Origin of the sequence: Tropicimonas isoalkanivorans (assembly GCF_900112335.1) — a bacterium.
In the GTDB taxonomy this organism is placed as follows: Bacteria; Pseudomonadota; Alphaproteobacteria; order Rhodobacterales; family Rhodobacteraceae; genus Tropicimonas; species Tropicimonas isoalkanivorans.
Genome location: NZ_FOLG01000007.1, coordinates 170,397 through 211,544, shown reverse-complemented (window position 1 = coordinate 211,544; position 41,148 = coordinate 170,397). Strand labels below are relative to the sequence as shown.

The window sequence follows — 41,148 nt, the reverse complement described above, 5'->3', positions numbered from 1 at the left end:
CTAGAAAAAATCCAAAACTCTCTTACGATCAAAAATCAAAAAACATAACGCCCCGCTCGGTCAAACCAAGCGGGGCGTTATCGCGTCAGGGGGGGGGAGCTCTCAGGCGACCTGCGGAGCGAAGCAGGCTGGCGCCTGTACGCCTTCGGGCACGTCAGCCGTTCGTCTCGCATTGACGTCGATCCGTCTGCGTCTCTGCCGCAAAATCGCCTGCCTCGAAGATCTTCCTCCACCGATAGGAGAACCAGCCGTTGCGGACGATCAGCGCACGGCGGCCGGTGGCGAACTGCCGTGCGGCGGCCTCCATCGCGAACGTGCCGCCACCCCCCACCAGTGCCACGGCGTCGGCCCCGTAGACCTCGCGCAGCATCGCCCCCTGGGATTTCGCCGACATGTGGTTCAACGAGCGGTTCAGGCAACCATACCTGGCGCGGCTCGGTTGCTCACCGACACCATGTGAATCCCGGCTGGGGTGAAGACGGACAGCTCAGGACCAACCGACGGCCGGTGCGGTCGTGACTGTAGGACGTCATGGCGCCGGCGAGGCGGGCGCTGGAGCTCCAACGCCAAAGCATGTGCGTGCCGGTGCAATCGGTCGCCTCACATGGGATGTTAGCTTTTACGAAAGCCGGTGGTCGCTGGCGTCATTGCGCGGTCAGATCCACATTGGGGATGTCGTCGCGCAGTGGCCTCGGCGCGCTGCGGAAGGTGAACGAGGTCTGGTAGCCCGCGATCGCCACGAAGAGGCGGTTCTCGAGGTCGTAGAGGGTCTGATGGGCCGATCTCAGGCTGTCGCCCACCAGTGTGAGCGCGAGGCAGAAGTCGATCGCATTGCAGCAAAGCCCTTCAACCGACCGCCAACAGGCCAGCATCCATAACGTGGCCCGCTTGCTCACCAGAGACAGGGGAATCCCGGCCAGGACGATCACGGCACAACTCGCGATGAAGCGACGGTCTCCGAGGTCGTAACCATAGTACGACAGGGCCCCGCCGAGGAATACGATGGTGCTGACCGCGCCAAAGCACGCCAGCCGCAACCGAATGAGGGCGGCGCGCATTCCGGTGGGCGCCGGTTCATGCGGGCCTTGTTCGAGGCCGCGCAAGAGAACGGGTGCGAGTTCGTCGACCCATATCGAGAGCAGGACCCCGAGGATGCAGAAGATGTAGAATTCCCATAGCGGGGCTTCGAAGTGCCACAGCAGGCCGATCGCGAGGGTCAGCATCCCCGAGATCGCATAGAGGGTCGGGTAATAATACCGGCGATCCTCGAGCCGACTCCACATGTCTCTGGCCTCCCCGCTTGGCGCGCGCCCCGCATCGGCGGGTCTGCGCCAAGGTCAATGCCCAAAGAGATGGGCGAAAGTCGGGCCATGACAGCATCTTCTTGTGTCGATTGCCCGGAATCGAGTGCCGACAGCGCGGGCTCGACGGTCGCTGGTGCGGTGCGCGGGCGTCGTGGGAGGGGGCTGGCAGCGCGTTGTTCGAAAAAGAGAAAAGCCGGGCACGCGAGATGCCCGGCTTTCGATGCGTGTGCGGTCCGCTCGCGGTCAGGCGGCGCGCAGATCGTCGGGCGGCTCCATCGCGCCCGTCATCATCGCGACGGCGTCCGACATCGAATAGTCGTTCGGATTGATCGTGCACAGCCGGCGGCCGAGGCGGTGGATGTGGATACGGTCCGCCACCTCGAACACATGCGGCATGTTGTGAGAGATCAGGATGATAGGGATGCCGCGGGATTTGACGTCCAGGATCAGTTCCAGAACTCTGCGGCTCTCCTTCACGCCGAGCGCGGCGGTGGGCTCGTCCATGATGATGAACTTTGTCGCGAAGGCGGCGGCGCGCGCCACCGCGACGCCCTGGCGCTGGCCGCCCGAGAGGGTTTCCACCGGCTGGGTGATCGACTGGACGGTCATCAGCCCGAGTTCGGTGAGCTTCTCGCGGGCGAAGCGCTCCATCTCCTTCTTGTCCAGCATCTTGAGCCAGTCGCCCATCCAGCCCTTCTTGCGGATCTCGCGGCCCATGAACATGTTGTCCGCGATGGAGAGCGCCGGGGAGAGCGCGAGCGTCTGGTAGACGATCTCGATGCCCCGCTCCCGCGCTTCGATGGGGGAGGTGAAGTGCACCGGCTCGCCCTCGATGAGGATCTCGCCCGCGTCCGGCACCGTGGCCCCGCAGATCGCCTTCACGATGGAGCTCTTGCCGGCGCCGTTGTCCCCGATCACGGCCAGGATCTCGCCCGGCAGCAGCTCGAAGTCCGAGTTGTCGATCGCTGTCACGTGGCCATAGCGCTTCACGAGATTGCGACCTTGAACGACAGGAGTAACGTCAGACATCAGGCAGACACCCTTCTGATCCATTGGTCGATAGCGACCGCGATGATGATGAGCCAGCCGATGGCGAAGACCTGCCAGAGCACGTCGACGCCCGCCATGCGGAGGCCGGATTGGAACACGCCCACGATGAGCGCGCCGAAGAGGGCGCCCATGATCGAACCGCGTCCGCCGAAGAGCGAGATGCCCCCGATCACGACGGCGGTGATTGACTGCAGGTTGCCCTCGTAGAACGACTGCGGCGAGATCGAGCCCACGCGGCCGATGGAGGCCCAGGCCGCCACGGCGCAGACGAAGCCCGCCACCATGTAGACGGAGATCAGGATGCGGTCCGTTCGGATGCCCGAGAGGTCGGCGGCTTCCTTGTCGTCGCCGACGGCGTAGACGTGCCGGCCCCAGGCGGTCTTGTTGAGCATGTACCACAGCACGAGGAACACGACGATCATCAGGAGGGAGCCGTAGGTGACGTTCGCGCCGCCCATCTTGATGGTATTGCCGAAGAACTTGAGGAACGGCGCGTTGGTGTCGATGTCGGTGCCCCGGATCGATTGTGCGCCGGAGAGCCAGAGCAGCAGGGCGTAGTAGATCGACCAGGTGCCCAACGTCGTGATGAAGGGGGGCAGGCGGACCTTGGTGATGAGCAGGCCGTTAAAGAGGCCGGCCGCGGCGCCCCCGACGAAGCCGACGAGGATGGCGATGACGCTGGGTATGCCCATGAAGACCGCCAGGTTGCCCATGATGACCGACATCAGGACCATGATGGCGGCGACGCTGAGGTCGATGCCGGCAGTGATGATGATGAGCGACTGCGCGGCCGCCAGCATCCCGATGATCGACACCTGCTGCATGATCAGGCTGAGGTTGAAGGCGGAGAAGAAACGGCCCCCCGCGATCGCCCAGAAGATGAGAAGGCTGAGGATCAGCACGATAACCGGAACGAGCGTCGGGTTGTCATGCAGCACGTGTTGCGCTTTTTCGATCGGCGAGTGTTGCCTTTGAAAAGCAGCGACGTTCTTGTCGCTCCTGTCGAGCGTTTGCTCGTATTCCTGGCCCTTGCGAGCCGCTCCCGGTGTGTCGGACATTGCTTCTCCTCCCGTCCTGACGGTCGTCGAGACAGTTGTCGTGCCAAGTTTTTACAGACGGCCTGTTCGGGAGCGGCGGCGCAGATGCGCCGCCACCCGGAAACGCGGGACGTCAGCCCCAGCACATCTCCAGTGCCTCTTCGGAGGTCTTGGAGGGGATGCCCTCGACGGGATTGTCCGTGATCAGCTCGACTCCGGTGTTGAAGAAGTCGAGCCCTTCGGAGTTCGCCGGCTTCTCGCCGGTTTCGGCGAAGCTCTTGATCGCTTCGATCCCCTTGGAGGCCATGAGCAGCGGGAACTGCATCGAGGTCGCACCGATGACGCCGGCCTGCACATCCTTGACGCCCGGGCAGCCGCCGTCGACGGAGACGATGAGCACGCCTTCGGCCTTGCCGGCTGCTTTCAGCGCCTCGTAGGCGCCAGCGGCCGCGGGTTCGTTGATGGTGTAGACGACGTTGATCTCGGGATCGACCTGCAGGAGGTTCTCCATCGCGGTGCGACCGCCGTCCGGCGAGCCGTCGGTCACGTCGTTGCCGACGATGCGCGGATCGTCTTCGTCACCGATGTCCTTGGGGTCCTTCACGTCGACGCCGAAGCCGGTGAGGAAGCCCTGGTCGCGCTGGTAGTCGACGGAGACTTCGGAAGCGTTGAGATCCAGAAGCGCGATCTTGGCGTTCGCGGCCTCGTCGCCGAGGGTCGCTGCCGCCCATTCGCCAATCAGTTCGCCGGCTTTGAAATTATCGGTGGCGAAGGTGGCGTCCGCTGCGTCGGCGGGCTCGAACTGCGTGTCCAGGGCGATCACGAGCACGCCGTTGTCCCGCGCCTGGGTAATGACGGGCACCAGGGCCCGGCTGTCGGTGGGCGTGATGAGAATGCCCTTCGCGCCGGAGGCGATGCAGGATTCCACGGCGGCAATCTGGGTTTCGACGTCGCCGTCGTACTTGCCGGCGAAGGTCGACAGCTCGATCCCCGCTTCCTGGGCCGCGGCACTTGCGCCTTCCTTCATCTTCACGAAGAAGGGGTTGGTGTCGGTCTTCGTGATGAGGCAGGCACCCATGCTCTGGGCCTGCGCCGAGGCCGTAAGGGCGATAAGGCCGAGGGCCGTTGCACCGATAAGGGCCGTAGTGGATTTCATGGTCTTCATAAGTTCCTCCCAGTTTCGCAATGAACCTTTCGGGTCCGACTGCCCGGGTGCGGCTCTCACAGCCGCCTTCCCAACTCAGAAGGTAACAGGGAATCGGGCGAGTCTGTCAATAAATAAATCAACGTGATTTATTATTGACATGCGAAGGTGGGGTAAGGACAGTGGATAAGAAGGGAGGGCCTGACGTGCCGGCAGATGCTGAGGAGACGACGGCTTCGCGATCCTGGCATCGGGTGCGTGGCTCCAACCAGAGCGATATGCGGGCGCATAACGAGCGGCTTGTCCTGTCGTTGCTGCGCCGGAACGGGCAGCTCGCGAAGGCCGAGATCGCCCGGCTGACGGGGCTTTCCGCACAGACGATTTCGGTCATCATGCGGGCGCTGGAGGCGGACGGGCTGATCGCCCGGGGCGAGCCGCGCCGGGGGCGCGTGGGCCAGCCGTCGGTGCCCATGCACCTTGCGCCGGGTGGGGCGTATTTCCTCGGTTTGAAGGTGGGGCGGCGCAGCTTGCAACTCGTGCTGGTGGACTTTCTCGGCAAAGTTCTGGGGCAGGTGCATGAGACCCATCGGGTTCCGACCCCCAGCGGAACCCTCGATTTCGTGCGACAGGCTGTTCCAGACCTTTTGGCAAAACTCGGCGAGGCCGACCGCGAGCGTGTCGCCGGCCTCGGCATCGGCATGCCATTCTACCTGTGGGACTGGGCCGAACCCATCGGCGTGCCCGAAAGCGAGATGGCCGTGTGGCGCGACACGGACCTGCGCGCCGACATCGCAGCCGAGGTGCCGTTTCCGGTGTTCATGGAAAACGACGCCTCCGCCGCGTGCAGTGCGGAGATCGTCTTTGGCGCGCCGGCGCGGCCGGACGGGCTCAGGGACTTCGTCTATGCCTATATCGGCTACTTCGCCGGGGGCGGGCTGGTTCTGAATGGCCGGTTGATCACCGGGCGGAAGGGCAATGCGGGCGCACTCGGCTCGATGCCGGTCCCGGCGGAGGGGGGCGGCAGCGTGCAGTTGCTCGATGTGGCGTCCCTCTCGGCGCTGGAGGCGTTGCTCGTCGCGCGGGGGCTGGACGCCCGGGCCATGTGGGAGAGCCCGGTGGACTGGGCCATCGACCCCGGTGTGCTCGCGCTCTGGACGGCTCGGGCGGCGGCGGGCCTTGCGCACGTAGCCGCCTCGGGCGCGGCGCTGCTGGACCTGGAGGCGCTCGTCATCGACGGATGGATGCCGGATCGCCTGCGGGCCACCCTGATCGAGCAGACCCAAGCGGCGCTGTCCCGGATCGACCTGTCCGGCGCCACGCCGCCGGAGGTGGTGGAGGGCACGATCGGCCCCGGCGCGCGGGCGCTGGGCGCGGCGTCCCTGCCGCTCTCCATGCGGTATCTGGTGGAGCCGGGCACGCTCGGCACGCAGGGGTGAGCGGAAGGGCCGAACCGGCGCTGTCGCGAAATTGTGCGGGCGATAGCCACCTGACATTGACCTGTGTCGTTTTGCGCGGGCGGCAAAGGGGATAGCATCCGGCCTCGGGTCGTTCATGGAGTCTCTCCAATGACTTCCGGGCTGCCAGACGTCGGTTGTGTCACCGCGGTTCGCGGGGCGGTGGTGGATATCGCCCTGACGACGGGAGATCTGCCGCGCATCGACGACGTCCTCGAGATCGGGATGGGGGCCGGTTCGCCGGTTCTGGTGGAGGTGCAGGCGCATCTCGACGCGACCCGCGTGCGGGCCATTGCCTTGCAGGCCACCATCGGAATGCGGCGCGGCGCGCCCGTTCGCGCCGCGGGGGGGCCGCTGATGGTGCCGGTTGGCGACGCGGTTCTCGGCCGCTTGCTCGATGTGACGGGCGCGGTGGGCGATACGCGCGGCCCGCTGCCGGAGGGCACCCCGCGCCGCCCGATCCACAGCCCGCCCCCGCCGCTGCGCCCGCAGGAGGGGAGCGCGGAGCTGTTCCGGACGGGGATCAAGGTGATCGACCTGCTGGCGCCGCTGGCACAGGGCGGCAAGGCGGCGATGTTCGGCGGCGCCGGGGTGGGCAAGACGGTTCTGGTGATGGAACTGATCCACGCGATGGTGGCCGGTTACCAGGGGATCTCGGTCTTTTCCGGCGTGGGCGAACGTTCCCGCGAGGGGCACGAGATGCTGACGGACATGACCGAGGCCGGCGTGCTGGACCGGACGGTGCTCGTCTACGGCCAGATGAACGAGCCGCCGGGCGCGCGCTGGCGGGTGCCGATGACCGCGCTCGCCATCGCGGAGTACTTCCGCGACGCGCAGCACACGGACGTTCTGCTGCTGATGGACAACGTCTTTCGCTTCGTACAGGCGGGATCGGAAGTGTCCGGCCTTCTGGGGCGCTTGCCGAGCCGTGTGGGCTACCAGCCGACGCTTGCCAGCGAGGTGGCGGACCTGCAGGAGCGCATCGCCTCCACGGGTGCCGCCGCGATCACGGCCATCGAGGCGGTGTACGTCCCGGCGGACGATTTCACCGACCCGGCCGTGATGACGATCGCCTCCCACGTGGACAGCATGGTGGTGCTGAGCCGGGGGATGGCGGCGGACGGGATGTATCCGGCGATAGACCCGATCGCCTCCTCCTCGATCCTGCTGGACCCGCAGGTGGTGGGCGAGGCGCATGTGGCGGTGGCCGACGGCGTGCGGCGGGCCATCGAGCATTACCGGGAGTTGCAGGATGTCATCTCTCTGCTCGGCATGGAGGAACTCGGCCGCGACGACCGGCGCATCGTGGAGCGTGCTCGCCGGCTGCAACGATTCCTGACGCAACCCTTCGCGGTGACGGAGGCCTTCACTGGGATGCCGGGGCGGTCGATTTCGCTGGAAGACACTATCGCGGGCTGCCGGGCGATCCTGGACGGAGAGGCGGACGATTGGGACGAGGCTTCGCTCTACATGGTCGGCACATTCGAGGAGGCCCGCAAGAAAGAGGAGACGGCCAAGAAGACGGAGGCGGCGACATGAGCGGGCGGCTTCATCTGAACATCACCACGCCGATGGACATCCTCGTCGAGGAGGACGGCGTCCGCGCGCTGCGGGCCGAGGACGAGAGCGGCGGGTTCGGAATCCTCCCCGGGCACACGGATTTCCTGACCGTGCTGCCAGCGTCCGTCGTGCGCTGGACGGGTCGGGACGGGACCCGTCATTTCTGTGCACTCCGCGGGGGGTTGATGACCGTGACCGGGGGCGAGCGCGTGGCTATCGCCTGCCGGGAGGGCGTGCTCGGCGATGACCTCGCGGTGCTGAGCGCCGACGTGGCCAAGCTGCGCGCGGACGAGCGGGATGCCGACCGGCGGGCGCGGATCGAGCAGATGCGCCTGCATGCCAGCGCGGTCCGACAGCTCATGCGCTACCTGCGGCCGGGCAGCGACGGGGGGCTGGGGCATCCGCCGTCGATCTCCGGCCACGGCGAAGGACGCCGCCCATGACCGACGACCGGAACGATACCGACCACACTGCCGAGGCCGCCCGCCGTACGCGCGAGCGCGACCGGATGGGGCGGGAGACACCGGAGCCGCCGCTGGGGGCGCGGCTCGGGCAGATCGGCATTCTCGGTTGGGCCATCGTCACGCCGATGCTGCTCGGGGTGGTCCTCGGGCGGCTCGCGGATCGGCATTTTGAAACCGGAACGTTCTTTACCGCGCCGGCCATCATGATCGGCGCGGGCATCGGGTTTCACGCCGCCTGGAAGTGGATGCATAGGCCATGATCGCGGAATTGTCCCACCTGCCGCCCATCGCCGGGGCCGTGATCGGCTTCCTGGTGGGGGTGACTCTCGGCCTCGTCCACTTCTCCAGCCTCCGCCGGGTCACCGTGCTCTACCTGGCAGGGCGGGACATCGGGCGCGCCCTCGCCCTGCAGGCGGCACGGTTCGCCAATGTTCTCGCCGTCCTCGTCCTGCTGGCGCGCGTCGGGGTGCTGCCGCTTCTGGCCGGAACGCTCGGCCTGCTGGTCGGCCGCGCCCTTGTTCTGCGCCAAGCCCGAAAGGTGCCGTGATGGACAGCCCGCTGACCCTGGAGCCGCTTTTCCACATCGGCCCCGTGCCGATCACGGCGCCTGTGGTGGTGACCTGGGCGATCCTGGTCGGGCTGGCCGTTTTCGCCGCGGTCTCCACGCGGCATCTCAAGTTGACGCCGGGCAAGGTCCAGACCGTTCTGGAGCTTTTCGTGACCACCGTGGACGGGCAGATCCGGGACACGATGCAACGCGATCCGGCGCCGTTCCGAGCGCTCATCGGCACGATTTTCCTGTTCGTGCTGGTGGCGAACTGGAGCGCTTTGCTGCCGGGGATCGAGCCGCCCACGGCGCATCTCGAAACGGACGCGGCGCTGGCGCTCGTCGTCTTCATCGCAACCATCGTCTACGGCATCGCCGCGCGCGGCATGAAAGGCTACCTCGGCACCTTCGCGGAGCCGAGTTGGGTGATGATCCCGCTCAACCTCGTCGAACAGATCACCCGCACCTTCTCGCTGGTCGTGCGCCTCTTCGGCAATGTCATGAGCGGGGTCTTCGTGGTTGGGATCGTGCTGTCGCTCGCGGGGCTCTTCGTGCCGATTCCGCTCATGGCGCTCGACCTGCTCACGGGTGCCGTTCAAGCCTACATCTTCGCGGTTCTCGCGATTGTGTTCATCGGCGCCGCCGCCGGCGAAAGCCCCGGTAGGCCCACGTCTGAACAGGGGGAGACCTCATCATGACCGGAAACATCATCGAAATCGTGTCGATCCTGGCCGCCGCCATCGCGGTGAGCTTCGGGGCCATCGGCCCGGCCCTGGCGGAGGGGCGGGCGGTCGCGGCGGCAATGGATGCCATCGCGCGCCAGCCCGAAGCCGCCGGAACGCTCAGCCGGACGCTTTTCGTGGGGCTGGCGATGATCGAGACCATGGCGATCTACACGCTGGTGATTGCCTTGCTCGTCCTCTTCGCCAATCCGCTCGCGGGATAGGTCGTGTGCCATGACCATCGACTGGTGGACACTGGGTCTTCAGACGCTCAACTTTCTGGTCCTGCTCTGGATTCTCAAGCGTTTCCTGTTTCGGCCGGTCAGCCGGATCATCGAAGAGCGGCAGGCCGCGGCCCATGCGGCGCTGGATGAGGCGGAAGCGGCACGGCGCGAGGCACGGGAGGTCCGCGATGCCGCGCAGGTCGAAGCGGAGCGCGTGGCCGCCGCGCGGTCCGATGTTCTGGCCGCTGCGCAGCAGGAGGCGGAGCGGGAGAAGTCGCGCTTGCTGAAGGAAGCGCGGGCCGCTGCGGACACTGCGTTGGCAGAGGGCGCGGCGGAATTGGAGCGGGTGCGGGAGGCTCAGGCGCGCGCGCTGGCGGAGGACGCCGCGCAGCTGGCCACCGACATCGCCGGCCGCCTTCTTGCCCGCCTGCCAGAGGTGGCGCGACCGACGGCGTTCATCGATGGGTTGGCCGAGGCGGTCGCGGACCTGCCCGACGCGACACGCGCAGGGATGGGCGCCGATACGCCGCTGCGGGTGCGGGCCGCTCAAGACATGGCGGAGGAGGAACGCAACATGCTGCGGCGGCGTCTCGGGGAGGTGCTTGGGCATTCGCCGAAGCTGACGTTCGAGGTCGATCCGGGGCTTGTGGCCGGACTGGAACTGGTGGGGCCGCATGCGGTCGTCCGCGACCACTTCCGCGCCGATCTGGAACGGATACGGGAGGAGTTGAGCCGCCATGACTGAGCGCGCATCCCCCTCCGGCTGGCTGGAGCAGAGCCGCCGCAAGCTGGACGGGACGGCGCTTGCCCCGCAGGCGGAGGCGGTCGGGCGGGTGGCCCATGTGGCGGACGGCATCGCCCGGATCACCGGCCTGCCGGACACTGTGCTCGGGGCGCTGCTGCGGTTCGAGGGCGGGCAGCTCGGGTTCGCCCACGGCCTTGGCGCGGAGCAAATCGACGCCGTGATCCTGGACGAGACCAGCGCGGTCGAAGCGGGGCAGGCCGTGACCGATACCGGCGAGGTCCTGCGCGTTCCTGGGGGCGAGGCGCTGCTCGGCCGGATCGTCGACCCTCTCGGCCGCCCGCTGGACGGTGGCCCGCCCCTTGAGACGGAGCAGACGTTGCCGGTGGAGCGCCCGGCACCCGCGATCATCGACCGCGCCCATGTGTCGGAGCCCGTGCAGACCGGGTTGCTGGTGGTGGACGGTCTGTTTGCGCTGGGGCGGGGGCAGCGAGAGTTGATCGTGGGCGACCGGGCGACGGGCAAGACGTCCCTCGCGGTAGATGCCATCGTCAACCAGACGGACACCGACGTGGTCTGCGTCTACGTGGCGGTCGGCCAGCCCGCGTCGGCAGTGGAGCGGGTGATCGCCGCGGTGCACGCCCACGGCCGGGCGGAGCGGTGCATCTTCGTCGTCGGAGCGGCAGCCTCGGCACCGGGGCTGCAATGGATCGCCCCCTTCGCCGGCATGACCATGGCAGAGCACTTCCGCGACCGGGGTGGCCACGCGATGATCGTGATCGACGATCTCACGCGCCATGCGGCGACCCACCGGGAACTGGCGCTGCTGACGCGGGAGCCGCCGGGGCGGGAGGCCTATCCCGGGGACATCTTCTACCTCCACGCGCGGTTGCTGGAGCGCGCGGCCAAGCTTGCGCCGGAGAAGGGGGGCGGGTCCCTCACCGCGCTGCCGATTGCGGAGACCGACGCGGGCAACCTGTCGGCCTATATTCCCACCAACCTGATCTCGATCACCGACGGGCAGATCGTGCTGAGCGCGCATCTCTTCGCGGCCAACCAGCGCCCGGCGGTGGATGTGGGCCTCTCGGTCAGCCGGGTGGGGGGCAAGGCGCAGTCGCCCGCGCTCCGGGAGGTGTCGGGCCGGGTGCGCCTGCAGTACGCGCAGTTTCAGGAACTGGAGATGTTCACTCGGTTCGGCGGCATAACCAATGACCGGGTGCGCAACCAGATAGAACGCGGCCGCCGCATTCGCGCGCTGCTCACGCAGCCGCGCTACACCGGGTTGCGCGTCGCCGATCAGGTGGCGCTGCTCGCCGGGTTGACGGACGGGGCCCTGGACGCGCTGGCTCCGGAAAAGATCCCGCGCCTGCGGGAACGGCTGCCGGGGTGGCTTGACGCCCGTGAACCGGAGGCCGTGCGCGCGGTGGAGGAAAGCGGGACCCTTGCGCCGGAGATGCGGGCCGCGTTGGTCGACGCGGTGGCGGCGCTGGCCAGCGAGGTCGACGGGGGAGAGGGAGCGGCAGGATGACCGGACGGCTCGCCGAGATGGAGGCCCGTATCGCGACCGTCCACAAGCTCGCCTCCGTGATTTCTGCGATGCGCGGGATCGCGGCGTCGCGGGCGATGGAGGCACGGCGGCATGTGGACAGCATCCGCATCTTCGCCGAGACGATTGGCGAGGCGATCGGCCACGCGCTTGCAGAGGTGCCGGAGGCGGGCAGGGCGCCTGCGGGCGACGGGCCGGCCGGCCGACTGGCGCTCATCGTGATTGCGGGCGAGCAGGGGTTCGCGGGGGCCTACAGCGAGAGGGTTTTCGACGCGGCCGCAGGCCTGCTGGGCGGGGCGCATGACCTGTTCCTGGCGGGCGACCGGGGGGCGCTGGTGGCTGCTGAACGCGAGATAAAGGTGGCGTGGTCCGCTCCGATGGTCGGCCATGCGGCACAGGCGACGGCGCTTGCGACTCGGTTGACGGAGGCGATCTATCGTGCCCTGGCGAACGGCACGGCGACGCGGGTGTCCATCGTCCATGCCATGCCCGGCGGCACGCAGGAGATGCAGGTGGTGACCCGGCAGATCGTGCCGTTCGACTACCGCCGGTTCCCGTTGCCCGCCCATGGCGTTGCACCACGGCTCACCCTGCCGCCGGAGACGCTTCTGGCCCGGTTGGTGGAGGAATACGTGTTTTCGGAGCTGACGGAGGCGGTGATGCTGGCCTTTGCCGCCGAGAACGAGGCGAGGATGCGGGCGATGATCGCCGCGCACGAGAACGTCACAGCGCGGCTGGACACGCTCGTCGCCGCCGCGCGGCGGCTCCGGCAGGACGAAATTACCGACGAGATCGTCGAACTGACCACCGGGAGTGTGCCTGCGGAGGAAGGGGCGGAACGCAGGGTGTGATCCACCCGGGGTGGCGGCCGGCACGCGCCGGCCGGCGTGGGTTACTGCGCGCGGCGGATCTGTTCGTCAACGATGCGGCTGCCCTGCGCAATCGCCTCGGCCTTGATGGATTCGGCTTCGTCGTCCGTGCCGGCCGTTACGAGGATGCGTTCGCCTTGCGGGGATTCGATGGTGATTTGCAATTTCATACGGTCGTTCTCCATTGTGCGGTCTCCTGTCAGGGGCGACGGTGCGGAGATTTGGGGCGGAGGGCCCCGCACTCTTTTCCAGCCGTCGCCCGTGAGGGTCGTCTGTCGTGGTCTTTTGTGTTCCGTTGGGGTGGTGCGATCCCTCTTGCCACCGGGAAATTCGGCGACGGGCATCGGCACGCTTCAAGCGCTAACGTAGCACCTGAATTCGTAACGTTTTAGTGTCAATGTTGCAGTTTTTACACCCGGCTGCCGCAACCGCCGGGATTCCAACGATATATTCTTGATAACGGTAACACGGGTGCCGCTGGGTCACGCGAGCGATTGCACGAGAATTGCGGCGCCATAGACCCCCAGCAGCGCCAAACTCTCGACTCCGATTCCCCCCGGCCCCTGCCGTTGCCGATAGAGCAGGCCGAGCGTCAGGATCGCCGTCATCAGCAAACCCGTGGCCAGCCAGAAGTAGTCGCTTGGTCCCACGGCGTGGTAGAGCGAGCCCTCGCGATAGCCCACGTCAGACAGTGTCAGGAACAGCACGTCGAAGGTGTTCCCGCCGATAATGCCACCCACGGCCAGTTGCAGCGCGCGCTGCCGCACGGCGGCCAGCGTGGTCACCAGTTCGGGCAGGGAGGTGACGACCGCAGTCATGAGCGCCCCGACGAGCGAGGCCTGCAGCGCGTAGCGATCGGTCAGCGTTTCGGCGACCTGCGCCACCGTCCAGCCGCAGGCGCCCATGATCCCCATCAACAGGCCGAAGACGGCGATCAGGTGGATCGTTGGGCGGCGGTCCGTATCGTCTTCCTCCGGCTCGTCCTGCTCTGTCTGTGGCGTTTCCACCGGCTCCCACATCGGGTCCTGACGCACGCGATGGGAGGCGAAGACCCCGCCGGCGTAGACGACCAGAAGAACGAGCGAGATTGGGTGGACGGCCAGCAGGGTCACCTCCGGCGCGGTCCAGGCCAGAATCGGCAACGTGAGCAGCAGCATCAGCACGCCGCCCTGGAAGACGTTGGCAAGTTCCGCCGCGGCGTGTTCCAGGTTGGCGCGGCGGTGCATCAGGTCCGCGAGGGCGAGGAAGGCCGTTTGCGCGGCGATGCCGCCCACACCGTTGGAGAACGCAAGCGACGCGCGCCCGTCCAGCGCCGCGGTGACGGAGACGACTGTGCCCGAAAGCGACGTCGCCGCACCGAGCAGCACGCCGCCGACAAGCGCCTCGCCCAGGCCCGTCCGGTCGGCAAGGCGGTCGGCCAACGCGGTCATGCGGACGCCGCACAGCAGGATGACGCCGGCGGTCGCCGCGAAGACGACGAGAAGACTGACTAGGGAAAGATCGGAAAACATGGTCGCCCTGTTTTGCGTTTCGTCGTGACCGCCGGTCTCGGGGCCACTGTGGCCTTGATCCTCCTACCCCGGAGCGTTTACGCGGGAGGGGTGCACGGGCAGCCGCCATGATGCAAGACAGAAGATGAACTGAGAAATGAGGGACGAGTGGTGACTATCAAGGGAGGCCGTGTCGATATCGACGTGCATTACCTGCAGGAGGTTCTCCAGGATCTTCTCAGGATACCGAGCCCGACCGGCTATACCGACAACATCGTCCGTTTCGTGTGCCACGAACTGGAGAAACTCGGCGTAAGCTACGAGCTCACGCGCCGCGGGGCCATCCGGGCGAAGCTGCCGGGCGCCAAATCCGCCGGGGCGCGGGCAATCGTCTCTCACGTCGACACGCTCGGGGCGCAGGTGAAGGCGTTGAAGGCAAACGGGCGGTTGGAGCTGGTTCCGATCGGCACATGGTCCGCCCGCTTCGCGGAGGGCGCCCGGACGACGATCTTTTCGGAAAACGGCTCGTTCCGGGGCACGATCCTGCCGCTGAAGGCCTCCGGGCACACGTTCGCGGACGAGGTCGATACGCTGCCCATCGGCTGGGACTACGTCGAGCTCAGGGTGGATGCCCGGGCCGGCTGCGCGGAGGATGTCGAGGCGCTCGGCATCGAGGTGGGCGACATCGTTGCCGTCGACCCGCAGCCGGAAATCGAGAACGGCTACATCGTCTCGCGGCACCTGGACAACAAGGCGGGCGTCGCCGTGATGCTGGCCGCGCTGCAGGCGGTCATCGTCGCGGACGAGCTTCCGGTGGATGTCTACTGGCTCTTCACGATCGCGGAAGAGGTGGGCCATGGGGCGGCGGCCGTCCTGCTGCCGGAAATCGCATCCATGGTCGCGGTGGACAACGGCACCTCGGCCCCGGGGCAGAATTCCTCCGAATTCGGCGTGACCCTGTCGATGGCCGACATGAGCGGGCCGTTCGACTACCACCTGACGCGCAAGCTCTATCAGCTCTGCCTCGAGAACGACATCCGCGTGCGCAAGGACGTGTTCAAGCACTACCGGTCCGACAGCGCGTCGGCGATCGAGGCCGGTGCGGATGTGCGCACCGCGCTGGCGACGTTCGGTGTGGATGCGAGCCACGGCTACGAACGCATTCACATGCATGCCCTGCGGTCCGTGGCCGAGCTGTTGACGGCCTATGCACGCAGCGCGGTGAAGATCGAACGCGACGCGCACGAGTTGGGCGACCTCGAAGGGTTCACCCGGCAACCGACCGCCCCGGCCGAACCGGAAGTGCCCCTCTCGCCGGAACGCGAGCCGGACCCGTCTGACTCCTAGCGAAATCCGTCCCGGCCTCTGCGTGCGGGGCCGGGGCGACAGGCCGCGCTAGCGCGCGTCGGTCTCGCTCAGGAACTGGCGCAGGACGACGCTTTCCTGTTCTTCCATGATTTTCTGCGCGGCTGTCATGTGGGCTCGCATGATTGCCCGGGCGGCGCCCCCGTCGCCCGCCCGGAGCGCCTGGATCAGCCTGGACTGGTAGTCCCGTCCCGCCGCCCGGAAACCAGGGATGCGGCGGCGGTAGATGCGGCGGCAGATGGTGATGTCCTTCAGCAAGCCGATCAGGAACCGGCACTGGAAGCGCAGCAGCGGGTTCGGCGAGAAGGAGGCCAGCAGGGCGTGGAAATCGAGCTCCGCCATGCGCTGACGCTCCGACTCCTCGATTGTCTCGGGCGGGGTCTCGTAGGCGGTCATAACCTCCTCCAGCAGGACGATCCGCTCCTCGGGCAGCGTCCCCGCGAGTTGCGCCACCAGAACCGGTTCCAACGCGTGGCGGAGGGCGTAGATGTCACCCACGCCGATCTCCTGGAAGTAGAAGTAGTTGCCCAGCAGTGCCCGCGCCCGCGCTTCGGAGACCTCGTTGACGAAGGCGCCGCCGCCCGGCCCGGTGCGGGTGCGGATGAGCCCCTGCGCCTCCAGCACCCGCAGCGCCTCGCGGATCGTGCCCTTGGCCATGCCGAAGTGGGCCATGAGCTCGGCCTCCCCCGGCAACCGGTCGCCGGGTCGCATCCCGCGCTCGACGACCCAGTCCTTGATGGCGGCCGCGGCGATCTGCGGCCGGCTCATCCGGGGGGCGTCAGCGGGCAGGGTGGTGGCAGGCGGCGTAATGTCCCGTTCCATGGTCCTCCAACGGGGGCTGTTCGCGGCGGCAGATTTCGGTGGCGGCCGGGCAGCGCTTGGCAAAGGCGCAACCGGGCGGCGGGTTGAGCGGATCGGGCAGTTCGGCGTCGGCCCCCTCTGGCGCGGCGAGCGGCCGGCCGACCGTGGGGGCACTGCGGGCCAACAGCGCGGTGTAATGGTGCCGCGGCGCGGCGAAGATCTCGCGGGCCGGCGCAAGTTCCACGATCCGGCCGAAATACATCACCGCCACCCGGTCAGCCACCGCCTCCACCACGGCGAGGTCGTGGCTGATGAAGAGGTAGGTCAGGCCGAACTCCGCCTTCAGCCGCGCCAGCAGGTTGAGCACCTGCGCCTGCACGGAGACGTCGAGCGCCGAGACCGGCTCGTCAAGCACGAGGATGCGCGGCGCGGCGGCCAACGCGCGGGCGATGCCGATGCGCTGGGCCTGCCCGCCGGAGAACTCGTGCGGGTAGCGGTCGAGGAATTCCCGGCGCAGGTTCACCGCGTCGAGGATCTCGTCGATCCGCGCGGCGCGTTTGTCCGCCGGCATCCCGTGCAAGCGCTTCAGCGGAGTCTCTAGGATCTGGCGGATCGTCTTGCGCGGGTTGAGCGACGAAATGGGGTCCTGGAAGACGTACTGAATCACCTTGCCAAAGGCTGCCGGGTCCTTGCCGGCCTGAGCGGCGTAATCGGTGCCCTCGATCTCGATCACCCCCGCGGTGGGGGGCAGGAGCCCGACGATCATCCGCGCCAGCGTGGACTTGCCGCAGCCGGATTCTCCCACGATGCCGAGCGTCTGGCCGCGGGTCACGTCGAGGCTCGCCGATTGCACGGCGTGGACCGACGGTTTTTCCGGCCCGAAGCCGAACATCGTGCGCGCCCCGCCGAAACGCTTGTCGAGGTCTCGTATCCGCAAGGTGGGTGTCATGCTGCGCCTCCGGCCTGATCGCTTTCGGGGAAGAGGCACCGCACGGCGCGCTCGGAGCCGAAGGCGTCCAACGGGATCTCGCCCGTGCGGCAGGCAGGTTGCGCCTTGTCGCAGCGCGGAGCGAAGGCGCAACCGGGCGGCAGGTCATCCACCGCGGGGGGCAAGCCGGGGATGGCGTGCAATTCCCGCTGGCCTTCCCCCAGTTCGGGAACGCAGGCGATCAGGCGGCGGGTATAGGGGTGGGCCGGATCCGCGAGGATCGCCGCCGTCGGCCCGGTCTCCACGATCCGTCCGGCGTACATCACTGCGATCCGGTCGCAGAGCTGAGCCACCACGCCGAAGTCGTGGGTGATGAACAGGATCGCCACGCCACGCTCCCGCCGGAGGTCATCGAGCAGCGAAAGGATTTGCGCCTGCACCGTCACATCGAGCGCGGTGGTGGGCTCGTCGGCAATGATCAGGTCGGGCTCGTTGACGAGCGCCATGGCGATGCCGACCCGCTGCCGCATCCCGCCGGAGAGTTCATGGGGAAAGTTGTCGATCCGGCTGGAGGCGTTGGGGATGCGCACGGCCTCCAGAAGCTCCAGCGCACGGGCGCGCGCCTTCGACTTGGAGACGGCATGGTGGGCCTGGATCGCCTCGACGATCTGGTCGCCAACGCGGTAGAGCGGGTGGAGCGTCGCCAGCGGGTCCTGGAAGATGTAGGAGATCCGGTCCCCGCGCAACTTGCGCAGCTCCGAGAACGGCGCGCCGAGCACCTCGGTTCCTGCGTAGCGGACGGCGCCGCCGGCGATGACCCCGGGCGGCGATGCGACGAGGCCCATCACCGAGAGCGCCGTGACCGATTTGCCGGAGCCGGATTCGCCGATCAGGCCGAGGCACTCGCCGGGGCGCACCTGCAAGGTGACACCGGAGAGCGCCTTGAGCGTGCGGGAGCCGACGCGGAATTCGGTCCGCAACTCTTGTACGTTCAGCAGGGCCGGGTCCGCCGGGGGCTGGGGCACAGCGTTCCGATCCACGATGGTGCGGGCCATGGGGCGGGTGAGGGCCCCGGACCGCAAGCGCGGGTCCAGCGCGTCGCGGATGCCGTCGCCCAGGAGGTTCACGCTCATGACGATGACGAAGATCATGAGGCCGGGGACGATCGAGGCATGGGGGTCGGTGATGAGCGCGTTCCGCCCCTCCCCCAGCATCGAGCCGAGATCGGCCACCGGCGGCTGCGAGCCGAGGCCGAGGAAGGAGAGCCCTGCCGTCTCGAGGATCATCCAGCCGACGGTGGTGGACATGGCGATGACGATGACCGGCAGCACGTTGGGCAGGATCTCCGAGACCATGATGCGTAGGTCCGTCATGCCCGCGAGCCGGGCGGCATCGACGAATTCCTTGTGCGCGAGCGTGACGGTGACGCCGCGGATATTGCGCGCGAAGAAGGGGATGTTGACGACCGCCACGGCGATCAGCGCGTTGACGAGGCCGGGACCGAGGGCGGCGACGATCGCGAGGGCCAGCAGGATGTAGGGAAAGGCCATGAGCATGTCGATCGCGCGCATGAGCCAGTTGTCCGTCCGGCCGCCAAAATATCCGGCGGTGATGCCGATGACGGAGCCGAAGAAGGCCGCGCCGAACGAGGCGACGAGGCCCACCACGAGGCTGAGGCGGGTGCCCCAGATGAGGCGGGAGAGGATGTCGCGCCCGAGATGGTCCGTGCCGAGCAGGTGGCCGGGGGAGAAGGGGCGCAGGAATTTCTGCGCCGTATCCTGCGCGTAGGGGTCCTGAAGCGGCAGCAGCGGCGCGAGAACCGACAGGAGAACGACCGCCGTCAGGAGGATTGCGCCCGCGGCCGCAAGCCGGTTGCGCAGGAAGAGTTTCAGGAAGGCGCCAGCCGCCGGACGCCTGCGTTGTGGGGTGGGGGCAACGTCGCCTGCGGTCATGTCGTCACCCTCGGGTCGAGCAGGCTCTGCGCCACGTCCACCGCCAGGTTGAAGAGCACGTAGCAGGCGGCCACGATCACCACGCCGCCTTGGACCAGCAGGATGTCCCGGGTGAGGATCGCGGTGACAAGCATCCGGCCCACACCTGGCCATTGGAAGACCGTCTCGATATAGACCGCGCCGGACAGCACGAAGCCCGCCTGCACACCGATTACCGGAATGATCGAGACCATTGCGGCCTTGAGCGCGTGTCGCCAGATCACGTTACGTTCCGTCACGCCCTTTGCGCGGGCGGTGCGAATGAAGTCCTGCCGCAGCACTTCCAGCATCGCGGACCGGGAGAGGCGCGCAATGACGCCGGTGGCGACCACCGCGAGAGCGGTGGCGGGCATGAGGAGGTGTCGGATCAGGTCGGGCAGGTCACCCCCGCCATAGATCGCGTACATCCCCGAGACCGGCAGCCAGCGCAGGTTCACCGCAAAGAGCAGGATCATCATCATGCCGAGGAAGAAGGAGGGAATGGAAATGCCGATCAGCACGATGAATGTGATCGCCTTGTCTGCAACCCCGTATTGCCGGGCAGCGGAGACGACACCAGCGATGATGCCGAGGATCGAACAGATCACCAGCGACGTACCGGCAAGCACGAGGGTCGCGCCGAACCGCTCGAGGACCTCATCCAGAACCGGTCGATTGAGCGAGAAGGACCGGCCGAAATCGCCCTGGAGCATGTTGCCGAGCCAGATGAAATACTGTTGCACCAGAGGCTTGTCGAGGCCGAGGTCGCGGTTCAGCTTCTCCACGTTCTCCGGCGTGGCGTAGGAGCCCAGGATGGCGGTCGCCGGGTCGCCGGGGATCAGCGACATGATGAGGAACACGATGACGGTGATCCCGAGGATCACCGGGATCGCGGCGAGCAGGCGCTTGAGGATGTAGCTGCCCAATGGCGCGGTTCCCTTGGCTGTCCGCCGGACACGAAATTTCGGAGCGATCTTACGGCCGAATAATCGTGCCCGGCGGAACCGTCAGTTCTTCGCTACGTCCCGGAGGATGAGGAAGAACGAGGGTTCAAGTTGCAGGTTCTCAACCGTGGCGGACGTCACCGCGTTCTGCTTCCAGTTCGCGACGAAAACCCAGGGCGCCTCCTCCTGGACGATCGTCTGCATCTCCTTGTAGAGTTCCGCGCGCTCATCCTGGCTGGTCGAGACGCGGGCTTTTTCGAGCAGTTCGTCGACCTTGGGATTGGAGTAGTATCCGGAGTTGAACCCACCTTCTTCCGGCCAGGCGCCGGTGCGCAGGGCAAGGAAGGGCAGGGTGTCCGGGTCCTGCGTCATCCAGGCCATCTCGGCCATGTCGGCCTTGCCTTCGAGGCCGGGGTTCACCTCTCCCAGGAACGTGTTCCACTCGTAGGTCTCGATCTTCACGTCGAAGCCCACGGCCTCCAGGTCGGCCTGGATCGCGGTGCCCATGGGAACCGGGTCCAGCATCCCGGAGCCACCCTCGGTGACGTAGAACGTCAGTTCCGCGCCCTCTGCGCCGGCTTCGGCGATCAGTTCCTTGGCGCGTTCGGGGTTGTAGGGATAGGGCTCCAGCTCGTCGTTATAGGCCCAGCCGAAGGCGGGCGGCGTGGGGCCGGCGGCGATCTCGGCGGTGCCTTCCAGCACGTTCTCGACAATCGCCTTCTTGTTGATCGCAAGGTTGGCGGCCTGCCGGACGCGCACGTCGGAGAACGGTCCTTCCTTGGCATTCAGGATGAGGAACCAGACGTGTGGCCCTGCGGCTTCGAGAATTTTGTAGCGGTCGTTCTCGAATTCCGACAACGCATCCGGCGGCACCTCCACCATGACGTCGATCCCGCCGGAGAGCATCTCGGCGGTGCGGGTGTTGGCATCGGTGATCGGGCGGAAGACGACCGCATCGAGCGGCGGGGCGCCGTCCCAATAGTCAGGGTTCTTCTCGACCACCACGGCCTCGTTGGAGCGCCACTCGGCGAACTTGAACGGACCGGTGCCGGAGGGATGGCGGCCAAAGTCCTTGCCGTACTGCTCCACCGCCGCGGGCGAAACGATCAGCCCGGTGGCGTAGGCGATGTTCGCCATGAAGGGGGCGTAGGGTTCGGACAGCTTGAACTCAACCGTCAGGTCATCGACGACCGTCACTTCCTCCACCGAGGAAAAGAAGAAGGCCAGCGGGAAGGGGCCGGTGTCGTGGAAGGGGTGGTTTTCGTCCAGCATGCGGTCGAAGTTGAACTTCACCGCCTCGGCGTTAAAATCGCTCCCGTCATGGAACTTCACGCCTTCGCGCAGGTGGAAAGTATAGACCGTCCCGTCCTCTGAAACGTCCCAGCTCTCCGCCAGCGCGGGTTCCGGCTCCAGCGTGCCGGGTTTGTAGCGGGCGAGGCCGTCATAGATGTTCAGAAGGATGCGGAAATCGTTGGCGGCGGTCACGGCCGCAGGGTCGAGCGACTTCGGCTCGGCGATCTGACCGACCACCAGAACGCCCGGCGGGGTTTGTGCCTTGGCCGGCAGACCCAGGGCGACGGACATAGCGGCAATGGCGAGCGTGCCGACCGCACGGCGCGTCAGCGGTATGAAGTTCATGGCTGATTGGCTCCCTTGTTGGTTGCCCGGAAATTATCATGAAAAATTATGCATCCAAAGAATTTTCATGATAAATCTGACGCAGGAGGATGCGCATGACTTTTTCGCTGCTTGCGATCGATGAGCAAACAGGCGCCTTGGGCGCTGCTGCGGCAACGGGCAATCTTTGCGTCGGCGCTTGGGTGCTGCGGGGCGATGCGCGATTCGGGCTGACGGCGTCGCAAGGCCGGATGCCCTCTACGCTCTGGGGAGAGGACGCGCTGGGACTGCTCGCGCGGGGAGCCGGGGCGGAGGAGGCGGTCGCGCAGACCGTCTCCGGCGATGCGGGGCGGTCCGCGCGGCAGCTTGCGGCGCTGGCGCGGAGCGGCCCCCCGGCGGCGTTTCACGGTGAGGACAACCTGCCCTTTACCGGCCATGTTGCCGGGCAGACGTGGATTGTTACTGGCAATTGGCTGAAGGCGCGCGACGTGATCGAGCACGCGGCGGAGGCGCTTTCGTCCGTGCAGGGCGATTTCGCGGAGCGGTTGATCGCAGCCCTTCGCGCCGGGATCGCGGCCGGGAGCGACCGGCGGGGCACGCTGTCGGCGGCGCTCATGATCCTTGCCGAGGATGCGGCGCCGCTGGACCTGCGGGTCGATTTCGATGAGGCGCCGGTGGACCGCTTGGCAGCTCTGCTGGAGAAAACGCGGGCGCCGGACTACCGTGACTGGATGGCGGGCCTGCCGACAAGACGGGAGCCGGAGAAGGCATGACGGACGATCTGGGAGCACGCGCGGCGGAAATGCTTGCCGAGGCGGCGGCGATTTCGGAGGCGGGGTCGGGCGTGACGCGCCTGCCCTTCACCGGGGAGCATCGGCGGGCGAACGACCTTGTTGCTGGCTGGATGCGAGAGGCGGGCCTGGAGGTGCGCCGGGATGCGGCCGGCACCCTGATTGGGCGGCGGCTGGGGACATCGCCGGGAGCCGGCACCTTCCTGATGGGCTCCCATCAGGACAGCGTTCGCGGCGGCGGCGCCTATGACGGGATCATGGGCGTGCTGTTGCCGATCCTCGCGCTGGAGCGGCTGGGGGACGTGGCGCTGCCCTTCGACGTGGAAGTGCTAGCTTTTGCCGACGAGGAGGGCGTTCGGTTCCCTACGGCCCTGATCGGCCCGCGTGCGCTTGCGGGCACCATCGACCTGTCGGTGCTCGACATGCAGGACCGCTCGGGTATCCATCTGCGCGAGGCGCTTTCAGGGTTCGGAGACCCCGACGCCCTCGGCTCCATCGCCCGCGATCCCTCCACCGTGCTGGGGTTTCTGGAGACCCATATCGAGCAGGGGCCGCTGCTGGAAGCGGAAGATCACCCGGTCGGGATCGTGACGGCGATTGCCGGGATCGAGCGCCACGCGGTGCGCATCGTCGGACGCGCCGCCCATGCCGGGACGACCCCGATGGGCCTGCGGCAGGACGCCCTCTGCGCCGCGGCCGAACTGGTGACCGGCGTGGAACGGATCTGCCGCGAGACCCCCGAGGCCGTGGGCACCATCGGCCATCTCGATATTGCCCCCAACGTGGTGAATGCGGTGCCTGCCGAAGCCTCCGCGACGGTGGAATTGCGCTCGTCGGACGACGACGTGCGTACGAATGTGCGGGTGCAGGTGGAGGCGCTGGCGCGGGAGGCGGCTGAGCGGCGCGGCTGCACGCTGGCGATGGAACGCACGTACCAGCAGCCGGCCAGGGCCTGCGACCCGGGGTTGCGGCGCGAGTTGGAACGTGCGGTGACGGCGGCGGGCCTTACGCCCTTCAGCCTTATGTCCGGGGCCACGCACGACGCCTCGGCAATGGCGGACCTCTGCCCGGTGGCGATGCTCTTCGTCCGGTGCCGGGAGGGTATCAGCCACCACCCGGACGAATTCGCCGCGCCGGAGGACATGGGGCAGGCCATCGACGTTCTCTATCACTTCCTGCGCGCCCGGGCGGGCGTGGGCGCGACCGCCTGAGTTCCGCGAGCGTTGGCCCGCTGCTTGGGTCAGGCAAATCCGCGACTTCTCTTTCGGCACACCTATATGCTCCGTCGTGGCGGGCCTGTGCATCGCTGCGACCGGGGTATCCCGAGGGTGCTGTCAAAACGGGCAATTCCAGGCGCGCGACCCGCGCGCCGTGCATTCGTTTGACCTTGCGTGGGCGGCTCCTTAGGTTCCGGGCGACCGAAATTAACGGAAGGACGATACTGTGTGCGGCATTTGCGGCGAGATAACTTTTGACGGAAGCCCGGCGAATGTCGATGCAGTGGCGACCATGGCCGACTGCATGGCGCGCCGCGGACCGGACAGCGCCGGTATCGTCGCTCGCGGCGACTGGGCCTTCGGCCACCGGCGGCTCCGGATCATCGACCTGAGCGAGGCCGGCGCGCAGCCTTTCGTGGATACGCACCTCGGGCTGACCATCGCGTTCAACGGCTGCATCTACAATTACCCCGAATTGCGCGAGGAACTGGAGGGGAAGGGACACAGCTTCGCCTCCCACTCCGACACCGAGGTGATCCTGAAGGCCTGGGCCGAGTGGGGCCCGGAGGCGGTTGCGAAGTTCAATGGCATGTTCGCTTTTGCCATCCGTGAGCGGGAGACCGGGCGGACCGTCTTCGTGCGGGACCGCTTCGGGATCAAGCCGCTCTACTATTCCGAGACGGGAAAGGGCCTGCGCTTCGCCTCCGCCCTGCCGGCGCTGGTACGGGCGGGTGGCATTGACACCTCGATCGACCGGGTGGCGCTGCACCACTACATGACGTGGCACGCGGTCGTTCCGGCACCCCGGACGATCCTCGCCGGTGTGCGCAAACTGCCCCCCGCGACGATCCGCATTCTGAACGCGGACGGCTCCGTTGCCTCCGAACAGACCTACTGGACGCCCACCTTCGACCGCAGCCCGGAGGACGCGGCCCGCAGTGCGGAGGACTGGGAGGAGATCTTGCTGGACGGCCTGCGCGCCTCCGTCCGGCGCCGCATGGTGGCCGACGTGCCGGTTGGTGTGCTCCTGTCGGGCGGCGTGGACAGCTCGCTGATCGTCGGGCTGCTGGCCGAGGAGGGCCAGAAAGATCTGGCGACCTATTCCATCGGCTTCGAGGAGGCGCACGGCGAGAAAGGGGACGAGTTCAAGTACTCCGACCTGATCGCGAACCACTACGGCACGAAGCACCATCAGATCTTCATCCCGTCCGAGGAGATGCAGGAGAACCTGCCGCACGCCATCGCGGCCATGTCGGAACCGATGGTCTCCTACGACAACATCGGTTTTTACCTGCTCTCCCGCGAAGTGGCGAAGACGATCAAGGTCGTTCAGTCCGGGCAGGGCGCTGACGAAGTGTTCGGGGGCTATCACTGGTACCCGCCGCTGGCCGACGCCAACGACCCGGTGGCGGCCTATGCCGATGCCTTCTTCGACCGCACCCATGCGCGGCTCGCTGAACATCTGGCGCCGGAGTACATGGTGGACAAGGACGAGAGCCTTGCCTTCGTCCGCGAGCACTTCGCCCGCCCCGGCGCGGACGACCCGGTGGACAAGGCGCTCCGGCAGGACACGAACGTCATGCTGGTCGACGACCCTGTGAAGCGGGTCGACAACATGACCATGGCCTGGGGGCTGGAAGCGCGGGTACCGTTCCTCGACCACGAACTTGTGGAACTGGCCGGGCGCATCCCGGCGGAGCACAAGCTGGCCGATGGCGGAAAGGGCATCCTGAAGCGGACGGCGCGGCGGGTGATCCCGAGCGAAGTGATCGACCGGCCCAAGGGCTATTTCCCGGTGCCCGCGTTGAAATACATCGAAGGCCCGTATCTGGAGATGGTGCGCAACACGCTGACCAACGAGTCCGCCCGGGCGCGCGGGATCTTCCGGCCAGAGTACCTGGAGACGCTCTTCGCCAACCCGAAGGACCACATCACCCGGCTCCGCGGCTCCGAGTTGTGGCAGGTCGCGATGCTGGAGCTGTGGCTGCAGGCACAGGGGATCGAGGGATGACCGACATGACCGAGCCGCAGCCCGGCACGGACGACGACCGGCCGACGCCCAATGCCAGCATCGACTGCGGCTGGGGGCGGCTGATCTTCGGCGACACGTTCGATGACCCAAAGGCGCTGGCCAAAACGCTGTCGGCCGAGCGGCACTCCCGCCGGGACATCGCGTTCTACGTCCGCGACCCGCAGGTCGTTCTGGCCGAGGCGCCGCAGGAACTGTTTCTCGATCCCTCCATCTCCTATCGGCTCGACCTGGAGCAGTTCGAGCCGCCGAATTCCAAGCTGGTGGGGGTTTCCATCCGGCGCCTGACCACCGAGCGGGATGCCGAGGCGATCAACACGATCTACGCCGCGCACGGCATGGTCGAGGTCGTGCCGCACTTCTTCTGGAACAACCGGGACGCGCGGGCGATCACCGTTCTGGTCGCGGAAGAGGACGAGACCGGCGCGATCCTCGGTACGGTCATGGGGGTCGATCACAAGCTGGCCTGTAACGATCCGGAGCATGGCACGTCGCTCTGGTGCCTGGCCGTCTCCCCGCATGCGCGCTATCCCGGCATCGGCAAGGCGCTGGTGCTGCGGCTGGCGGAGGAGTTCAAGTCGCGCGGCGGCCGGACGATGGACTTGTCGGTGCTGCACGGCAATACCGAGGCGATGGCGCTCTACGACAAGCTGGGTTTCGAGCGCTTCCAGGCCTTCACCATCAAGCGCAAGAATCCGATCAACGAGCCGCTCTTCGTCGGCGGGACGGAGGCGGAGGGGCTGAACCCCTATGCCCAGATCATCGTCAAGGAAGCGCGGCGCCGGGGTATCTTCGTGGACGTGATCGATGCCGAGGCGGGGCTGTTCGAGCTGCAAATGGGCGGCCGGCGGATCAAGTGCCGCGAAGCCCTGAGCGAATTGACCAACGCGGTGGCGATGTCGATCTGCGACGACAAACGGGTGACGCGCCGCATCGTTGCGGCGGCCGGCGTCAAGACCGCCGAACAGTGCGAGGGCGAGAGCTCTGAGGACCGCGCCGCCTTCCTCGAGACGCACGGCGCGGTGGTTGTCAAACCGGCGCGCGGCGAGATGGGCGACGGCGTGTCGGTCGATCTGCGCACCGCGGATGAAGTGGAGGCGGGCGTCAAGCGCGCGCAGGAGATCTCGTCGGACGTGATCGTCGAGAGTTATATGGAGGGGGAGGACCTGCGGCTCGTCGTGATCGACTACAAGGTCGTGGCCTCCGCCATCCGGCGTCGCCCCTCCATTGCCGGGGACGGCATCCACACCGCGCTGCAACTGATCGAGGCGCAGAGCCGCCGTCGCGCCGCGCAAACCGGTGGCGAGAGCCGCATCCCGCTCGATGCGGAAACCGAGCGGTGCCTGCTGGGCGCGGGTTTTTCCTATGAGGATGTACTGCCAGAGGGCACCGAAGTGACCGTCCGGAAGACGGCCAACCTGCACACCGGCGGTACGATCGTGGACGTGACGGACGTCACCCATCCCAAGTTGATCGAGGCGGCCGTCGCATGTGCGCGGGCAATCAACATCCCGGTGACGGGGATCGACTTCATCGTCCGCAGCCCGATGAAGCCGGACTACATCTTCATCGAGGCGAACGAGCGGCCGGGACTGGCCAACCATGAGCCGCAGCCCACCGCGCAGCGGTTCATCGACCTGCTCTTTCCGATGACCGTCGCGATCGAGGCCTCTCGCGTGGGGGCCAAAGACGGGGCGGCGTAACGGCCATTCGCGGGCCGGGCGTCATGTCCGTGTCACCGACGTCGGGTTCAATGTCGCGGAAATTGAAACGGAGTCGAGACAATGGGCATCTCAGTCCCGAGGACCCGCCACGCCACTGCGCTCGGCGCCATTCTGGTCTTGTGCTGCGGGGCGGCACAAGCGGATGACACAGCGCAGGGCGAGTCCATCTACCGCGACAACTGCATCGACTGCCACATGGAGCACGCGGAGGGTGACGGCATGGCGCCCGACATCCGTGGCGTCCCCCGCAACAGCCTCCGCCGGGCCATGGGCGGCTTCGACGCCATGCCGGAGTTCGAGTTGTCCAAGGGAGACGTCGCGGAGTTGCTGAGCTACCTCCATAGCCTCAAGGACTAATCCCCGTCCGCAGCGCTGAAGCCGGTGTCCACGCCCAGGTTGGGGCCCACGTCCTTCGCCACCTCCAGTTGCAGGTACCGGATCTTGGTTTGTAAGGCCTCAACCCTGGCGCGCCCGTCAGGCTCCGTCACCGCCTCCGCCAATGGGTCACCGATCTCGGCCTGCCGGTTCAGAGCCTGTGCAAAGACTGTGAGAATCCAGGCGCGGTCGGTTTCCCGCAGGTCGCCTGCGAAACCGGTCTCGATCAGTTCCGCGAGCCCAGCCAGTTGCGCGGCCACGATTTCGTCACTCAGTCCGGACCGCCACGCCTCCGTCCGCCGCGGGTAGCTCCGCCCTCCCGTGCCCAGCGGCCGGCCGAGTCGGGCCTCGGCGACGCGTGTCAGGCCGAAGTCGACGGCGGTGTAGAGCGTCGCGGTGAATTCGCCCGGCGACAGGTAAACCGGATTCTCCGGCCCGGCGGCGCGCGCGATGTCAGCCCAGCCGTTCGGCGCGAACCACGCGTCGTGGAGGTCCTGCGCCAGTCCGCTGAGGAAGCCGGAGATGCCCACGATTGCCGGGCAGGGCTCCAGGTCGGTGTACAGCAACCGTTCGAGCGCCGGCAGTCCCTGAGCGGCGGCTGACATGGCCGCGACCGTCTCTGGATCGCGTTGCGCGTCGGGAGGCAGGGCGAGCAATGCGTCCAGCCCGCGGCCGACGAAATCTTTCTTGTCCGGCCAGAAGTTGACGGTCAACGCCGCTCCGAGCTGCTCGACTGGTCCGAATTGGTAGCTGTCCAGCGGCGCCCAGGTCAACCAGGCCCGCCGGAGGGCCGCTTTCACGTCGTCTTCGGTCCGGGAGCCGTCACAGACCCCAGCCGCGGTAACGGCCAACTCGGCAGTCGCGTCGCGAAAGGCACCGAACTGGCGGTCCAACACCTCCAGAGATCGGCGGCGTAGGGCGGCGTGATCCACCTCGCCACGACCGGGGGGCCAGTAGGGCAGGCCAAGGTCCTCATTGACTGCCTTGGTTCGCCCGCTTCCCCCGTGAGCCGCGGGTGTCACGACGAGCACGGCCGACAGAATGGCAGCGGAAAAGACAACGGCGCGGGAACGGATCATCGGGAGTCACTCCAGAAAGCTCTTTCAAGGAAGATTGCCGCCGCCGTTACCGGAGGTGTCGTCGTCTCATCCCCGACGCCGCCCCGTCTTCTCGTTGTGAAAATACCCCGGGGGGTCCGGGGGGCAGCGCCCCCCGGCCGGTCGGACCGGCACGCCGGTCCGAAACCTCGACCAGCAACCGACGGCGGCACGATACGGGGAGGCGTTTGCCGCCTCCCCCAGTTCTACGCGAAACGGCCCGAAATCAGCTCTGGCTGTTGCGGGTCCAGACCCACAGGGCGTTGTTTTCGTGGTTGCCACTGTCCTCGCCGATCACGACCTGGCCGTTCGCGCGAACGAGGATGTTGTCCGGATTGGCAATCGAGTCGAGCGGGCAGGCGTTCAGTTCGGCGTCCGCGTTGAACCCAGAGCCCGCGACCACCGGCACCATGGCCGAGACGTCGTAGCTGGCGTCGAGTTCCATCTCGTAGACCACGCCGCACTGGTTCTCGGCCACGTCGATGTCGCCTTCGCCATCCGACATAGTTTTTGATACCTCGGACATGGCCATGTACATGTACGGAACCGAGCCATCCTTGGCACCGTCGTAGTTGATGTTCACGCCTTCCATCTTGCGGAATTCGCCGGTCGCGCCCTTGGCGACGGCGGCACGACGGGATTCCAGGAACGCGACGCGGTTGTCAGCGGCCTCGCCGGCGGCCCAAGCGGCGACCTCCTCGTCGGAGATGTAATTGGTCTCTCCGGCGACGTGATCCTCGATGCCGATACCGTCGTAGTCCGTGATCCATTCGGCAATTTCGGCGTCGGTTCCGTGGGCCAACTCCACCCATTCGATGCCGAAGGGCGTTTCACCGGCAGCAGCGCCCGCCGCGCCCTGCTGGGTGATCTTGGCGGCGTAAAGCGTGCCGGCGGAAAGGTCACCCGCAGTGTCCGCGATGAACTTGAAGAACACAACGCCCGTGCCGTCGTCCGACAGGTAGACGGTCTTGTTGTCCGGCATCACGACCGAATTCTCGTGGCTGAACCGCCCCATGGCGAAATGCTTCACCGGCGTGGTGGCGCCGGCCGGATCAGTGATCTCGATAATGTAGCCATAGTCGTACGGGTTCGGATAGGTCCCCTCACCGAGGTAGGAGGCGAGCATCTGGGTGTCCTCGATGTACTTGTACTCGGGGTTGTTCCAGTCGACCGTGTCGTCGAAGTAGAGCTCCTCCGACGTCAGCGGCGTGCCCCATGGCGACAGCGTTCCGAAGCAGTTCACCCAGGTGCCGTCGACGTCGGAAAAGTCGATCATTTTCAGGTCCGACGTGTCCACGGACCAGCTGCCGTCCTCGGCGCGGGCAATCTTGGCGCGGGACATGCCGCCGGGGCGGTTCTCCCAGTTGGTGAAGAGGTAGCCCTCGCTGTCGCCGGTCGGCACGAAGGCGTTGAAGTCCGGGTCGTTGGAAACGAGCAGCTCTTCACCGCCGATCGACGTGATGACGCCGACGATCCCCTCATCGCCTTCCTGCAACAGGATCTGGTAGTCGCCCAGCGACGAGCGGATCACCGATTTCTCATCGCCCTCGGCCGGCATCATCTCCGTGGCGCTCCAGTCGGCATTCGCGACCACCCCGACGGTCGCCTTCGCGAACTCGGTGGGGAGCTCATCGCTCGGATGCTGGGCGTTGAAGAAGAGGTCCGGGCCAACTTCGAAAAGGCCGGTGATCTCGGCGTCGAGCGGAACGGTGGCGATACGCTGGATGGACTGAGCGCAGGCCGGCGCCGCAAGCACGGTGGTACCCAGCAGGGCGACGGCAATGGATCTCGTATGGGTCATGTGGAATGCATCCTTGGTGTGAACCTGGGCGGGCCGATTCCCGCGGCCCCGGAGGCATATGACCCGCCAAGCGTGACACTGGCGTAACACCGCGCCGGCCACCCGACGGTTGCGCGGTGCAGGATCGGATCATTGAAAGGCGGGACGGGCAGTCAAGCTGACGTTCCGAAAGGCATCGGCACTCTGCGGAGCTCATCGACGGACGGCCCCGCCGCGAGGCGTTCAGACGCCGAGGACGATCACCGCCAGCGTCAGGCTGCCGATCCGATGCCCATCGCGGCGGCACGAATGGCGCGGATGTTCTCGCCATAGATCGCAGCCGCGTCGACAGACCCGCCCCGAAACACCGCGGAGCCCGCCACCAGCACGTCGGCCCCGGCCTGCGCGACCAGCGGCGCGGTGGTCGTGTCCACTCCGCCGTCGACCTGAATGTGGATCGGCCGGTCGCCGATCATCTGCCGCAGCCGCCGGATCTTGTCCACTTGCGAGCGGATGAACGTCTGCCCGCCGAAGCCCGGGTTGACCGTCATCACCAGCACCATGTCCGTGAGGTCCAGCAGATGCGCCACCGCGTCGAGCCCCGTCCCGGGGTTCAGCGCCAACCCCGCCTTCATCCCCGCGCCCCGGATCGCCTGCAAGGTGCGGTGGATGTGCGGGCCCGCCTCGATATGCGCCGTCAGCATGTCCGCGCCCGCATCCGCGTAGGCGCCGATGTACGGCTCGACTGGCGAGATCATCAGGTGCACATCCATGAAGGTAGTCACATGCCGCCGGAACGCCTTCACCGCGGGCGGGCCAAAGGTGAGGTTGGGCACGAAATGCCCATCCATCACGTCCACATGCACCCAGTCGGCGCCCTCCGCCTCGATGGCGCGGATCTCCTGCCCGAAGTTGGCGAAATCCGCCGACAGGATCGAGGGCGCGATCTTGATGGACCGATCAAAACTCATGGCGTCTCTCCCTGCTGGCGGGGCCGGTCCACGTCGAGCCCGCCGCGAAAGACGCGGCTGGCGCGGATGTCTGGCTCTTGGATCGTGCTCAGCGCCTCGGCCGTCAATGGTCCGCTGCTTTCGGAGAACAGCCTGTTCGCCTGCCTGAGACGGGCACGGTCCAGCGCGTTGCGCAGCGAACGGGCGTTGGCGAAATGCGGCTGCTTGCGGCGCAGCTCGACGTACTCTGCCAGCGCCGCCTTCGCGCCGTCGTCGAGGCGATAGCTCTGAGCCGCCATCATCTGCTCCGCAATCCGCATCAACTCGCCGTCGCTGTAGTCCGGAAACTCGATGTGGTGCGCGATCCGCGAGCGGAACCCCGGGTTCGCGGCAAAGAACGTATCCATCCGGTCGGCATAGCCCGCCATAATGACCACCAGGTCGTCGCGATTGTTCTCCATCACCTGCAGCAGGATCTCGATCGCCTCCTGGCCGTAGTCGCGCTCGTTGTCGGGCTTGTAGAGGTAATAGGCCTCGTCGATGAAGAGCACGCCCCCCATCGCCTTCTTCAGCACCTCCCTGGTCTTGGGCGCCGTATGCCCGATGTACTGGCCCACGAGGTCATCGCGTGTCACGCTCACCAAATGCCCCTTGCGCACATACCCGAGCCGGTGCAGCAGCCCCGCCATCTTCTGCGCGACCGTCGTCTTTCCGGTGCCGGGGTTGCCGGTGAAGGACATGTGCAGCGTCGGCGTTTCCTGCACGAGCCCCAGGTCGCGCCGCGCCCGATCCACCAACAGCAGCGCCGCCGTCTCGCGAATCCGTGTCTTAACCGGCTCCAGGCCAATCAACTCCGCGTCGAGCTCCCGCAGCACCTCCGCCACGCCGGAGGCTTCGTACCGGGCCGCCAGATCGACCGTTGCCGGAGGTATCGTCGTCGTATCATCCATGCCGCCGCCCCTTGTTCTCGTTGTGAAAATACCCCGGGGGGTCCGGGGGGCAGCGCCCCCCGGCCGGTCGGACCGGCCACGCCGGTCCGAAACCTGTTACCGCCGCACGTCCCAGGCGTATTTCTGGGTCCGCCCCTCGAAATCTGTTCGCTGCATGTGGATCGTCGGCTCCTCCGACGGCCGATTGACGATGAAGGACATCTTGACGGACTCCACACCCCGCGTGTCGTCGAAGGCGTTCAGCCGGATATAGGCGTCGGGATGCGCCGCGCGGCATGCGTCGAGCTCCATCATCACGCCCTTGGCGTCGCGCAGGTCGAACATCGGGTTGCCCCACATGTCCCAATAGGTGTTCCGGGGGTGTGGGTCGTCGGTGTATTCCACCCCGATCGCCCAGCCGTTCTCGAGGCAATACTCCACCTGCGCGGTGATCTGGGCGTCGCTCAGGTCGGGCAGGAACGAAAAGCAACCTTGTGTGATACGCATCGTGTCTCTCCTCACATTGCCGGCGTTGCGGTCGGCACGAAGTCCGACGTGTCCGTCGGCGTATAGTTGAAGGTGATGTTGCCCCAGGTCTCGAGCGCGGCTTCCAGCGGCTTGCACCACTTGGCGGCCTCCCTCAGGATCTCCGGGCCCTCGTTCCGGATGTCGCGGCCCTCGTTGCGGGCCAGCACCATCGCCTCCAGTGCCACGCGGTTGGCGGTGGCGCCCGCCTGGATACCCATTGGGTGGCCGATGGTGCCGCCGCCGAACTGGAGCACCACGTCATCCCCGAAGAGGTCGATGAGCTGGTGCATCTGCCCCGCGTGGATGCCGCCCGAGGCGACGGGCATCACCTTCTTGATGTCCCCCCAGTCCTGCTCGAAGAAGATGCCGCGCGGCAGGTCCACCTCGTTGCGGGTCTCCCGGCAGACGTTGTAGTAGCCCTGCACCGTGAGCGGATCGCCCTCCAGCTTGCCCACGGCGGTGCCGCAGTGGAGGTGGTCCACGCCGGCAAGGCGCAGCCACTTCGCGATCACCCGGAAACTGATTCCGTGGCTCTTCTGGCGGGTGTAGGTGCCGTGGCCTGCCCGGTGCATGTGCAGGATCATGTCGTTCTGGCGGCACCATTCGGAGATGGACTGGATCGCCGTCCAGCCGATGATCAGATCCACCATCACGATGACCGAACCGAGTTGCTTGGCGAACTCCGCACGGCGGTACATCTCCTCCATCGTGCCAGCGGTGATGTTGAGGTAGTGCCCCTTGACCTCGCCGGTCACGGCAGTGGCGTGGTTGACGGCCTCCATGCAATAGAGGAACCGGTCGCGCCAGTGCATGAAGGGCTGCGAGTTGATGTTCTCGTCGTCCTTCATGAAATCCAGGCCGCCCTTGAGCCCCTCGTAGACGACGCGACCGTAGTTCTTGCCGGAAAGGCCGAGCTTGGGCTTGGTGGTGGCGCCCAGCAGCGGCTTGCCGAACTTGTCGAGCCGCTCACGCTCCACGATCAGCCCGGTGGGCGGGCCCTTGTAGGTTTTCACGTAGGCGACCGGGAAGCGCATGTCTTCCAGCCGGGCGGCCTTCAGCGGCTTGAAGCTGAAAACGTTGCCGATGATCGATGCCGTGAGGTTGGCGATGGAGCCTTCCTCGAACAGGATCAGGTCGTAGGCGACGTAGCAGAAGTACTGCCCCGGCGTGCCCGGCACGGGCTCCACTTTGTAGGCCTTCGCGCGATAGCTGTCGCAGGCGGTCAGCCGGTCCGTCCAGACCACGGTCCAGGTCGCGGTGGAGCTTTCGCCGGCGACGGCGGCGGCAGCCTCGATCGGGTCCACGCCCTCCTGAGGGGTGATGCGGAAGAGGGCCAGGACGTCCGTGTCCTTCGGCTCGTAGTCGCCGTCCCAGTAGCCCATCTGGGCGTATTTCAGGACGCCGGCGGCATAGCGCTTCTTCTTGTCCGTGATTTCCTGCGGGTTGCTCAGTTCGTTCATGGTTGTCCTCCCAGAATGTCAGGCAGCGGCGGCCGCGTCGGTGATGGGGTCCAGCACCCCGGCGGCGTAGCGCGCGGCCATTTCGTCCATCGGCATCACGCGGATCCGGCTGGCGTTACCGACGGTGCCGAAGCGTTCGAAGCGGTCGCGGCAGAGCGCTTCCAGTTCGGCCATCGCCGGGATCAGGAACTTGCGCGGGTCGAATTCCTTCGGGTTTTCCTGCGCGACCCTGCGAAACTGACCGGTCATGGCCATCCGGCAATCGGTGTCGATGTTGACCTTGCGAACCCCGTGGCGGATGCCGCGCTCGATCTCCTCGACCGGCACGCCCCAGGTCTGGGGCATCTCGCCGCCATTGGCATTGATCAGGTCCTGCAGCGGCTGCGGCACGGACGACGAGCCGTGCATCACCAGGTGCGTGTTCGGCAGGGTGTGGTGGATGGCCTCGATCACGTTCATCGCCAGGATGTCGCCGTCCGGCTGGCGGGTGAACTTGTAGGCGCCGTGGCTGGTGCCGCAGGCAATCGCGAGCGCGTCGCATTTCGTCCGCATGACGAAGTCGACAGCCTGGTCGGGGTCGGTCAGAAGCTGGTCGTGATCGAGCTTGCCTTCCGCGCCGGAGCCGTCCTCCGCCGCGGCTTCCCCGGTTTCCAGCGAGCCGAGCACGCCCAGCTCGCCCTCCACCGAAGCGCCCACGGCATGGGCGGCCTCGGCGACCTTGGCGGTGATGGCGACGTTGTAATCGTAGCTTGCCGGCGTCTTCATGTCCGCCTCCAACGAGCCGTCCATCATGACGGAGGTGAAGCCGTGGCGGATCGCGGAAAGGCAGGTTGCCTCGTTGTTGCCGTGGTCCTGGTGCAGGCAGATCGGGATCGCGGGATACATCTCGGAGAGCGCCTGCACCATCCGGCGCAGCATGATGTCCCCGGCATAGCTCCGGGCACCACGGCTGGCCTGCAGGATCACGGGCGCATCCACGGTGTCGGCCGCCTTCAGGATCGCCAGACCCTGCTCCATGTTGTTGATGTTGAAAGCCGGGACGCCGTAGCCATGCTCCGCGGCGTCGTCCAGCAGTTGTCGCAATGTGATGAGTGCCATGTGATCCTCCCTGTAAATGCTGTCAGTCGGTGTGCTGCGCGGCGGCGAGGCGTCGGGCGGCGTCGGCGACGGCCTCCGGCGTGATCCCGAAAGTGCGATAGAGCGCGGCGGCGGGTGCCGAGGCACCGAAGCCGGTCATGCCCACGAAGCCGTCGGATCGTTCCAGAAACAGCTCCCAACCCTGGCGGACGGCGGCCTCCACGCCGACGCGGGGCGCGGTGCCGCGCACGTTTAGCCGATAGGTGGCCGGTTGGTGGGCAAAGAGCTCGAAGCTCGGGGCGGAGACCACCGCAGCGCGCAAGCCATCTTCGGCAAGCACGTCGGCCGCCTTGAGCGCGATCTCCACTTCCGAGCCAGTAGCGATCAGCGTCACGTCGCGGCCCCCGTTTGCCTCGCGCAGAACATAGGCGCCGCGCGCCACCATGTTGGACTCTGTATGGGCGGTGCGCAGGGTGGGGAGGGCCTGCCGCGATAGGCAGAGTGCGGTGGGCGTCCTTTGCGAGGTTGTCGCGATCTCCCAGGCTTCCGCCGCTTCCACCGCATCCGCCGGGCGGATGACCGTGAGGTTCGGCATGGCGCGGAGCGAGGCGATGGTCTCAACCGGCTGATGGGTCGGCCCGTCCTCACCCAGCCCGATTGAATCGTGGGTGAAAACGTAAGTGACGGGCTGGTCCATCAGCGCGGACAGGCGGATCGCCGGGCGGCAGTAGTCGGCGAAGACGAGAAAGGTGCCGCCGTAAGGCCGCAGACCGCCATGCAGCGAAATGCCGTTCATCGCAGCGGCCATGGCATGTTCGCGAACGCCGTAGTGGATGTAGTCGCCCGAAAAGTCGTCGCGCGTGACCGGCGTCATGCCCTTCGTCTTCGTGTTGTTCGAGCCGGTCAGGTCCGCCGAGCCGCCGACCGAGTTGGGCAGGGTGGCATTGACCACCTCGAGTGCCATCTGGGACGACTGACGCGTCGCCACCTTGGGCGCTTCGGCGGACAGGCGTTGCTTGTGCGCGCAGATGGCCTCGCGAAGTGCGGCGGCGTCCACTGGCGCCAGATTGGTCCGGAATGCGTCCTTGCGGTCGGAGGCGTCCAGCCGTGCGGCCCAGGCGGAGCGGGCCTGCGCACCGCGTTCGGCGATCCCCCGCCAGCTCTGCCGGATGTCGTCGGGAATCTCGAACGGCGCGTGTGGCCAACCGAGAGCCGCGCGGGTGGCGGCGACCTCCTCGTCTCCCAAGGGCGCACCGTGGGTGTGGTGCGTCCCCTGCTTGGTGGGCGCGCCAAAGCCGATGATGGTCTTGCAGGCGATCAGGGACGGGCGCGCATCGTTCCGGGCGGCCTCGATGGCGGCGGCAATGGCCGCTTTGTCGTGCCCGTCCACCCCCTGCACGTGCCAGCCGGCGGCTGCGAAACGGGCCCGCTGGTCGGTCGACGTGGAGAGGTCGGTTGCCCCATCGATCGTGATCGCATTGTCGTCCCAGAGGACGATCAGCCGGCCAAGGCCGAGGTGCCCGGCAAGGTCGATGGCTTCGTGGCTGATGCCTTCCATCAGGCAACCGTCACCGGCGATCACATAGGTGTAGTGGTCCACCAGGTCGTCGCCGAAGCGGGCGTTCATCATGCGCTCGGCCAATGCCATGCCGACGGCGGTGGCGATCCCTTGCCCAAGCGGCCCGGTCGTGGTCTCGATCCCCTTGGCGTGGCCGTATTCCGGGTGGCCGGCCGTGCGCGCGCCGAGCTGACGGAACGTGCGGAGTTGGTCCATCCCCATGTCGTCGTAGCCGAGCAGATGATTGATCGCGTAGATCAACATCGAGCCGTGCCCCGCGCTCAGGACGAACCGATCCCGGTCGGGCCATTGAGCGTCGCTCGGGTCAACCTTCATGAAGCGGTTGAAGAGGACCGTGGCCACGTCGGCGAGCCCCATCGGCGCACCCGGATGACCGGAGTTCGCGGCCTGCACCGCGTCCATCGCCAGCACGCGGATTGCATTGGCCATGAGGTCTTCGACCCCTGTCTGGACGGTCTGTTGAACGTTCATCTGCGGTCTCCTCTGGCGCGGCGGGACTCCTGGATGAGGCGGATCACCATGGGCGTGAAGATGAGCTGCATGGCGAGGTCCATCTTGGAGCCGGGGATCACGATGGAATTGGCGCGGGACATCCAGGAGTTCTGGATCATCGACGTTAGGTAGGGGAAATCGATCCCCCGCGGGTTCTTGAACCGGATCACCACGAGGCTCTCGTCGGGCGTCGGAATCCAGCGGGAGATGAAGGGGTTGGAGGTGTCGACGACGGGCACTCGCTGAAAATTCACGTCCGTTTCGGTGAATTGCGGGCAGATGCAGTGCACATAGGCGTGCATCCGGCGCAGGATGGTGTCCGTCACGGCCTCGGTGGAATAGCCGCGGCTGGAGCGGTCCCGGTGGATCTTCTGGATCCATTCGAGATTGATGACCGGCACCACGCCGATCTTGAGATCCGCCAGGACGGACAGGTTGACGTCCTCGTTCACCACCGCGCCATGCAGCCCTTCGTAGAACAGCAGGTCGGCGCCCGGTTCCAGGTCGCGCCAGTCGGTGAACTGGCCCGGCGGGGTGCCGTAAGTTTCGGCCTCAGCCTCGTCATGCACGTAGGTCCGGGTCTTGCCGGTGCCGGTCTCGCCGAAGCTGCGGAACACCTCCTCCAGCTTGTCGAGCGCGTTGGCCTCGTAGGAGAAATGGCTGAACGTGTCGTTGCCGGCGGCCTTATGCGCCTCCATCTCCTCGCGCATCTCGGCGCGGTTGTAGCGGTGGAAAGCGTCGCCCTCGATCATGCTCGCCGTGATGCCCTCGCGGCGGAAGATCTGTTCGAAGGTCGCCTTGACGGTGGTGGTGCCCGCACCGGAGGAGCCGGTCACCGAGATGATCGGGTAGTTCTTGCTCATGTGTGTGTCTTTCTCAGGCGCGGAACAGGCCGCGATTGCCGAACAGCGCGGAAACCTCGTGATCCGGCAGGTCGTGGTAGGCGGCGACCCGGTCGACCTTGACCGTGGTGCCGAAAACGAAGGGCGTCCGCTCGTGCAGGGTGCGGGCGGTGCGCGACATGATCGGGTCGCAGCCGTCGGTCGCCGCCCCGCCGGCCTGTTCCATGAGGAAGGCGATGGGGGCGCATTCGTAGACCGTGCGGAGCCGGCCACGGCCGTAGCCGGGGCGGTCGTCGCCGGGATAGAGGAAGATCCCGCCGCGGCTCATGATCCGGTGGGTTTCAGCCACGAGGGACGCGATCCAGCGCATGTTGAAATTCTTCCCCCGCGGTCCTTCGCTTCCCGCTAGGCAGTCGTCGATGTAGGCCCGCACGGGCTTGGACCAGTGGCGGTAATTGGACGCGTTGATCGCGAATTCGCTGGAACCTTCGGGGATGGTCTTCGTGGCCTCGACGAGCTTGAACGTGTCGGTTTCCGGGTCCAGCAGGTAGGTCTGTACACCGGCGCCGAAGGTCACGATCATTTGGGTCTGCGGCCCATAGATGACGTAGCCGGCCGCGATCTGCTCCCTGGCAGGGCGGAGCAGGCTGGCATATGAATCGCCTTTCGCCTCGTAGATCGAAAAGATCGTGCCGATGGAGACGTTCGCGTCGATATTTGACGATCCGTCCAGCGGATCGATGGCGAGCGCGAAACGGCCGTGCTCGCTCAGCGGCACGATCTCCTCCCGCTCTTCAGAGGCGTACCAGCGCACGCCGGCCGCACCGAGGGCGCTAGCGAACGCGTCGTCCGCCAAAACGTCCAGCGCCTTTTGCGCATCGCCGTCCGTGTTCTCTCCCACCGCGTGCCCGAGCGACTGGCCAAGAGGCCCGCGCCGGATCGTGTAGGAGAGGTTGCGCGCGACTTTCGCCAGCGCCTCGATCGTCGGGCGCAGGGCGTCGGGCACATGCGTGGTCTCGATGGAACTTACCGTCTCCAGCATCGCGGCCTCCCTTCCTGCGATGAACGAACAGGTGTTATATTCCTTGTTTTGAATTATAAGGAAATTTAAAATATAAGAAGAATCCTTCAGAGAAATCTAATGAGTGCGCTCAACGCCCTGACCTTGAAACAGCTTCGCGCCCTGCGGTCCGTCACGGCGCAGCGGTCGATCAGCCGTGCCGCCGAGGAGTTGTCGCTCACGCCGCCCGCCGTTCACAGCCAGCTCAAGGCGCTGGAGGAAGCCCTCGGCTGCAAGATGCTCTACCGCGAAGGGGCCGAGGCGTTCACACCCACAGCCGAGGGCGAGGCGTTGCTCCTGGCGTTCGAGAAGGCCGAGACCAGCTTGGAGCAGGCGATGCTGACCATCGACGCGTTGCGCCGGGGGCAGGCGGGTGTCGTGGTACTCGGCGTCGTGAGCACGGCGAAGTATTTCGCGCCGATGCTGGTGGCGCGGCTGAAACGGAGCCTGCCTGGCGTCGAGGTGATCCTGAAGGTGGGCAATCGCGGCGAGATCCTTGCCGGGCTGAACGACCGCGCCTTCGACCTGACTCTGATGGGCCGCCCGCCGCGGACGCCGCCGGTCATGGCGACGCCGATTGGTGACAACCCGCACGTGCTGGTCGTGCCCCCGGATCATCGCTTGGCGCGGCTCCGGAAGATCGCGCCGGAGGATATCTTCGCGGAGCCCTTCATCACCCGCGAACAGGGGTCTGGCACCCGGGGCTTGACCGAGCAGTATCTGCGCAATCTCGATCTCGGGGAGCCGGACCACTTGCTGGAAATGCCCTCGAACGAGACCATCAAGCAGTCCGTCATTGCGGGGCTGGGGATCTCGATCCTGTCCCAGCACACCGTCGCCGAAGAGCTTCACTCCGGGCGCCTGGTTTCGCCCAAGGCGGACAATCTGCCGATCATCCGCAAGTGGTATGTCATCCATCCCTCCGACCGCCCGCTCACGGGCGCGGCGCGAGAGGTTCGCTGCCATATCCTGTCTTCCATCGACAAGATCTTCGAACACAACCTGTCCTGAAGGGAGAGCAGGCCAGCCCGGTGATCACCGGCGGACGCTACTTGTGGCAGTGGTCAGAAGTATCCCCGTACGAGCGCCTCGGTGGTGAGTGCCCACCCATCGGCGACGACAAAGAACGCCAGCTTGAAGGGCAGCGAGACGAGCGCTGGCGGCACCATCATCATGCCCATGGACATCAGGATCGCTGCCACCACAAGGTCGATGATGAGAAATGGCAGGAAGAGCAGGAAGCCGATCTGGAAGGCCGTGGAAATTTCGCTCAGCATGAACGACGGGATGAGGACCGAAAGCGGCGGGGCGCCGAGATCGAGGCCACTCACCTCCCCGACCTGCCGAAGTGCCGCCATTCTCTCGATTGTCTCCGGGTCGGCCCGGGTGAGCATGAATTCCGAAAACGGCTCCACGATGCGCTCGATGGCGGCTGCCGCG

The 41,148-nt window shown here is 66.6% G+C and carries 39 protein-coding genes and 1 pseudogene (1 of these 40 cut by a window edge); 17 read left to right on the top strand and 23 right to left on the bottom strand.

The features are described from left to right. Nucleotides 1-196: 196 nt before the first annotated feature. From BM075_RS13390 to BM075_RS13370, 5 genes and pseudogenes are all read right to left on the bottom strand, one after another. Nucleotides 197-415: pseudogene (locus BM075_RS13390) on the bottom strand (alanine--glyoxylate aminotransferase family protein); the annotation flags it as partial. Between the two features lie 229 nt (nt 416-644). Further along, entirely contained in the window at nt 645-1,283 is a 639-nt protein-coding gene (locus BM075_RS13385) for a hypothetical protein (RefSeq protein ID WP_093361185.1), read from the bottom strand. A 264-nt stretch (nt 1,284-1,547) separates the two neighbouring features. Next, nucleotides 1,548-2,333, bottom strand: a complete 786-nt coding sequence (locus BM075_RS13380; RefSeq protein ID WP_093361184.1) for an ATP-binding cassette domain-containing protein — start codon at nt 2,331-2,333, stop codon at nt 1,548-1,550. After that, nucleotides 2,333-3,412 carry an ABC transporter permease gene (locus BM075_RS13375; RefSeq protein ID WP_093361183.1) on the bottom strand — a complete coding sequence of 360 codons (1,080 nt, stop codon included), beginning with the start codon at nt 3,410-3,412 and terminating at the stop codon, nt 2,333-2,335. Before BM075_RS13375 ends, BM075_RS13380 begins: the two co-directional genes overlap by 1 nt. A 112-nt stretch (nt 3,413-3,524) precedes the next feature. Next, complete coding sequence (locus tag BM075_RS13370) at nt 3,525-4,556, bottom strand: substrate-binding domain-containing protein (protein WP_218152858.1); 1,032 nt, start codon at nt 4,554-4,556, stop codon at nt 3,525-3,527. Nucleotides 4,557-4,813: 257 nt separating this feature from the next. Here BM075_RS13370 and BM075_RS13365 point away from each other — a divergent pair, with 257 nt between their 5' ends. The 10 genes from BM075_RS13365 (at nt 4,814) to BM075_RS13320 (ending at nt 12,645) form a co-directional block, all read left to right on the top strand. Further along, nucleotides 4,814-5,971 carry an ROK family transcriptional regulator gene (locus BM075_RS13365; protein WP_093361205.1) on the top strand — a complete coding sequence of 386 codons (1,158 nt, stop codon included), beginning with the start codon at nt 4,814-4,816 and terminating at the stop codon, nt 5,969-5,971. 129 nt (nt 5,972-6,100) lie between these two features. Beyond that, on the top strand, nt 6,101-7,528 hold the full coding sequence (gene atpD, locus BM075_RS13360) for a F0F1 ATP synthase subunit beta (protein WP_093361182.1): 1,428 nt from the start codon (nt 6,101-6,103) through the stop codon (nt 7,526-7,528). Continuing rightward, a complete protein-coding gene (locus BM075_RS13355; RefSeq protein ID WP_093361181.1) occupies nt 7,525-7,992 on the top strand; it encodes a F0F1 ATP synthase subunit epsilon in 468 nt (155 codons plus the stop codon). Before atpD ends, BM075_RS13355 begins: the two co-directional genes overlap by 4 nt. Then, a complete protein-coding gene (locus tag BM075_RS13350; protein ID WP_093361180.1) occupies nt 7,989-8,273 on the top strand; it encodes an AtpZ/AtpI family protein in 285 nt (94 codons plus the stop codon). Before BM075_RS13355 ends, BM075_RS13350 begins: the two co-directional genes overlap by 4 nt. Next, nucleotides 8,270-8,560, top strand: coding sequence for an ATP synthase subunit I (locus tag BM075_RS13345; RefSeq protein ID WP_093361179.1), 291 nt, complete (start codon nt 8,270-8,272; stop codon nt 8,558-8,560). The genes BM075_RS13350 and BM075_RS13345 overlap by 4 nt, the downstream gene beginning before the upstream one ends. After that, entirely contained in the window at nt 8,557-9,258 is a 702-nt protein-coding gene (locus BM075_RS13340; RefSeq protein ID WP_218152857.1) for a F0F1 ATP synthase subunit A, read from the top strand. Before BM075_RS13345 ends, BM075_RS13340 begins: the two co-directional genes overlap by 4 nt. Next, a complete protein-coding gene (locus tag BM075_RS13335) occupies nt 9,255-9,506 on the top strand; it encodes a F0F1 ATP synthase subunit C (RefSeq protein ID WP_093361177.1) in 252 nt (83 codons plus the stop codon). Before BM075_RS13340 ends, BM075_RS13335 begins: the two co-directional genes overlap by 4 nt. 10 nt (nt 9,507-9,516) lie before the next feature. Beyond that, a complete protein-coding gene (locus BM075_RS13330) occupies nt 9,517-10,251 on the top strand; it encodes a F0F1 ATP synthase subunit B family protein (RefSeq protein ID WP_093361176.1) in 735 nt (244 codons plus the stop codon). Next, a complete protein-coding gene (locus tag BM075_RS13325; protein WP_093361175.1) occupies nt 10,244-11,776 on the top strand; it encodes a F0F1 ATP synthase subunit alpha in 1,533 nt (510 codons plus the stop codon). Before BM075_RS13330 ends, BM075_RS13325 begins: the two co-directional genes overlap by 8 nt. Further along, the gene (locus BM075_RS13320) at nt 11,773-12,645 is read left to right on the top strand and encodes a F0F1 ATP synthase subunit gamma (protein ID WP_093361174.1); all 873 of its coding nucleotides are present in this window, start codon (nt 11,773-11,775) and stop codon (nt 12,643-12,645) included. Before BM075_RS13325 ends, BM075_RS13320 begins: the two co-directional genes overlap by 4 nt. Before the next feature lie 41 nt (nt 12,646-12,686). Here BM075_RS13320 and BM075_RS24440 read toward each other — a convergent pair whose 3' ends face one another. Continuing rightward, the gene (locus BM075_RS24440; RefSeq protein ID WP_177208347.1) at nt 12,687-12,848 is read right to left on the bottom strand and encodes a hypothetical protein; all 162 of its coding nucleotides are present in this window, start codon (nt 12,846-12,848) and stop codon (nt 12,687-12,689) included. 297 nt (nt 12,849-13,145) lie between these two features. After that, a complete protein-coding gene (locus BM075_RS13315) occupies nt 13,146-14,174 on the bottom strand; it encodes a sodium:calcium antiporter (protein WP_093361173.1) in 1,029 nt (342 codons plus the stop codon). Between the two features lie 150 nt (nt 14,175-14,324). Between BM075_RS13315 and BM075_RS13310 the strand changes: the two genes are divergently transcribed. Beyond that, entirely contained in the window at nt 14,325-15,500 is a 1,176-nt protein-coding gene (locus tag BM075_RS13310) for an osmoprotectant NAGGN system M42 family peptidase (protein WP_245758845.1), read from the top strand. 48 nt (nt 15,501-15,548) lie between these two features. On the opposite strand, the gene BM075_RS13305 is transcribed toward BM075_RS13310, so the two are convergent. The 5 genes from BM075_RS13305 to BM075_RS13285 all read right to left on the bottom strand — a co-directional run bounded on the left by BM075_RS13305 (nt 15,549) and on the right by BM075_RS13285 (nt 21,799). Further along, nucleotides 15,549-16,340, bottom strand: a complete 792-nt coding sequence (locus BM075_RS13305; RefSeq protein WP_177208346.1) for a FadR/GntR family transcriptional regulator — start codon at nt 16,338-16,340, stop codon at nt 15,549-15,551. Further along, entirely contained in the window at nt 16,297-17,268 is a 972-nt protein-coding gene (locus BM075_RS13300; RefSeq protein WP_093361172.1) for an ABC transporter ATP-binding protein, read from the bottom strand. The genes BM075_RS13305 and BM075_RS13300 overlap by 44 nt, the downstream gene beginning before the upstream one ends. Next, nucleotides 17,265-19,199, bottom strand: coding sequence for a dipeptide/oligopeptide/nickel ABC transporter permease/ATP-binding protein (locus BM075_RS13295; protein WP_093361171.1), 1,935 nt, complete (start codon nt 19,197-19,199; stop codon nt 17,265-17,267). The genes BM075_RS13300 and BM075_RS13295 overlap by 4 nt, the downstream gene beginning before the upstream one ends. Continuing rightward, nucleotides 19,196-20,143 carry an ABC transporter permease gene (locus BM075_RS13290; RefSeq protein ID WP_093361170.1) on the bottom strand — a complete coding sequence of 316 codons (948 nt, stop codon included), beginning with the start codon at nt 20,141-20,143 and terminating at the stop codon, nt 19,196-19,198. The genes BM075_RS13295 and BM075_RS13290 overlap by 4 nt, the downstream gene beginning before the upstream one ends. Nucleotides 20,144-20,224: 81 nt before the next feature. After that, nucleotides 20,225-21,799, bottom strand: coding sequence for an ABC transporter substrate-binding protein (locus BM075_RS13285; RefSeq protein ID WP_093361169.1), 1,575 nt, complete (start codon nt 21,797-21,799; stop codon nt 20,225-20,227). Between the two features lie 95 nt (nt 21,800-21,894). On the opposite strand from BM075_RS13285, the gene BM075_RS13280 reads away from it, so the two are divergent. From BM075_RS13280 to BM075_RS13260, 5 genes are all read left to right on the top strand, one after another. Beyond that, nucleotides 21,895-22,551 (top strand): DUF1028 domain-containing protein, encoded by a 657-nt coding sequence (locus BM075_RS13280; protein WP_177208345.1) that lies wholly within the window; start codon nt 21,895-21,897, stop codon nt 22,549-22,551. Then, the gene (locus BM075_RS13275) at nt 22,548-23,780 is read left to right on the top strand and encodes a M20 family metallo-hydrolase (protein ID WP_093361167.1); all 1,233 of its coding nucleotides are present in this window, start codon (nt 22,548-22,550) and stop codon (nt 23,778-23,780) included. Before BM075_RS13280 ends, BM075_RS13275 begins: the two co-directional genes overlap by 4 nt. A gap of 232 nt (nt 23,781-24,012) precedes the next feature. After that, complete coding sequence (locus tag BM075_RS13270; protein WP_093361166.1) at nt 24,013-25,797, top strand: N-acetylglutaminylglutamine amidotransferase; 1,785 nt, start codon at nt 24,013-24,015, stop codon at nt 25,795-25,797. Next, nucleotides 25,794-27,518, top strand: coding sequence for an N-acetylglutaminylglutamine synthetase (gene ngg, locus BM075_RS13265; protein WP_093361165.1), 1,725 nt, complete (start codon nt 25,794-25,796; stop codon nt 27,516-27,518). Before BM075_RS13270 ends, ngg begins: the two co-directional genes overlap by 4 nt. 81 nt (nt 27,519-27,599) lie before the next feature. Continuing rightward, nucleotides 27,600-27,896 (top strand): c-type cytochrome, encoded by a 297-nt coding sequence (locus BM075_RS13260; protein ID WP_093361164.1) that lies wholly within the window; start codon nt 27,600-27,602, stop codon nt 27,894-27,896. Here BM075_RS13260 and BM075_RS13255 read toward each other — a convergent pair. The 10 genes from BM075_RS13255 to BM075_RS13210 all read right to left on the bottom strand — a co-directional run bounded on the left by BM075_RS13255 (nt 27,893) and on the right by BM075_RS13210 (nt 39,690). Then, on the bottom strand, nt 27,893-28,993 hold the full coding sequence (locus BM075_RS13255; RefSeq protein WP_093361163.1) for an imelysin family protein: 1,101 nt from the start codon (nt 28,991-28,993) through the stop codon (nt 27,893-27,895). The two genes, BM075_RS13260 and BM075_RS13255, sit on opposite strands and share 4 nt — an antisense overlap. Nucleotides 28,994-29,237: 244 nt before the next feature. Continuing rightward, nucleotides 29,238-30,812 carry a PhoX family protein gene (locus tag BM075_RS13250; protein WP_093361162.1) on the bottom strand — a complete coding sequence of 525 codons (1,575 nt, stop codon included), beginning with the start codon at nt 30,810-30,812 and terminating at the stop codon, nt 29,238-29,240. Between the two features lie 251 nt (nt 30,813-31,063). Further along, nucleotides 31,064-31,762 carry a ribulose-phosphate 3-epimerase gene (gene rpe, locus BM075_RS13245; protein ID WP_093361161.1) on the bottom strand — a complete coding sequence of 233 codons (699 nt, stop codon included), beginning with the start codon at nt 31,760-31,762 and terminating at the stop codon, nt 31,064-31,066. Next, nucleotides 31,759-32,691 carry a CbbX protein gene (gene cbbX, locus BM075_RS13240; RefSeq protein ID WP_093361160.1) on the bottom strand — a complete coding sequence of 311 codons (933 nt, stop codon included), beginning with the start codon at nt 32,689-32,691 and terminating at the stop codon, nt 31,759-31,761. Before cbbX ends, rpe begins: the two co-directional genes overlap by 4 nt. Before the next feature lie 96 nt (nt 32,692-32,787). Beyond that, nucleotides 32,788-33,177, bottom strand: a complete 390-nt coding sequence (locus tag BM075_RS13235; protein ID WP_093361159.1) for a ribulose bisphosphate carboxylase small subunit — start codon at nt 33,175-33,177, stop codon at nt 32,788-32,790. A gap of 11 nt (nt 33,178-33,188) precedes the next feature. Continuing rightward, complete coding sequence (locus BM075_RS13230) at nt 33,189-34,658, bottom strand: form I ribulose bisphosphate carboxylase large subunit (RefSeq protein WP_093361158.1); 1,470 nt, start codon at nt 34,656-34,658, stop codon at nt 33,189-33,191. Nucleotides 34,659-34,676: 18 nt separating this feature from the next. Continuing rightward, nucleotides 34,677-35,756: a class II fructose-bisphosphate aldolase gene (gene fba, locus BM075_RS13225; RefSeq protein WP_093361157.1), complete on the bottom strand. Its 1,080-nt coding sequence runs from the start codon at nt 35,754-35,756 to the stop codon at nt 34,677-34,679. A 22-nt stretch (nt 35,757-35,778) separates the two neighbouring features. Continuing rightward, a complete protein-coding gene (gene tkt / locus BM075_RS13220; protein WP_093361156.1) occupies nt 35,779-37,785 on the bottom strand; it encodes a transketolase in 2,007 nt (668 codons plus the stop codon). Next, the gene (locus tag BM075_RS13215; RefSeq protein WP_093361155.1) at nt 37,782-38,669 is read right to left on the bottom strand and encodes a phosphoribulokinase; all 888 of its coding nucleotides are present in this window, start codon (nt 38,667-38,669) and stop codon (nt 37,782-37,784) included. The genes tkt and BM075_RS13215 overlap by 4 nt, the downstream gene beginning before the upstream one ends. A gap of 13 nt (nt 38,670-38,682) precedes the next feature. Further along, nucleotides 38,683-39,690: a class 1 fructose-bisphosphatase gene (locus BM075_RS13210; RefSeq protein WP_093361154.1), complete on the bottom strand. Its 1,008-nt coding sequence runs from the start codon at nt 39,688-39,690 to the stop codon at nt 38,683-38,685. Between the two features lie 99 nt (nt 39,691-39,789). Here BM075_RS13210 and BM075_RS13205 point away from each other — a divergent pair, with 99 nt between their 5' ends. Continuing rightward, nucleotides 39,790-40,719, top strand: coding sequence for a LysR family transcriptional regulator (locus BM075_RS13205; protein WP_093361153.1), 930 nt, complete (start codon nt 39,790-39,792; stop codon nt 40,717-40,719). 53 nt (nt 40,720-40,772) lie between these two features. Here BM075_RS13205 and fliP read toward each other — a convergent pair whose 3' ends face one another. Next, nucleotides 40,773-41,148, bottom strand: the 3' portion of a protein-coding gene (gene fliP, locus BM075_RS13200) for a flagellar type III secretion system pore protein FliP (RefSeq protein ID WP_093361152.1). The gene runs 377 nt beyond the window's last position; only the last 376 of its 753 coding nucleotides appear in the window; the start codon falls outside the window, past its right edge; it ends in the stop codon at nt 40,773-40,775.

Excerpts from the sequence above, each read along its gene's own strand:
- BM075_RS24440 (WP_177208347.1), bottom strand. The coding sequence starts at position 12,848 with ATGGAGAACGACCGTATGAAATTGCAAATCACCATCGAATCCCCGCAA.
- BM075_RS13335 (WP_093361177.1), top strand. The coding sequence starts at position 9,255 with ATGACCGGAAACATCATCGAAATCGTGTCGATCCTGGCCGCCGCCATC.
- BM075_RS13320 (WP_093361174.1), top strand. The coding sequence starts at position 11,773 with ATGACCGGACGGCTCGCCGAGATGGAGGCCCGTATCGCGACCGTCCAC.
- BM075_RS13370 (WP_218152858.1), bottom strand. The coding sequence starts at position 4,556 with ATGAAGACCATGAAATCCACTACGGCCCTTATCGGTGCAACGGCCCTC.
- rpe (WP_093361161.1), bottom strand. The coding sequence starts at position 31,762 with ATGAGTTTTGATCGGTCCATCAAGATCGCGCCCTCGATCCTGTCGGCG.
- BM075_RS13260 (WP_093361164.1), top strand. The coding sequence starts at position 27,600 with ATGGGCATCTCAGTCCCGAGGACCCGCCACGCCACTGCGCTCGGCGCC.
- BM075_RS13355 (WP_093361181.1), top strand. The coding sequence starts at position 7,525 with ATGAGCGGGCGGCTTCATCTGAACATCACCACGCCGATGGACATCCTC.
- BM075_RS13365 (WP_093361205.1), top strand. The coding sequence starts at position 4,814 with ATGCGGGCGCATAACGAGCGGCTTGTCCTGTCGTTGCTGCGCCGGAAC.
- BM075_RS13345 (WP_093361179.1), top strand. The coding sequence starts at position 8,270 with ATGATCGCGGAATTGTCCCACCTGCCGCCCATCGCCGGGGCCGTGATC.
- BM075_RS13205 (WP_093361153.1), top strand. The coding sequence starts at position 39,790 with ATGAGTGCGCTCAACGCCCTGACCTTGAAACAGCTTCGCGCCCTGCGG.
- ngg (WP_093361165.1), top strand. The coding sequence starts at position 25,794 with ATGACCGACATGACCGAGCCGCAGCCCGGCACGGACGACGACCGGCCG.
- BM075_RS13330 (WP_093361176.1), top strand. The coding sequence starts at position 9,517 with ATGACCATCGACTGGTGGACACTGGGTCTTCAGACGCTCAACTTTCTG.
- BM075_RS13275 (WP_093361167.1), top strand. The coding sequence starts at position 22,548 with ATGACGGACGATCTGGGAGCACGCGCGGCGGAAATGCTTGCCGAGGCG.
- BM075_RS13235 (WP_093361159.1), bottom strand. The coding sequence starts at position 33,177 with ATGCGTATCACACAAGGTTGCTTTTCGTTCCTGCCCGACCTGAGCGAC.
- BM075_RS13255 (WP_093361163.1), bottom strand. The coding sequence starts at position 28,993 with ATGATCCGTTCCCGCGCCGTTGTCTTTTCCGCTGCCATTCTGTCGGCC.
- BM075_RS13325 (WP_093361175.1), top strand. The coding sequence starts at position 10,244 with ATGACTGAGCGCGCATCCCCCTCCGGCTGGCTGGAGCAGAGCCGCCGC.
- atpD (WP_093361182.1), top strand. The coding sequence starts at position 6,101 with ATGACTTCCGGGCTGCCAGACGTCGGTTGTGTCACCGCGGTTCGCGGG.
- BM075_RS13230 (WP_093361158.1), bottom strand. The coding sequence starts at position 34,658 with ATGAACGAACTGAGCAACCCGCAGGAAATCACGGACAAGAAGAAGCGC.
- fba (WP_093361157.1), bottom strand. The coding sequence starts at position 35,756 with ATGGCACTCATCACATTGCGACAACTGCTGGACGACGCCGCGGAGCAT.
- BM075_RS13350 (WP_093361180.1), top strand. The coding sequence starts at position 7,989 with ATGACCGACGACCGGAACGATACCGACCACACTGCCGAGGCCGCCCGC.
- BM075_RS13210 (WP_093361154.1), bottom strand. The coding sequence starts at position 39,690 with ATGCTGGAGACGGTAAGTTCCATCGAGACCACGCATGTGCCCGACGCC.
- BM075_RS13295 (WP_093361171.1), bottom strand. The coding sequence starts at position 19,199 with ATGACCGCAGGCGACGTTGCCCCCACCCCACAACGCAGGCGTCCGGCG.
- cbbX (WP_093361160.1), bottom strand. The coding sequence starts at position 32,691 with ATGGATGATACGACGACGATACCTCCGGCAACGGTCGATCTGGCGGCC.
- BM075_RS13315 (WP_093361173.1), bottom strand. The coding sequence starts at position 14,174 with ATGTTTTCCGATCTTTCCCTAGTCAGTCTTCTCGTCGTCTTCGCGGCG.
- BM075_RS13285 (WP_093361169.1), bottom strand. The coding sequence starts at position 21,799 with ATGAACTTCATACCGCTGACGCGCCGTGCGGTCGGCACGCTCGCCATT.
- BM075_RS13280 (WP_177208345.1), top strand. The coding sequence starts at position 21,895 with ATGACTTTTTCGCTGCTTGCGATCGATGAGCAAACAGGCGCCTTGGGC.
- BM075_RS13385 (WP_093361185.1), bottom strand. The coding sequence starts at position 1,283 with ATGTGGAGTCGGCTCGAGGATCGCCGGTATTATTACCCGACCCTCTAT.
- BM075_RS13375 (WP_093361183.1), bottom strand. The coding sequence starts at position 3,412 with ATGTCCGACACACCGGGAGCGGCTCGCAAGGGCCAGGAATACGAGCAA.
- BM075_RS13305 (WP_177208346.1), bottom strand. The coding sequence starts at position 16,340 with ATGGAACGGGACATTACGCCGCCTGCCACCACCCTGCCCGCTGACGCC.
- BM075_RS13380 (WP_093361184.1), bottom strand. The coding sequence starts at position 2,333 with ATGTCTGACGTTACTCCTGTCGTTCAAGGTCGCAATCTCGTGAAGCGC.
- BM075_RS13250 (WP_093361162.1), bottom strand. The coding sequence starts at position 30,812 with ATGACCCATACGAGATCCATTGCCGTCGCCCTGCTGGGTACCACCGTG.
- tkt (WP_093361156.1), bottom strand. The coding sequence starts at position 37,785 with ATGAACGTTCAACAGACCGTCCAGACAGGGGTCGAAGACCTCATGGCC.
- BM075_RS13215 (WP_093361155.1), bottom strand. The coding sequence starts at position 38,669 with ATGAGCAAGAACTACCCGATCATCTCGGTGACCGGCTCCTCCGGTGCG.
- BM075_RS13300 (WP_093361172.1), bottom strand. The coding sequence starts at position 17,268 with ATGACACCCACCTTGCGGATACGAGACCTCGACAAGCGTTTCGGCGGG.